56 protein-coding genes and 1 tRNA gene (2 of these 57 cut by a window edge) are annotated in these 55583 nt (G+C 58.8%); 36 read left to right on the forward strand and 21 right to left on the reverse strand.

The features are described from left to right. On the reverse strand, positions 1-807 hold the 5' portion of the coding sequence (locus D1820_RS03590) for a CaiB/BaiF CoA-transferase family protein (RefSeq protein ID WP_118070004.1). The gene continues 369 nt to the left of window position 1, outside the view; only the first 807 of its 1176 coding nucleotides appear in the window; the start codon lies at positions 805-807; the stop codon falls past the left edge of the window. 263 nt (positions 808-1070) lie between these two features. On the opposite strand from D1820_RS03590, the gene guaB reads away from it, so the two are divergent. The 3 genes from guaB to D1820_RS03605 all read left to right on the forward strand — a co-directional run bounded on the left by guaB (position 1071) and on the right by D1820_RS03605 (position 6191). Then, the gene (guaB, locus tag D1820_RS03595; RefSeq protein ID WP_102897005.1) at positions 1071-2519 is read left to right on the forward strand and encodes an IMP dehydrogenase; all 1449 of its coding nucleotides are present in this window, start codon (positions 1071-1073) and stop codon (positions 2517-2519) included. A gap of 50 nt (positions 2520-2569) precedes the next feature. Continuing rightward, positions 2570-3781, forward strand: a complete 1212-nt coding sequence (locus tag D1820_RS03600; protein WP_118067907.1) for an RsmB/NOP family class I SAM-dependent RNA methyltransferase — start codon at positions 2570-2572, stop codon at positions 3779-3781. Between the two features lie 94 nt (positions 3782-3875). Next, positions 3876-6191 carry an ATP-binding protein gene (locus tag D1820_RS03605; RefSeq protein ID WP_096871276.1) on the forward strand — a complete coding sequence of 772 codons (2316 nt, stop codon included), beginning with the start codon at positions 3876-3878 and terminating at the stop codon, positions 6189-6191. A gap of 62 nt (positions 6192-6253) precedes the next feature. Here the strand turns inward: D1820_RS03605 and D1820_RS03610 are convergent, their stop codons facing one another. Further along, a complete protein-coding gene (locus D1820_RS03610; RefSeq protein ID WP_118067908.1) occupies positions 6254-6847 on the reverse strand; it encodes a gamma-glutamyl kinase in 594 nt (197 codons plus the stop codon). Positions 6848-7051: 204 nt separating this feature from the next. Between D1820_RS03610 and recA the strand changes: the two genes are divergently transcribed. From recA to D1820_RS03625, 3 genes are all read left to right on the forward strand, one after another. Continuing rightward, positions 7052-8119 (forward strand): recombinase RecA, encoded by a 1068-nt coding sequence (gene recA / locus D1820_RS03615; protein ID WP_096789140.1) that lies wholly within the window; start codon positions 7052-7054, stop codon positions 8117-8119. Between the two features lie 214 nt (positions 8120-8333). Then, the gene (alaS, locus tag D1820_RS03620; protein ID WP_118067909.1) at positions 8334-10985 is read left to right on the forward strand and encodes an alanine--tRNA ligase; all 2652 of its coding nucleotides are present in this window, start codon (positions 8334-8336) and stop codon (positions 10983-10985) included. Positions 10986-11079: 94 nt separating this feature from the next. Further along, on the forward strand, positions 11080-11367 hold the full coding sequence (locus D1820_RS03625) for a DUF1330 domain-containing protein (protein ID WP_040169075.1): 288 nt from the start codon (positions 11080-11082) through the stop codon (positions 11365-11367). Positions 11368-11458: 91 nt separating this feature from the next. Here the strand turns inward: D1820_RS03625 and D1820_RS03630 are convergent, their stop codons facing one another. From D1820_RS03630 to D1820_RS03655, 6 genes are all read right to left on the reverse strand, one after another. Continuing rightward, on the reverse strand, positions 11459-12040 hold the full coding sequence (locus D1820_RS03630; protein WP_118067910.1) for a VOC family protein: 582 nt from the start codon (positions 12038-12040) through the stop codon (positions 11459-11461). A 117-nt stretch (positions 12041-12157) separates the two neighbouring features. Beyond that, positions 12158-13978 (reverse strand): translational GTPase TypA, encoded by a 1821-nt coding sequence (gene typA / locus D1820_RS03635; protein ID WP_040169077.1) that lies wholly within the window; start codon positions 13976-13978, stop codon positions 12158-12160. Positions 13979-14126: 148 nt separating this feature from the next. Beyond that, complete coding sequence (locus D1820_RS03640; RefSeq protein ID WP_118067911.1) at positions 14127-14462, reverse strand: multidrug efflux SMR transporter; 336 nt, start codon at positions 14460-14462, stop codon at positions 14127-14129. A 45-nt stretch (positions 14463-14507) separates the two neighbouring features. Then, the gene (locus D1820_RS03645) at positions 14508-15680 is read right to left on the reverse strand and encodes an HD domain-containing protein (protein ID WP_118067912.1); all 1173 of its coding nucleotides are present in this window, start codon (positions 15678-15680) and stop codon (positions 14508-14510) included. Further along, positions 15673-15921 carry a hypothetical protein gene (locus tag D1820_RS03650; RefSeq protein ID WP_076615216.1) on the reverse strand — a complete coding sequence of 83 codons (249 nt, stop codon included), beginning with the start codon at positions 15919-15921 and terminating at the stop codon, positions 15673-15675. The genes D1820_RS03645 and D1820_RS03650 overlap by 8 nt, the downstream gene beginning before the upstream one ends. Beyond that, positions 15921-16574 carry an alpha/beta hydrolase gene (locus D1820_RS03655; protein WP_024097294.1) on the reverse strand — a complete coding sequence of 218 codons (654 nt, stop codon included), beginning with the start codon at positions 16572-16574 and terminating at the stop codon, positions 15921-15923. The genes D1820_RS03650 and D1820_RS03655 overlap by 1 nt, the downstream gene beginning before the upstream one ends. A gap of 188 nt (positions 16575-16762) precedes the next feature. Between D1820_RS03655 and D1820_RS03660 the strand changes: the two genes are divergently transcribed. From D1820_RS03660 to D1820_RS03705, 10 genes are all read left to right on the forward strand, one after another. Further along, entirely contained in the window at positions 16763-17221 is a 459-nt protein-coding gene (locus D1820_RS03660; protein ID WP_040169082.1) for an Rrf2 family transcriptional regulator, read from the forward strand. 118 nt (positions 17222-17339) lie between these two features. Then, positions 17340-18383 carry a cysteine desulfurase family protein gene (locus D1820_RS03665; protein WP_118067913.1) on the forward strand — a complete coding sequence of 348 codons (1044 nt, stop codon included), beginning with the start codon at positions 17340-17342 and terminating at the stop codon, positions 18381-18383. A 15-nt stretch (positions 18384-18398) separates the two neighbouring features. Next, on the forward strand, positions 18399-19922 hold the full coding sequence (sufB, locus tag D1820_RS03670) for a Fe-S cluster assembly protein SufB (protein ID WP_040169591.1): 1524 nt from the start codon (positions 18399-18401) through the stop codon (positions 19920-19922). An 8-nt stretch (positions 19923-19930) separates the two neighbouring features. Beyond that, positions 19931-20305, forward strand: coding sequence for a hypothetical protein (locus tag D1820_RS03675; RefSeq protein ID WP_118067914.1), 375 nt, complete (start codon positions 19931-19933; stop codon positions 20303-20305). Next, entirely contained in the window at positions 20302-20616 is a 315-nt protein-coding gene (locus D1820_RS03680; RefSeq protein WP_014879981.1) for a heavy metal-binding domain-containing protein, read from the forward strand. Before D1820_RS03675 ends, D1820_RS03680 begins: the two co-directional genes overlap by 4 nt. A 66-nt stretch (positions 20617-20682) precedes the next feature. Further along, positions 20683-21438 carry a Fe-S cluster assembly ATPase SufC gene (gene sufC, locus D1820_RS03685; RefSeq protein WP_014879982.1) on the forward strand — a complete coding sequence of 252 codons (756 nt, stop codon included), beginning with the start codon at positions 20683-20685 and terminating at the stop codon, positions 21436-21438. After that, the gene (locus tag D1820_RS03690) at positions 21439-22719 is read left to right on the forward strand and encodes a SufD family Fe-S cluster assembly protein (protein WP_118067915.1); all 1281 of its coding nucleotides are present in this window, start codon (positions 21439-21441) and stop codon (positions 22717-22719) included. It begins immediately after the preceding gene. Next, on the forward strand, positions 22719-23204 hold the full coding sequence (locus D1820_RS03695; protein WP_118067916.1) for a YIP1 family protein: 486 nt from the start codon (positions 22719-22721) through the stop codon (positions 23202-23204). The genes D1820_RS03690 and D1820_RS03695 overlap by 1 nt, the downstream gene beginning before the upstream one ends. Further along, positions 23201-23782 (forward strand): YIP1 family protein, encoded by a 582-nt coding sequence (locus tag D1820_RS03700; RefSeq protein WP_118067917.1) that lies wholly within the window; start codon positions 23201-23203, stop codon positions 23780-23782. Before D1820_RS03695 ends, D1820_RS03700 begins: the two co-directional genes overlap by 4 nt. After that, positions 23775-24995 carry a cysteine desulfurase gene (locus D1820_RS03705; RefSeq protein WP_118067918.1) on the forward strand — a complete coding sequence of 407 codons (1221 nt, stop codon included), beginning with the start codon at positions 23775-23777 and terminating at the stop codon, positions 24993-24995. Before D1820_RS03700 ends, D1820_RS03705 begins: the two co-directional genes overlap by 8 nt. 164 nt (positions 24996-25159) lie before the next feature. On the opposite strand, the gene D1820_RS03710 is transcribed toward D1820_RS03705, so the two are convergent. Further along, positions 25160-26818 (reverse strand): UDP-N-acetylglucosamine-peptide N-acetylglucosaminyltransferase, encoded by a 1659-nt coding sequence (locus tag D1820_RS03710; RefSeq protein ID WP_118067919.1) that lies wholly within the window; start codon positions 26816-26818, stop codon positions 25160-25162. Positions 26819-26991: 173 nt separating this feature from the next. Beyond that, positions 26992-27081: transfer RNA gene (locus D1820_RS03715), tRNA-Ser, on the reverse strand. 120 nt (positions 27082-27201) lie between these two features. Here D1820_RS03715 and D1820_RS03720 point away from each other — a divergent pair. The 7 genes from D1820_RS03720 (at position 27202) to D1820_RS03750 (ending at position 33477) form a co-directional block, all read left to right on the forward strand. Continuing rightward, complete coding sequence (locus D1820_RS03720) at positions 27202-28053, forward strand: DUF2059 domain-containing protein (protein WP_118067920.1); 852 nt, start codon at positions 27202-27204, stop codon at positions 28051-28053. A gap of 239 nt (positions 28054-28292) precedes the next feature. Beyond that, positions 28293-28883, forward strand: coding sequence for a 50S ribosomal protein L21 (locus D1820_RS03725; protein ID WP_014879989.1), 591 nt, complete (start codon positions 28293-28295; stop codon positions 28881-28883). 11 nt (positions 28884-28894) lie between these two features. After that, the gene (gene rpmA / locus D1820_RS03730; RefSeq protein WP_014874659.1) at positions 28895-29164 is read left to right on the forward strand and encodes a 50S ribosomal protein L27; all 270 of its coding nucleotides are present in this window, start codon (positions 28895-28897) and stop codon (positions 29162-29164) included. 194 nt (positions 29165-29358) lie between these two features. Further along, positions 29359-29898: a GNAT family N-acetyltransferase gene (locus D1820_RS03735; protein ID WP_014879990.1), complete on the forward strand. Its 540-nt coding sequence runs from the start codon at positions 29359-29361 to the stop codon at positions 29896-29898. A gap of 110 nt (positions 29899-30008) precedes the next feature. After that, positions 30009-31043 (forward strand): GTPase ObgE, encoded by a 1035-nt coding sequence (gene obgE, locus D1820_RS03740; protein ID WP_118067921.1) that lies wholly within the window; start codon positions 30009-30011, stop codon positions 31041-31043. Continuing rightward, entirely contained in the window at positions 31031-32137 is a 1107-nt protein-coding gene (proB, locus tag D1820_RS03745; protein ID WP_118067922.1) for a glutamate 5-kinase, read from the forward strand. Before obgE ends, proB begins: the two co-directional genes overlap by 13 nt. A gap of 74 nt (positions 32138-32211) precedes the next feature. After that, positions 32212-33477, forward strand: a complete 1266-nt coding sequence (locus tag D1820_RS03750; RefSeq protein ID WP_118067923.1) for a glutamate-5-semialdehyde dehydrogenase — start codon at positions 32212-32214, stop codon at positions 33475-33477. 106 nt (positions 33478-33583) lie between these two features. Here the strand turns inward: D1820_RS03750 and D1820_RS03755 are convergent, their stop codons facing one another. Then, positions 33584-34180, reverse strand: a complete 597-nt coding sequence (locus tag D1820_RS03755) for a histidine phosphotransferase family protein (protein WP_014874664.1) — start codon at positions 34178-34180, stop codon at positions 33584-33586. A gap of 28 nt (positions 34181-34208) precedes the next feature. Between D1820_RS03755 and D1820_RS03760 the strand changes: the two genes are divergently transcribed. The 6 genes from D1820_RS03760 to D1820_RS19055 all read left to right on the forward strand — a co-directional run bounded on the left by D1820_RS03760 (position 34209) and on the right by D1820_RS19055 (position 38246). Next, positions 34209-34394, forward strand: a complete 186-nt coding sequence (locus D1820_RS03760) for a DUF3553 domain-containing protein (RefSeq protein WP_014879994.1) — start codon at positions 34209-34211, stop codon at positions 34392-34394. A 105-nt stretch (positions 34395-34499) separates the two neighbouring features. Next, positions 34500-35261: a GNAT family N-acetyltransferase gene (locus tag D1820_RS03765; RefSeq protein ID WP_118067924.1), complete on the forward strand. Its 762-nt coding sequence runs from the start codon at positions 34500-34502 to the stop codon at positions 35259-35261. Then, positions 35258-36121, forward strand: coding sequence for a 1-acyl-sn-glycerol-3-phosphate acyltransferase (locus D1820_RS03770; protein ID WP_118067925.1), 864 nt, complete (start codon positions 35258-35260; stop codon positions 36119-36121). The genes D1820_RS03765 and D1820_RS03770 overlap by 4 nt, the downstream gene beginning before the upstream one ends. A 185-nt stretch (positions 36122-36306) precedes the next feature. After that, entirely contained in the window at positions 36307-37080 is a 774-nt protein-coding gene (gene rpsB, locus D1820_RS03775) for a 30S ribosomal protein S2 (protein WP_024097272.1), read from the forward strand. A gap of 79 nt (positions 37081-37159) precedes the next feature. Further along, positions 37160-38035, forward strand: coding sequence for a translation elongation factor Ts (gene tsf, locus D1820_RS03780; protein WP_040169102.1), 876 nt, complete (start codon positions 37160-37162; stop codon positions 38033-38035). A 40-nt stretch (positions 38036-38075) separates the two neighbouring features. Further along, positions 38076-38246, forward strand: coding sequence for a hypothetical protein (locus D1820_RS19055; protein WP_162894066.1), 171 nt, complete (start codon positions 38076-38078; stop codon positions 38244-38246). Between the two features lie 242 nt (positions 38247-38488). Here D1820_RS19055 and D1820_RS03785 read toward each other — a convergent pair whose 3' ends face one another. The 3 genes from D1820_RS03785 to D1820_RS03795 form a co-directional block, all read right to left on the reverse strand. Continuing rightward, positions 38489-39244: a LuxR family transcriptional regulator gene (locus D1820_RS03785; RefSeq protein ID WP_118067926.1), complete on the reverse strand. Its 756-nt coding sequence runs from the start codon at positions 39242-39244 to the stop codon at positions 38489-38491. After that, a complete protein-coding gene (gene aroQ / locus D1820_RS03790) occupies positions 39241-39690 on the reverse strand; it encodes a type II 3-dehydroquinate dehydratase (protein ID WP_118070006.1) in 450 nt (149 codons plus the stop codon). The genes D1820_RS03785 and aroQ overlap by 4 nt, the downstream gene beginning before the upstream one ends. A 236-nt stretch (positions 39691-39926) precedes the next feature. Next, a complete protein-coding gene (locus D1820_RS03795) occupies positions 39927-40928 on the reverse strand; it encodes an NADPH:quinone oxidoreductase family protein (protein ID WP_118067927.1) in 1002 nt (333 codons plus the stop codon). 163 nt (positions 40929-41091) lie between these two features. Between D1820_RS03795 and D1820_RS03800 the strand changes: the two genes are divergently transcribed. From D1820_RS03800 to D1820_RS03825, 6 genes are all read left to right on the forward strand, one after another. Then, positions 41092-42114 carry a nitronate monooxygenase family protein gene (locus D1820_RS03800; protein ID WP_118070008.1) on the forward strand — a complete coding sequence of 341 codons (1023 nt, stop codon included), beginning with the start codon at positions 41092-41094 and terminating at the stop codon, positions 42112-42114. Beyond that, entirely contained in the window at positions 42114-43190 is a 1077-nt protein-coding gene (locus tag D1820_RS03805) for a phosphotransferase family protein (RefSeq protein ID WP_118070010.1), read from the forward strand. Before D1820_RS03800 ends, D1820_RS03805 begins: the two co-directional genes overlap by 1 nt. Positions 43191-43214: 24 nt before the next feature. Further along, complete coding sequence (locus tag D1820_RS03810; protein ID WP_118067928.1) at positions 43215-44009, forward strand: IclR family transcriptional regulator; 795 nt, start codon at positions 43215-43217, stop codon at positions 44007-44009. A gap of 141 nt (positions 44010-44150) precedes the next feature. Beyond that, positions 44151-44903: an enoyl-CoA hydratase/isomerase family protein gene (locus tag D1820_RS03815; protein WP_118067929.1), complete on the forward strand. Its 753-nt coding sequence runs from the start codon at positions 44151-44153 to the stop codon at positions 44901-44903. 30 nt (positions 44904-44933) lie between these two features. Beyond that, positions 44934-46145, forward strand: a complete 1212-nt coding sequence (locus tag D1820_RS03820; RefSeq protein WP_118067930.1) for a serine hydrolase — start codon at positions 44934-44936, stop codon at positions 46143-46145. Positions 46146-46226: 81 nt separating this feature from the next. Beyond that, positions 46227-47093, forward strand: coding sequence for an acyl-CoA thioesterase II (locus D1820_RS03825; RefSeq protein ID WP_118067931.1), 867 nt, complete (start codon positions 46227-46229; stop codon positions 47091-47093). 26 nt (positions 47094-47119) lie between these two features. Here D1820_RS03825 and D1820_RS03830 read toward each other — a convergent pair whose 3' ends face one another. Both D1820_RS03830 and D1820_RS03835 read right to left on the reverse strand, forming a co-directional pair. Further along, positions 47120-47896 carry an SDR family oxidoreductase gene (locus tag D1820_RS03830; RefSeq protein ID WP_118067932.1) on the reverse strand — a complete coding sequence of 259 codons (777 nt, stop codon included), beginning with the start codon at positions 47894-47896 and terminating at the stop codon, positions 47120-47122. 761 nt (positions 47897-48657) lie between these two features. Continuing rightward, positions 48658-49878, reverse strand: coding sequence for an acyl-CoA dehydrogenase (locus tag D1820_RS03835; protein ID WP_040178508.1), 1221 nt, complete (start codon positions 49876-49878; stop codon positions 48658-48660). Positions 49879-49980: 102 nt separating this feature from the next. On the opposite strand from D1820_RS03835, the gene D1820_RS03840 reads away from it, so the two are divergent. Beyond that, positions 49981-50892 (forward strand): LysR family transcriptional regulator, encoded by a 912-nt coding sequence (locus D1820_RS03840; protein WP_118067933.1) that lies wholly within the window; start codon positions 49981-49983, stop codon positions 50890-50892. 62 nt (positions 50893-50954) lie between these two features. On the opposite strand, the gene phoB is transcribed toward D1820_RS03840, so the two are convergent. The 5 genes in view from phoB to pstC are tightly spaced (at most 14 nt apart) and all read right to left on the reverse strand, a layout consistent with a single transcriptional unit that may run on beyond the window. Next, the gene (gene phoB / locus D1820_RS03845; RefSeq protein WP_118067934.1) at positions 50955-51644 is read right to left on the reverse strand and encodes a phosphate regulon transcriptional regulator PhoB; all 690 of its coding nucleotides are present in this window, start codon (positions 51642-51644) and stop codon (positions 50955-50957) included. 2 nt (positions 51645-51646) lie between these two features. Continuing rightward, the gene (gene phoU, locus D1820_RS03850) at positions 51647-52357 is read right to left on the reverse strand and encodes a phosphate signaling complex protein PhoU (RefSeq protein ID WP_014874683.1); all 711 of its coding nucleotides are present in this window, start codon (positions 52355-52357) and stop codon (positions 51647-51649) included. A 14-nt stretch (positions 52358-52371) separates the two neighbouring features. Beyond that, complete coding sequence (pstB, locus tag D1820_RS03855; RefSeq protein ID WP_024097257.1) at positions 52372-53169, reverse strand: phosphate ABC transporter ATP-binding protein PstB; 798 nt, start codon at positions 53167-53169, stop codon at positions 52372-52374. Between the two features lie 13 nt (positions 53170-53182). Next, entirely contained in the window at positions 53183-54538 is a 1356-nt protein-coding gene (gene pstA, locus D1820_RS03860; RefSeq protein WP_118067935.1) for a phosphate ABC transporter permease PstA, read from the reverse strand. Next, positions 54538-55583, reverse strand: partial view of a phosphate ABC transporter permease subunit PstC gene (gene pstC / locus D1820_RS03865; RefSeq protein WP_102896977.1) — the 3' portion only. It continues 433 nt past the right edge of the window; the window shows 1046 of its 1479 coding nt (coding positions 434-1479); its start codon lies beyond the right edge, outside the window; the stop codon is at positions 54538-54540. The genes pstA and pstC overlap by 1 nt, the downstream gene beginning before the upstream one ends.

The raw sequence follows: 55583 nt of genomic DNA on the forward strand, positions 1-55583 counted from the left end.
CGCATCCGTGGCCAACGGCAGGTCCAGCGCGGTACACAGCGTCGCAAACAGCGCGTCATTGCCGGCGGCGATCACAAACAATGCGTCGCTGGCGTGGAACGTCTCAAACGGGGTGATCGACGGGTGGCGCGCGCCCGACGGGCGCGGTGCTTCACCAGTCACCGAGGTGATCGCCACCGCGTGCTCCAACAGCGCCAACTGGCTGTCGAGCATGGCGATATCCACCTTTTGACCAGGCGCGCCCCCTTGCACAGCATAGAGCGCCGCCAAAACACCCTGACACAGGAACATGCCCGCAGCGAGATCGCCGATGGAGGCGCCGACGCGCACCGGCTCGCGGTCGCGTTCGCCGGTAATTGACATCACCCCACCACGGGCTTGCACCACCATGTCATAGGCCGGGCGCAGCCGGTCGGGCCCGGTGTGACCAAAGCCGGAGACCGCGCCATAGACGAGTTTCGGGAAACGGGCATGCAACGCCTCCCAACCGTACCCCAGCCGCTCCATCACGCCGGGGCGAAAATTCTCAAGGATGACATCAGCCTGCGTCAGCAGCTGTTCGAAGGTGCCGCGATCCTCTTCGGCGCGCAGATCCAGAGCGATGCTTTCTTTCCCGTGGTTGATGGTGGCGAAATAGGCGCTGTCGCCATCTTTGAAGGGGGGAAAGGCACGGGTGTCATCGCCAAGACCAGGTCGTTCCACCTTGATCACTCGCGCGCCCAGATCGCGCAGCGTCATAGAGGCATAGGGGCCGGCCAGCACATGGGTGAGGTCGAGGACAACAATATCGCTGAGGGGACGGATCATGGCGAGGCTCCTATCTGATCTGTGCGCGGTCTCTTGGTGGCGGAATGCTCCGCAGCCTGCCTTGATGCAGATCAGCCCGGTCTTGGTGAGCAGGCTGTCAGCCGTGGTGTCCATGGCCAGTGTCGCAGACGGGGCAGCGATCATCAGATCACCGGTTGAGAAACCGTCGCAATTCTCCCGTTTTTCCGGCGCCACCTCTTTTCCCCCTTCGGCTTCTGTGCCATAGGGTCATCGCCAAACGGGGTTATGCATGGGGATGACAAATGCAGATTCGTGAGGCTCTCACATTCGATGATGTTCTTCTGGTTCCGGCAGCGTCTAGCGTTCTGCCGAACACGGCTGACACGCGCACGCGCGTCACGGGTGGCATCTCTCTGAACATTCCTTTGCTCAGCTCGGCGATGGACACGGTGACGGAATCGCGGATGGCCATCGCTATGGCGCAGGCCGGCGGGATGGGTGTCATTCACAAAAACCTTGATCTGGAAGAACAGGCCCGTCAGGTGCGCCGGGTCAAACGCTTTGAGAGCGGCATTGTCTACAACCCGATCACCCTGACCGCAGATCAGACGCTGGCCGACGCCAAGGCCCTGCAGGAGCGCTACCGCGTCACCGGCTTTCCCGTTGTCGATAACGACGGGCGCGTGGTTGGCATCGTGACCAACCGCGATATGCGCTTTGCCACCGATGACAACACGCCGGTCTCGGTGATGATGACCTCTGACAATCTCGCACTGCTGCATGAACCGGCTGAGCTGGAAGAGGCCAAGTCGATGATGAAGGCGCGCCGCATCGAAAAGCTGCTGGTGACCGATGGTGACGGGAAACTGACAGGCCTGCTGACGCTGAAAGACACCGAACAGGCGGTTTTGAACCCCACCGCCTGCAAGGATGATCTGGGGCGCCTGCGCGTGGCGGCTGCCAGTTCTGTTGGCGACAGCGGCTTTGCCCGCTCCGAGGCGCTGATTGATGCCGGTGTTGATATTGTCGTCGTGGACACTGCTCATGGTCATTCGGAAGGCGTGATCGAGGCCGTGAAACGCATCAAAGCGCTGTCGTCCGGTGTGCAGGTTGTGGCGGGCAATGTTGCAACCGCTGCAGCGACCAAGGCGCTGATTGATGCCGGTGCCGATGCAGTGAAGGTTGGCATTGGTCCGGGCTCCATCTGCACCACCCGTATGGTGGCGGGTGTGGGTGTGCCGCAGCTGACGGCGATCATGGATTGTGCCGGCGCTGCTGGCGATATTCCGATCATCGCGGACGGTGGCATCAAATTTTCCGGCGATTTCGCCAAGGCCATCGCGGCAGGCGCGTCCTGTGCCATGGTTGGCTCGATGATTGCAGGTACCGACGAAAGCCCGGGCGAGGTGATCCTCTATCAGGGGCGTTCGTTCAAATCCTATCGCGGCATGGGATCGCTGGGCGCAATGGCGCGCGGTTCCGCAGACCGCTATTTCCAGAAAGATGCGGCCAGCGACAAACTGGTGCCCGAGGGGATCGAAGGTCAGGTCGCCTACAAAGGCTCGGCTGGCGCGGTGATCCACCAGCTGGTGGGCGGTCTGCGCGCGGCTATGGGCTATACCGGCTGTGCAACCGTGGATGAGATGCGCAAGAACTGCGAATTTGTTCGCATCACCGGCGCTGGCCTGAAAGAAAGCCATGTCCACGACGTGCAGATCACCCGCGAAAGCCCGAATTACCGTATCGGCTAAAGACAGGAGCGCTGCCGGATGACTGTGACGCATCACCATGAGGCCGGGGTATGACCCCGGCTGCCCGCCGTCAGGCCGCTATCGAAATCCTCGATCAGATCCTGACCGGAGAGCCTGCGGAAAAAGCACTGACAGCTTGGGCGCGGCGCAGCCGTTTTGCCGGATCCAAAGACCGCGCAGCGGTGCGCGATCACGTCTTTGACGCTCTGCGATGCCTGCGCTCCTTTGCGGCCCTTGGCGGCGGCGGCGGCGCGGGGGAGATCTCGGATACCAATACAACGGGTCGGCAGTTTATCTTGGGTGCGTTGCGGGCAGAAGGCGCTGATATAGGCGAGATCTTCAACGGAGTGGGCCACGCGCCTGCGCCGCTTGAGGAGGCTGAGGAGATTGCAATCAGCGCCGCGCCTCAGATGCAGCAGGCGGAGGCGCTTGATATTCCGGACTGGCTCTGGCCTGCTTTTGCGGCCAGCCTTGGCGATGCGGCTGAGGCGGCCGCGCGCGCGTTGCAGCAACGCGCGCCAGTACATTTGCGTGTCAATCGGCGGAAAACTGATCGTGACGCAGCGATGGGCGCGCTGGCGGAGGAGGGGATCCTTACCGAGACACACCCCGCAGCAGACACGGCTTTGTCGGTAACGGAAGGGGCGCGCAAGCTGCGCAACAGTTCCGCCTATCTGACCGGATTGGTCGAATTGCAGGACGCTGCCAGTCAGGCGGTGATCGAGGCGCTGCCCCTGGCTGATGGCCAGCGGGTGCTTGATTACTGTGCCGGTGGCGGTGGCAAGAGCCTCGCTATCGCGGCGCGCGCCAAGCTTGCAGTTTTTGCCCATGATATCGCGCCGCAACGGATGAAAGACCTGCCTGCACGCGCAGATCGGGCAGGGGCTGCCGTCACAGTGCTGGCCCCCGATGATGTCGCTGCCAAGGCACCCTTTGATCTGGTTCTGTGTGACGCGCCCTGTTCCGGCTCTGGCTCCTGGCGGCGCGCACCCGAAGGCAAATGGCGCCTGACGCAGGCGCGGCTGGATGAGCTGTGCCAGACGCAGGCGCAGATCCTGCACGACGCCAGTCAGCTGGTGGCCCCCGGTGGGACGCTGAGCTATGCGACCTGCTCCATGCTGGACGCAGAAAACGGCGACCAGGTCGCAGCGTTCCTGGCCCGAAACCCCGATTGGCAGTTGCATCAGGATCACGGCTGGCAAGTCCAGGATGGAACCGATGGTTTCTATGTTGCCGTTCTGTCCCGTTTCGGCGACGATTGATTGACTTTAAGGCAATTCGGATCCTGCAGTCTTAACGCAGTTTTAACCTAATTCGTCTCGATATAAGCACATTAATTTCATCGAGGGAGCCGCAATGAACGGTCGCCATGCTTCACCCGTTCCCCAGTTGCGCGTCTACACGCCGGAACATGCTCGCCTGGCGGCGGTTTTGCTTTTGTCGGCCATGGTCATCACTGCGCCTTGGCTGCTCCAGACGCCAGAATGGATCACACGCGGGCTTGTGACGGTTGGCCTGACGCTGATTGCCGTCGCGCTGATGATGCTGGTGCAGGCGCGCACACGGTTGCGGGCGCGCTCAATGGCGGCAGCACTTCTCACCGGGTTCATCGAGAAGGACGCGACCGCGACCTTCGTCTGTGATGATGATGGGATGATCCATGCCTCCAACGGGGCCGCGCTGAAACGGTTTGCCGATGCCGATACCGAGACGCTGGCCGGCACGTTGCGTTCGATCCTTGCCAACCCCTCGGCGGTTCTGTTCCGCCTGCAAAGTCGCGCCCGTGTTGATGGGGCTGCGCGCGAAGATATCGTGACCCGTCGTGGCCATGTACGGCTGGCGGTCCATCAGATGCAGGGCGGTAGCTTTTTGTGGCGGGTGGAGGAGATCACGGATCGACCCACCACCAGCCGTGGCGCCGATGCGGTGCCAATTCCGATGCTGACGGTTGGGCGCACCGGGGCAGTCCTGTTCATGAACGAGGCGGCCCGCGGGGTGATTGGTGAACGGGTGAAGTCCACCGACCGCCTATTTACATCGTTGCCGGTGCTGTCCGGACAGATCAACACCATGAGCACCAAGACTGGGCTGATTGAGGTTCTGGTCTGCGAGAAGAACCGCAGTCAGGGGCGCAGCGAGCTGTATTTCCTGCAGTTGGATGATAGCGAAACCTCGGTTGGACAGGCCTCTCTCGAGAGCCTGCCGGTGCCATTTGTGAAGGTTGATCCGAAGGGGGCGCTGATCTCGGCCAATAAGATGGGGATGCACCTGCTGGGCATCAGCTCCTGCGGCAATCTGAATATCGGCCAGCTGATGGATGGTCTTGGCCGTCCGATGTCGGACTGGCTGCGCGACACCGCTGACGGCCAAGCCTCGCACAAGTCCGAGTTCCTGCGTCTGACGCGCCGTGACAAGGAAGTGTTTGTGCAGGTGACCCTGACACGGGTCATTGAGGAGGGCGAAACCGTCCTCATCGCGGTGCTGAACGATGCGACCGAACTGAAGACGCTTGAGGCGCAATTTGTGCAGAGCCAGAAGATGCAGGCGATTGGTCAACTGGCGGGCGGCGTGGCGCATGATTTCAACAACCTTCTGACAGCCATTTCTGGGCATTGCGATCTGCTGCTGTTGCGTCATGATCAGGGCGATCAGGACTTTGGTGATCTGATCCAGATCCATGAGAACGCCAACCGCGCGGCGGCTCTTGTCAGTCAGCTGCTGGCATTCTCGCGCAAGCAGACATTGCAGCCTGAAGTTCTGGATGTGCGCGACACCCTGTCTGACCTCACCCATCTGTTGAACCGACTTGTCGGTGAGAAAGTGACGCTGACGCTGAGCCATGATCCGGTGATGCGGTCAATCCGGGCGGACAAACGTCAGCTGGAACAGGTGCTGATGAATCTGGTGGTGAATGCGCGCGATGCGATGCCACAGGGCGGCGAGATCCGGATCGAGACTGAGGCCGTGGTGCTGGATGAGCCTTTGGAACGCAACCGCGCGGTTGTGCCTGCTGGCGACTGGGTTACGGTCAAGGTTTCTGATGAAGGCGTCGGCATATCCCCGGATAAACTGCAGAAGGTGTTTGAACCGTTCTACACCACCAAACGGACGGGTGAGGGCACTGGCCTTGGTCTTTCGACAGCCTATGGCATCATCAAGCAGACCGGCGGCTATATCTTCGTCGACTCGATCAAAGATCAGGGCACTCAGTTCACCCTGTTCTTCCCGGTGAACACGCAGGTGGAGGCGGAAGCCGCTGCTGCGATCACTGTAGATACCACCGCAAAACCGGTCGCCGCCCAGCACGGCGAAGGGGTTGTTCTTCTGGTGGAGGACGAAGCACCCGTACGGGCCTTTGCGTCCCGCGCGCTGCGGATGCGCGGCTATACGGTGCTTGAGGCGGAATCTGCCGAGGATGCATTGCGCACCTTGGAAGATCCGGGTCTTACCGTCGATGTCTTCGTCACGGATGTGGTGATGCCCGGCATGGACGGGCCCAGCTGGGTGCGTGAGGCATTGAAGACGCGTCCGGATACCCGCGTGGTCTTTGTCTCCGGCTATGCCGAAGGCGCCTTTGGCGAGGCTGAACCATCGGTCCCGAATTCGGTCTTCCTGCCAAAACCCTTCTCGCTCAACCAGTTGACAGAAACCGTTCACGAACAGCTGCACTAAGCGGCTTCACTGGACTTGGAGCGGTTGTTCCTGTGGCCCGTGTGATGGCAATTCTGAACGTGTCAGCTCAGACTGGCATAAAGTGAGAACTCATCCGCCCGCTTGCGTCTGACAACCTCTAGCGCAGCACTGCTGGGGGCCAGATCGCCCGGCGGGCTGACATTCAGCCGGGGCAGGTTGATGTCGCTCTGGAGCCGCTCCTGAAGAAACCCATGGAGCGCGTCTGGGTCCTCATAGCGGAACAAATGACTGACGGCGCAGCCATTGGGCTGGGCTTCCAGAAATTTGGCCTGACTGCCGACATCGGCGTGACGCGGCGGCTTTCCTTTGCAGGCATCCCGCAGAAAATCGTCAAAACTGATCCCCAGCGTACTGTTGGCATGGCCGCGCAGATCGTCGCGCTGCCGGAACCGATACCAGCTACCCAGCCAACTGACCGGTTCACGCATGACCGCAACCAACTCCATTTCGGCATCGCAAACCTTGGCCAGCATCGGGCGAATCCAGCGATTGTAGCGGTAGACAGGGGCGTGTTTCAGCTGTGGCGGGTTCGCAAAGACCATATCGGCGCGGGCGCTCAGCGCCGCCTGATAGGCTGTGGTGCCGGTTTTGGGCACGCTCAGCAGTGCCAGTCGTTCCTTGAAAAAGATCAGCATAGCGTGAAAAATCCGCGGCTAAGACGAAGGGTCTTCCTTGGATAACACTCTCTTAACCCTCTTGGCCACCAGATCAGGGCAGGAGTGGCCACGTCAGATTTTCATTGCAATGTTCTCCTTTTGATCTCATATAGAACAAGAAGCGAACAAAGCAGTGATTGCCGCCCGCTCGCGGGTGTGACACATAGAAAGGGACAAGGGACTATGGCGGATCTTTTGACCATGAAAGACAATAAGAAGAGCGGCGACAAACAAAAGGCGCTTGATAGCGCTCTGGCGCAGATTGAGCGGCAGTTCGGCAAGGGCTCCATTATGAAGCTCGGTGACGGCAACCCCCTGAACGAGATCGAGGCGTCGTCGACCGGATCGTTGGGGCTGGATATCGCCCTTGGCATCGGCGGTTTGCCGATGGGGCGTATCGTCGAAATCTACGGCCCTGAAAGCTCGGGCAAGACCACGCTGACCCTGCATTGTATTGCAGAGCAGCAGAAGAAAGGTGGCGTTTGCGCCTTTGTGGATGCGGAACATGCGCTTGATCCGCAGTATGCGGCCAAGCTGGGTGTCGATCTGGACGAGCTGCTGATTTCACAGCCCGATACCGGTGAGCAGGCCCTGGAGATCACCGATACGCTGGTGCGCTCCGGCGCAGTGAATATGGTGATTGTGGACTCCGTTGCAGCCCTCACACCAAAGTCGGAGCTGGAAGGCGACATGGGCGACAGCAATGTCGGCGTGCAGGCCCGTTTGATGAGCCAGGCCATGCGCAAACTGACTGGCTCCATCAGCCGTTCCAACTGCATGGTGATTTTCATCAACCAGATCCGGATGAAGATTGGCGTCATGTTCGGCTCACCCGAAACCACAACAGGCGGCAACGCGTTGAAATTCTACTCCTCCGTCCGTCTGGATATCCGCCGCATTGGCGCGATCAAGGACCGGGACGAGGTTGTCGGCAACGCAACCCGCGTGAAGGTCGTCAAGAACAAGGTGGCCCCACCGTTCAAACAGGTTGAATTCGACATCATGTATGGTGAAGGCATCTCCAAGATGGGCGAACTGCTGGATCTGGGTGTGGCCGCAGGTGTTGTCGCGAAATCCGGGGCTTGGTTCTCCTACGGGGATGAGCGTATCGGGCAGGGACGTGAAAATGCCAAAACCTATCTGCGCGAAAACGCCCATATCGCCTTTGATATCGAAGATAAGATCCGCGCGGCTCATGGGCTTGAGTTTGACCGGCCGGAAGGTGCGGATGATGACATCCTGGAAGCCTGACGACAGGGGCGCAGGTCGCCCGGTCACGTGCCATGGATGCGGCAGCGCCCGTTCATAAGCACAGATGACGCCGTAAGAATCTGATCAAATCAGGGCGCGGACCTCTCCGCGCCCTTTTTCATGTCGGCTTTCCGCACCGCAGCGCTGGACAGGCTCTCTGGGGGCGGATACATCTTCCCGAACCGCTGAGACAGCCAGCCGAGAGATCCCGATTATGCCGACGCTCAATGATATCCGCTCTACCTTTCTGAACTACTTTGCCAAGCAGGGGCATGAGGTGGTGTCCTCCAGCCCGCTGGTGCCGCGCAATGACCCGACCCTGATGTTTGCCAACTCTGGCATGGTTCAGTTCAAAAACTGTTTTACCGGGGTTGAAACCCGTGATTACAAACGCGCGACGACCTCGCAGAAATGTGTGCGGGCAGGCGGCAAGCACAACGACCTCGACAATGTCGGCTATACCGCGCGTCACCATACGTTCTTTGAAATGCTGGGGAATTTCTCCTTTGGCGACTACTTCAAGGAAGAGGCGATCACCTTTGCCTGGGAGCTGATCACCAAGGAATTTGGCATCGACAAGAACCGTCTGCTGACCACGGTGTATCACACCGATGACGAGGCGTTCGAGATCTGGAAGAAGGTCGGCGTGCCGGAAGACCGGATCATTCGCATCGATACCTCCGACAATTTCTGGCAGATGGGGCCGACTGGTCCCTGTGGGCCCTGCACCGAGATTTTTTATGATCACGGCGATCACATCTGGGGTGGCCCTCCGGGCAGCGCTGATGAAGATGGCGACCGGTTCATCGAGATCTGGAATGTCGTCTTCATGCAGAACGAGCAATTCGAAGACGGCACGATGAAGGCGCTCGACATGCAGTCGATCGACACTGGCATGGGGCTGGAACGGATCGGCGCACTGTTGCAGGGCAGCCATGACAACTACGACACCGACCTGTTCAAGGCGCTGATCGAGGCCTCGGCCGATGTGACCAATGTGGATCCCTATGGGGACCAGAACGTGCACCACCGGGTGATTGCGGACCATCTGCGGTCGACATCCTTCCTGATGGCTGATGGTGTGATGCCATCGAATGACGGGCGCGGCTATGTGCTGCGCCGCATTATGCGCCGCGCGATGCGTCATGCGCATTTGCTGGGTGCCAAGGATCCGGTGATGCACCGTCTGGTCCCGGCGCTGGTGCAGCAGATGGGGGCAGCCTATCCCGAACTGGGGCGCGCGCAGCCGATGATCGAAGAGACGCTGCATCAGGAAGAAACCCGTTTCAAGCAGACGCTGGATCGTGGCCTGAAACTGCTGGATGACGAGCTGGCCGGTCTGGATGAGGGCGCACCGCTGCCCGGTGCTGCGGCGTTCAAACTGTATGACACTTTCGGCTTCCCGCTGGATCTGACCCAGGATGCCTTGCGCGAAAAAGGGCGGACCGTGGACACCGACGGGTTCGACAGCGCTATGGCGGAGCAGAAGGCCAAGGCGCGGGCGGCCTGGTCCGGGTCAGGTGAATCTGCGGATAGCACCATCTGGTTTGATGTTGCCGATCAGGCGGGCACCACTGATTTCCTTGGCTATGAGACCGAGGCAGCTGAAGGTCAGATCATGGCGCTTGTGGTTGATGGCGCTCAGGTTGCCGAAGCCGGGGCCGGCACTGACGTGCAGGTGGTGCTGAACCAGACGCCGTTTTATGCGGAGTCCGGTGGCCAGGTCGGCGACAGTGGTGAGATCCGTGTCGAGGGTGGCGTGGTTCGGGTGACGGACACCAAGAAAGCGGCTGGCGTGTTCATCCACTTTGGCAAGGTCGAAAGCGGCCTGATCACCAAAGGTGCCGCAGCCCAGTTGGAGGTCGATCACATCCGCCGTAACGCCATCCGCGCCAACCATTCGGCGACGCACCTGCTACATGAGGCTCTGCGCGAGGCGCTGGGGGATCATGTGGCGCAGCGCGGTTCGCTCAATGCGGATGACCGGCTGCGGTTCGACTTCAGCCACAACAAGGCGCTGAGCGCGGAAGAACTGCGCCGGGTGGCCGTTGATGTGAACCGGTTTATTCGCCAGAACACTGCCGTCGAAACCCGCATTATGACGCCGGATGATGCCCGCGCCTTGGGCGCGCAGGCGCTGTTTGGCGAGAAATACGGCGATGAGGTGCGCGTCGTCTCCATGGGTGAGGCCGACACCGGCAAGGGACAGGATGGTACCACCTATTCGATCGAGCTGTGCGGCGGCACCCATGTGCGCCAAACCGGGGACATCGGCACCTTTGTGATCCTGAGTGACAGTGCTTCCTCTGCTGGGGTGCGTCGGATCGAGGCACTGACCGGCGCAGAAGCCTTTGCTCATCTGGACCGGGAGGCCCTGCGAATGGCGGAGGTCGCCAATAGTCTCAAGGCACAGCCGGAGGAGGTCATGGACCGTCTCAAGGCGCTGATGGATGAACGCAAGGCGCTGCAGAACGAGGTGTCGCAGCTGAAACAACAGGTTGCCATGGGCGGCGGCGCTGGTGGCGGATCCGAGACCAAAGAAATTGGTGGCAAGACCTTCCTCGGTCAGGCGCTGGAAGGTGTTTCGGGCAAGGATCTGCGCGGATTGATTGATGCCCATAAGCAGAAAATCGGCTCCGGTGTGATCCTGTTGATCGCCAATGACGGCGGCAAGGTGGCGGTGGCCGCGGGTGTCACGGATGATCTGACGGCAGAAGTGTCTGCGGTTGATGTCTTGAAAGCAGCCGTTCCGGCGGTCGGCGGCAAAGGCGGCGGTGGTCGCCCTGATATGGCGCAGGGCGGCGGCAAAGACTTCGCTGGCGCCGAGGAGGCGATCAAGGCAGCTGAGACCCTGTTGGCTGGGTAACACATCTGTTTGATCATCTGATCAAAAATGACTTGGTCTTTCCGGCAATTCCCGTAACCTGCCGGAAAGATCGTCAGACAAAGGAACGTCCCCGATGCCAGCACTCTGGATTGCACATGTCACCGTCACCGACGCAGACGCTTACGGCAAATACGCTGAATTGGCCGGCCCGGCGGTTGCCAAACATGGCGGTCAGTTCATCGCCCGTGGTGGCCGGTTTGTGCAGCTGGAAGGCAAGGAACGTCCGCGCAATGTCGTGGCAAAATTCCCCAGCGTCGATGCCGCGGTGGAGTGCTATAACAGCCCCGAATACCAAGAGGCGCTGAGCCATGCCCGTGACGCCTCCGAGCGGGAGCTGATGGTGGTTGAGATCAGCGAATAAGCACTGATCAGCCTCTTGCAGATGTGATGAGAGCGGCCTTTGGCCGCTCTTTTTCATTTTTCAAAGCGCTGTTGGCAGTGTGGCAGATCTCTCAATAGGGATTGCGGGGTGAGCGATCCTCAGACAGGGTCTGTTGCCGCCGCTCAACCAGCTGCTCTATCGCGTCGGCCAGGTGTTTTTCCTGAATATTATAGTCTCCGGCAGCTACCCGGATCTTATGTGCGGTGATCATCACATCCGCATGGGAGCACCCCATCGGCGGGTCAAATTTGTAGCAGGCGAGCTCGATCAGCAACCCCATCGGATCCTTGAAGTAGATCGAATCCATGAAGCCGCGATCCTTCGGACCGGAATGTCCGATGCCGCGCTCGTTGAGCCGTTCAACGGCCTGGGCAAAAGTGGCCTTAGAGACGTTGAAGGCCAGATGATGGACGCAGCCAGGGTCCGTCGGCGTACGACGACGGTCAGCCGTGCGGGTCTCATTGGTGAAGACGGTGATCAAGCGGCCATCGCCGGGATCGAAGTAGAGATGCCCTTCGTCCGGGTCGTCAAGATTGGGCTGGTCGAAGATGAACGGCATGCCCAGCACGCCCTCCCAGAAATCGATTGACGTCTGCCGGTCGGCACCGGTCAGGGTGATATGGTGAACGCCCTGAACCTGTAGTTTGCGCATGCTGTCTTTCCCTTGGATGAACCCCTGTTTCTCGCAGGGTAGCACGCGGCAAACGAATAGCAAAAAGGCCGCCCTGAATTCTGGGCGGCCTCTGATATTTTCTGTATCGACTGTATCTTAAGCGTTGGCGCGGGCCATCCGCTTGCGCTCATGCGGGTCGAGGTAGCGCTTGCGCAGACGCACGGAGTTCGGGGTCACCTCCACCAGCTCATCATCGTCGATATAAGCAATCGCCTCTTCCAGCGAGAGCTTCATCGGCGTTGTCAGGCGCACCGCATCGTCGGTGCCGGAGGCACGAACGTTGGTCAGTTTCTTGCCTTTCAGCGGGTTCACCTCAAGATCATTGTCACGGCTGTGCTCGCCAATGATCATGCCGGTGTAGACGTCTTCCTGAGCGCCGATCATCATCTTGCCGCGCTCTTCCAGGTTCCACAGGGCATAGGCGACCGAGGTGCCGTTTTCCATGGAAATCAGAACACCCGCGCGACGTCCAGGAATGGAGCCTTTGTGCGGGGTCCAGCCGTGGAACACGCGGTTCAGAACGCCGGTGCCGCGGGTGTCGGTCAGGAACTCCCCGTGATAGCCGATAAGGCCACGGGAGGGGACATGCGCGATGATACGGGTCTTGCCAACGCCTGCCGGTTTCATCTCGACCAACTCACCCTTGCGGTGACCGGTCAACTTCTCGATGACGACGCCGGAATATTCATCATCGACGTCGATGGTGGCTTCCTCAACCGGCTCCATGCGGACGCCGTCTTCTTCTTTGAACAGAACCTGCGGACGGGAGATCGACAGTTCAAAGCCTTCGCGGCGCATGTTCTCGATCAGAACACCCATCTGGAGTTCGCCGCGACCGGCAACCTCAAAGGCCTCGCCGCCTGGGGTATCGGAGATCTGAATCGCGACGTTGGATTCGGCTTCCTTCATCAGACGATCGCGAATGACGCGGGACTGAACTTTCTTGCCGTCGCGACCCGCCAGCGGGCTGTCATTGATGCCAAAGGTGACGGTGATGGTGGGCGGGTCAATCGGCTGCGCGGGCAGGGCGTCATTGACGGAGGTATCCACCAGCGAGTCCGCCACGGTTGCCTTGGTCATCCCCGCGATGGAGACGATATCGCCGGCCTCGGCGACGTCGATGGCCTGCTGGCCAAGACCACGGAAGGCCAGAACCTTGGTGCAGCGGAAGTTCTCGATCAGGTCGCCTTCACGGCTCAGCGCTTTGAGGTTGTCGCCCGCCTTCAGCGTACCGGATTCAACACGGCCGGTCAGGATGCGACCCATGAAAGGATCGGCGCCCAGTGTGGTGGCGAGCATGCGGAACGGCTCGTCTTTGTGCTCAATCTGCTTTGGCGCAGGGACGTGATCCACGATGAGGTCGAACAGGGCGGAGAGATCCTTGCGCGGGCCGTCCAGTTCCATATCAGCCCAACCGGAGCGACCGGACGCATACATGGATGGGAAGTCCAGCTGATCATCATCGGCGCCGAGGTTGGCGAAGAGGTCAAAACACTGGTCCAGCGCGCGATCAGGCTCACCATCGGGTTTATCGACCTTGTTCACGACCACAATCGGGCGCAGACCCAGTGCCAGCGCCTTAGAGGTCACGAATTTGGTCTGTGGCATCGGACCTTCAGCGGCGTCCACCAGCAGGACAACACCGTCCACCATCGACAGGATCCGCTCAACCTCGCCGCCGAAATCGGCGTGGCCGGGGGTGTCGACGATGTTGATCCGGGTGCCGTTCCACTCCACCGAAGTGGCCTTGGCCAGAATTGTGATGCCCCGCTCGCGTTCCAGATCGTTGCTGTCCATGGCGCGTTCCGCCACAGCCTGGTTTTCGCGGAAGGCGCCGGATTGTTTCAGAAGCTCGTCAACCAGGGTGGTTTTCCCGTGGTCCACGTGAGCAATGATCGCAATGTTGCGCAGGTCCATGACGTCAGCCTTTGTAAGGAAGTTGACGCGCGCATAGCGTGATAGGCCACCAAAGGCCAGAGGAAATGCATCTTTTTGCCCGCGTGGCCCCAATCGAGCCCGTGTTGTGGCGTTTGGCTGGCCATACGTGAGGACGCGCTGATGGCTGTCAATGTCCGGTGGTGTTGGAAAACAAATGGATCACCAGGATGCCGACCAGGATCAGCAACAATCCCAGAACAGCAGGCAGATCAAGCCGTTGTCCGAATACAACCCAGCCAATGATCGCAATGAGGAAAATGCCAAGGCCGGACCAGATCGCATAGACGATCCCGACAGGCATGTGCCGCAGGGTGAGCGCCATGAGGTAAAACGCCAACCCATAGCCAACCACCACGAGAATTGACGGGCCAAGCCGGGTAAATTGCTGGCTGGCCTGCAAGGCGGTGGTGCCAATGGTCTCTGCGACAACTGCCAGGACCAGATAGAGATAGTGAAGCGGCATGTTCAGACTTCCAGTGGGGATCTGCCTGCCCACGCAGCGCCCGGTTCAGGCGCTGGTGTTTTCGGCAAACCAAGGGGCAACAGTGGCCCGGACATACTCCCAGACCGCAGGTGCGCCGCGGGCGACTTTCTGGCCGACGCGGGCCTCCAGCTGCGCCAGAGTGACGTTATATTCCCGCCAGCTGCCGCCCCCGGACATCAGGTTCAGCAAGACCGGCTGCACGCGATCAATGGCCTTGGCATAGACCGCTTCGGCGCTTTCGGCGGCTTCGAACTCCTCCCAGATGCTGCGGAAGGGCTGACCCTGATTTTCTGGCAGAAGGGCGAAGATCCGTTCTGCAGCGGCCTGTTCACTTGCGGCGATGGCAGCGTGATCAGCCTCCGACAGGGTCGAATGGATCGGCACATCGCCTGCATCAATTTCGACAATGTCATGCAGCATCAGCATCTGCAGCACTTTGGCCATATCAACCGGCGCGTGGCTGTGCTGGGCCAGCACCCAGGCGTAAAGCATGATGTGCCAGCTGTGTTCGGCGGAATTTTCATTGCGGCTGCCGTCGCCGAGGGTGGTTGCGCGCAGAACGGTCTTCAACGCGTCGACCTCATTGAGGAAGGCGAGGGGCGCGGTCAGCACATCCTGTGGATTGCCGCCCTCAAGCTTCGTGACCGCATGGGTGTAGACCTCAGGAAAGGCCTCTTTCAGTGCTGCGGCACGCCCGCCATAGAGATTGCCGCGGACCACCTCGATATGCGCTGCTGGCACATCCGCATTATAAAGGGTCTGAAAGATTGGCTGACAGTGATCAATGCGCTTGGCCCATTGCGCGTCGGGCGTTGTGCTTGCTTCGAACTCGCGCCACAGACCATGCAGAAAGGCAGATTGATCCGCCGGAAGCAGCGAGAACAGCCGGGTCGCGGCAACCGCTTCGGCGCTGGCAACCGCCTCCCAGTCCACATCACCGTCAATCGGATGGTCGCCCGCATCAATCTCAACCAGATCATGCAACAGCAACATCTGCACCACCCGTTCAATCGAGACGTCAGCCGGTGCAAACGGGGCCAGAACCAGCGCATAAAGCGCCAGATGCCAGCTGTGTTCGGCGGAGTTTTCGCAGCGCGAGCCGTCCAGGATCAGGTTCTGACGATCCACGCGGCGCAGCTTGTCCGCCTCCAGCAAGAAACGGAACTGGCTTTCAAGCCGCGTTGAGGTGTCAGTCATGGTCTGGGGCCTTGGATGCAATCTTGGCCTTGGCGGCGCTGATTTTGCTGTTGAGGAAGGCGCGCGCCTTACGCTCGGCAAGGCGCACCCGCATTTCAGTGAGGAAGGCTTCCTCAAGGGATTGAGACGCCGCCCCCAGAACTTGGCTCACCTCCATATAAAGGCGCTCTTCGCCGGTGGCGTCCTGTACCTTTAGCGTGTCGGCGGCCAGTTTTTGGGCCAGCGTCTCAATTGTGCCCATCAGCGGGAGCTTTCGGTGAGCCGCCGTTTGACGTAGTCGGAGACATTGTCGATCATCGGGTCCATATGAGGATCCTGGAAGAAGTGATCTGCGCCTTCGACTTCGGTATGGGTGATGGTGATGCCCTTCTGCTCATGCAGTTTGTTCACCAGGTTCACCGTATCCGCAGGCGGCGCGACGCGGTCGGCGGTCCCGTTGATGATCAGACCCGAGGACGGGCAGGGCGCCAGGAACGAGAAATCATACATATTGGCAGGCGGCGCGACCGAGATGAAACCGGTGATCTCAGGACGGCGCATCAACAGCTGCATGCCGATCCAGGCCCCAAACGAGAAACCGGCAACCCAGCAATGCTTGGAATTGTTGTTCATCGACTGCAGGTAATCCAGCGCCGATGCGGCATCGGACAATTCGCCAACGCCCTGATCATATTCGCCCTGCGATCGGCCAACGCCGCGGAAATTGAACCGCAGAACCGTAAAGCCCATGTTATAGAACGCATAATGCAGATTGTAGACGACCTTGTTGTTCATCGTTCCGCCGAACTGCGGATGCGGATGCAGCACGATGGCGATGGGCGCGTCTTTTTCTTTTTGCGGGTGATAGCGGCCTTCCAGGCGGCCTTCGGGTCCGGGAAAAATGACCTCAGGCATGTGTGGGTGAATCCTACTCTTATTTTCGGGGATGCCGCCGGGAATACTTGACGAATTCCGTAGGGCACCTTAGAACGGTTCTAATTGGTGGCAGAGGCCAAGTTTCGCTGCCGTCCCGCTGAGATACGCATTGCAGCGTTCGAGGTCAATCTTTTCGCTGTGTTGTCAGGGTCTGAGGATTTGAAAATATGAAACTTTCGACCAAAGGGCGGTATGCGATGGTGGCCTTGGCGGATATCGCCTTGCAGCCGGAGGGCAGTCTGGTGGTGTTGGGGGATATCTCCAAACGTCAGGATATCTCGCTCCCGTACCTCGAACAGCTGTTTGTCAAACTGCGCCGCAGCGGTCTTGTGGTGTCGGTGCGTGGCCCCGGTGGGGGCTACAGGCTGGCACAACCGCCCTCGGACATCCGGGTGGTTGATGTGCTGAGTGCGGTGGATGAAACCGTTGATGCCATGCACAAGGGGGCCGGAGCCTCTGGCGGGCTATCAGGGAGCCGCGCGCAATCGCTGACCAACCGTCTATGGGAGGGGCTGAGCGCGCATGTGTATGTTTTCCTGCATCAGACCCGCCTGTCGGATGTGATCGAAAATGATCTGGTGCCCTGCCCGGCGGTTCCGACCTTGTTTTCCGTGGTCGATGACTGATCCGACCCGCAAATTTGGAAATCCACACCGGCGCTGGTGCGCTGTTTTGACAAAATCAACTATCGCGTGCCTGCTCTGAGCGGCGGCGAGGGGTAAGAGCTAAGGACCAACACTGAAGATGTCGCGCGTCTATCTTGATCACAACGCTACCACGCCGCTTTGCGATGCTGCGAAGGCTGCGATGATCTTTGCCATGGAGATTTGTGGAAACCCGTCGTCAGTGCATGCTGAGGGTCGGGCCGCCAAGGCGTTGGTTGAGAAGGCGCGGGCGCAGATTGCCTCGGCTTTTGGGGCGGATGGTGCCGATATCGTCTTTACCTCCGGGTCGACTGAGGGGGCTGCCCTGGCCATGAGTGGCCGAGATCTTCATACCGCATCGGTTGAACATGACGCGGTAAGGTCCTGGGCTGTCGAAGATTTACAGGTTTCGCCTGAAGGCCATGTCCTTGTGAATGACCCGGCGACCTCTGCCCTGCAACTGGCCAACTCCGAAACGGGCATTATTCAGACGTTGCCGCAGGGGCTGGCGGTGACTGATGCGACACAGGCCTTTGGCAAGCTGCCCGTGGCCTTCAATTGGATGGGCGCAACCATGGCGCTGATTTCGGCACATAAGCTGGGCGGCCCCAAGGGGATCGGCGCGGTTGTTCTGAAACGCGGCACCGATCTGGCGGCGCAGATCAAAGGGGGCGGTCAGGAAATGGGCCGTCGGTCCGGCACCGAGAATGTTGTCGGCATCGCCGGTTTCGGCGCCGCCGCCGAAGCCGCAGCACAGGCGCTGGCCAATGGTGTGTGGGAGCGGGTTGCGATGCTGCGCGACACAATGGAAGCGGCCCTTGCAGCTGGCAGTCCCGATACTATTTTTGTTGGGACATCGGCATCACGCCTTCCCAACACCAGCTGTTTTGCGACCCCGGGCTGGAAGGGCGAAACCCAGGTCATGCAAATGGACCTCTCGGGTTTTGCGATCAGCGCAGGCAGTGCTTGCTCCAGCGGCAAGGTGCGCGCCAGCGCTGTGCTGACCGCCATGGGATATGACGAGTTAACCGCCCAGAGCGCCGTGCGCGTCTCGCTTGGGCCGGACACAACAGAAACGGATGTGCTGCGCTTTGCCGAAAGCTGGTGCGCCAAACAGAAGAAACATCGCGCCCGGGTGGCGTGAGTGCAGGAGATGACCATGACAGCATTGGATGATGTTCAGGTAAAAGAAGGCGTTGACCAGGAAACGGTCGATGCCGTCCGCGAGGTTGGCGGCGCCTATAAATACGGCTGGGAAACCGATATTGAGATGGAATACGCCCCCAAGGGCCTGACCACCGATATTGTCCGGCTGATTTCGGAAAAGAACGAAGAACCGGAATGGATGCTGAACTGGCGTCTGGAAGCCTATGACCGCTGGCTGCAGAAGGAAGAACCGACCTGGGCGATGGTCGACTATCCGGAAATCGATTTTCAGGACCAGTATTACTATGCGCGCCCCAAATCGATGGAGGTGAAGCCAAAGTCGCTGGATGAGGTCGATCCGAAGCTTCTAGCGACCTACGAAAAGCTGGGTATCCCCCTGAAAGAGCAGATGATTCTGGCCGGTGTCGAGGGCGCGGAGAATATGCCAGCCGAGGGCCGCAAGGTCGCGGTCGATGCGGTGTTCGACTCCGTGTCCGTTGGCACAACCTTCCAGGAAGAGTTGAAAAAAGCGGGCGTGATCTTCTGTTCGATCTCTGAGGCGATCCGAGAGCACCCCGAACTGGTGAAGAAATACCTCGGTTCTGTCGTGCCGGTGTCCGACAACTTCTACGCAACGCTGAACTCTGCTGTGTTCTCGGACGGCTCGTTCGTTTATGTGCCGCCGGGTGTGCGCTGCCCAATGGAGCTGTCGACCTATTTCCGCATCAATGCGGAAAACACCGGCCAGTTTGAACGCACGCTGATCATCGCCGATAAAGGCAGCTATGTCAGCTACTTGGAAGGCTGTACTGCACCAGCGCGCGATATCGCCCAGCTGCACGCAGCCGTGGTGGAAATCATCATCGAAGAAGATGCCGAGGTGAAATATTCCACCGTTCAGAACTGGTACCCCGGTGATGAGAACGGCAAGGGCGGCATCTATAACTTCGTGACCAAACGCGCCGATTGCCGTGGAGATCGCTCCAAGGTGATGTGGACCCAAGTGGAAACTGGCTCTGCCGTGACCTGGAAATACCCCTCCTGCATCCTGCGCGGTGAGGAAAGCCAGGGCGAGTTCTACTCGATTGCGATTGCCAACAACATGCAGCAGGCCGACACCGGCACCAAGATGGTACATCTGGGCAAAAACACCAAGTCGCGCATCGTCTCCAAAGGCATCAGCGCGGGCAAGGCGCAGAACACCTATCGCGGCCTGGTGTCGATGCACCCGAAGGCCAAGGACAGCCGCAACTACACCCAGTGCGACAGCCTGCTGATCGGTGACAAATGCGGGGCGCATACGGTTCCCTATATCGAGGTCAAGAACAACTCCTCCCGCGTGGAGCATGAGGCGACCACCTCCAAGGTGGATGATGACCAGCTGTTCTACTGCCGCCAGCGCGGCATGGACGAGGAGGAGGCGGTGGCCCTGGTGGTCAACGGCTTCTGCAAGGACGTGCTGCAGGCGCTGCCGATGGAGTTCGCCATGGAAGCGCAGCAGCTGGTTGCGATCTCGCTGGAAGGGTCTGTGGGCTGAACCAACCAATGATGATTGACGGACGGACATATTCCTTAAGGGAGCGCCAGGAAATTGCTCGCACGGCGAAGCGCCGTGTGGGCAGTGAAGTTGCTCTTGTTGCCACCTTCGGGGGGGCGGTTTTGTTCGTCACGCTTTTCTGGTTTGGGCCCTACGTGGTTTTTCCTGTCGCCAGCGCTCTCGGAATGACCATTTCCGCGACTGGTCTCGTTCTCGCGTTCGGAACGAGTATTAGTTGTGCTCTTTTGCACGGCCTGAGGCTGAAGAAAAAAGTGAAAAGCGCCAAAGAGCTAGATGCCGCTTTTCTTTATTCGTACGCAGGAAAAAAAGCGGAAGACCTTGAAAGTAAAGGGTCCTCTGAACAAAAAGAGGCACGTTCATGATCATCACAACCACACCAAACGTCGAAGGCTACCAGATATCCGACTACAAGGGCATCGTGGTGGGCGAGGCCATCATGGGCGCCAATGTTGTGCGCGATGTTTTTGCCTCAATCACCGATATCGTTGGCGGCCGCTCCGGCGCTTATGAAAGCAAGCTGCAGGACGCGCGAGAAACCGCGCTGGCAGAGCTGGAAGACCGCGCCCGCGCCAAAGGCGCTAACGCAGTCGTCGGCGTCGATCTGGATTATGAGGTGGTCGGGCAATCCATGCTGATGGTGTCGGCCAGCGGAACAGCCGTGGTGCTCGGCTAAATAATTCGCCCCTCGGGGCACAGGAACAACCGGGGTTCGCCCCGAAGAGATATAAACGAGGAAAAAATGCTCGAAATCAAAAACCTGCACGTCAAACTTGAAGAAGAGGACAAGCAGATCCTCAAAGGCGTCAACCTCACCGTTGAAGCTGGCAAAGTGCATGCGATCATGGGGCCGAACGGCTCTGGCAAATCCACGCTGTCTTATGTGCTGTCTGGCCGCGACGGCTATGAGGTGACCGACGGTGAGGCCTCGCTGGCGGGCGAAGATCTGCTGGAGATGGAGCCGGAAGAGCGCGCCGCCGCAGGCGTCTTCCTGGCGTTCCAATATCCGGTTGAGATCCCCGGTGTCGGCAACATGACCTTCCTGCGCACCGCAGTGAACGCGCAGCGCAAGGCCCGCGGCGAAGAAGAGCTGAGCGCCTCCGATTTCCTGAAGGAGGTCCGCGCCAAGGCGAAGACGCTGAAGATCGACGCCGATATGCTGAAGCGTCCGGTCAATGTCGGCTTCTCCGGTGGTGAGAAAAAGCGTAACGAAATTCTGCAGATGGCGATGCTGGAGCCGAAAATGTGCATCCTTGATGAGACCGATTCCGGTCTGGACGTGGATGCAATGAAACTGGTTTCCGAAGGCGTGAATGCCCTGCGCGACGAAGGCCGCGGTTTCCTCGTCATCACCCACTATCAGCGCCTGTTGGACCACATCAAACCCGACGTGGTTCACATCATGGCAGATGGTCGCATCGTGAAAACTGGTGGTCCTGAGCTGGCGCTGGAAGTCGAGAACAACGGCTATGCTGACATTCTGGCAGAGGGTGTATAAATGGCGCTTGCTGACAGAAAACAAAGCGAAACAGAGGCGCGTCTGGCCACGCTGACCATGCCGGAGGGCGGCTGTCTGGCGGAGGCGCGCAAAGCCGCGCTGTCCCGCGTACAGACGCTGGGGCTGCCCGGCCGTCGCGATGAATATTGGAAATACACCCGGCCCGATACGCTGACCGCAGCGGAGGCACCAACCGCCGCCGTTTTTGATGCAGGCGAGCCTCCGATGTTCAGCGAATTTGATCGCATCAAGATCGTATTTGTCGATGGTGTTTTTGACGCTGCTGCCTCGGATGAACTGGCGTTGGAAGGGATCAGCATTGATCGCATCGCTGATATCTGCGCCAAAGATATCCATTGGGCCAAGGACTTGTACGGTGTTCTTGAAGCGCGCGGTCAGACCCCTGTCGCACGCCCGCTGGCGGCTTTGAATACTGCATTTGCGCAGGATGGTGTCGCGATCCGCGTCACCGGGACGCCTTCGAAACCGGTCAGCTTGATCTATCGCCACGCGTCAGAGGACTCGGATGCGATCCTGCACCACGTGATCCGTGTCGAGAGCGGGGCCAACGCGACCATTCTGGAAAACGGGCCTGCAGCCTCGCGGTTCAACAAGTGCATGGAAATTGACGTCGCCGACGGCGGTTCTCTGCACTTGGTGCGCGCGCAGGGTCGCGACCACGAGCGTCGCGCGGCAACACATCTGTTTGCGCGTCTTGGCACTGAATCTGTGTTCAAATCCTTCACCCTGACCGTGAATGGCGTGCTGACCCGGAATGAGGCGGTGATCGAGCTGACCGGCGATGATGCCGTGGCCCATATCGCTGGTGCGTGTGTTGGCGATGGCGATTTCCATCACGACGACACTGTGTTCATCACCCATGATGCCGTGAACTGTGAGAGCCGTCAGGTCTTCAAGAAGGTGCTGCGCAATGGGGCGACTGGTGTATTCCAAGGCAAGATCCTGGTGAAGGAAGGCGCGCAAAAGACTGACGGGTATCAGATTTCCCAGTCTTTGCTGCTGGACGATGACAGCCAGTTCCTCGCCAAGCCTGAGCTGGAAATCTATGCCGATGACGTGGCTTGTTCGCATGGCTCCACGTCCGGTGCGATTGACGAAGAAGGGCTGTTCTATCTGCGCTCCCGTGGTGTACCGCATGCCGAAGCGACCGATCTCATGACGCTTGCGTTTCTCGCCGAGGCGGTGGACGAGATTGAGGACGCTGATATTGCGGCGAACGTTGTGGACCGGCTGGAAGGCTGGTTGGCCCGGCGCCGCTGATGTCCGTCAGTCAGGACATTGTTGCCACCTACAAGGGGCCGCGCAGAGTTTTTGCGCGGCGTCTTGCCATGGGGCTGCATGAAGGCCGGCTGCTTGCCATTCTGATGGCTGGCTGCGCCATTGCGTTCATTGCGCAGATGCCGGTGCGGGCGCGGGAGGCACATCTGACCGGGCAGGAGTTGAATATGCTGCTGGGCGGATCGCTGCTTGCATTGCTGTTCATGGCGCCGCTGCTGTTATATGCGCTGGCGTTTCTGGCCCATGGGCTGGCCCGGATGGTTGGCGGCTCAGGCGGTAGCGCACAGGCCCGTCTGGCGCTGTTCTGGGCCTTTCTGGCGGCCAGCCCGTTGATGCTGCTAAATGGACTCGTGGCTGGGTTCATCGGGTCGGGGCTTGAACTGACACTGGTTGGCGGGATCTGGTTTCTGCTGTTTCTCTGGTTCTGGGTTAGCGGTATGGCGCAGTCTTACTGGGGTGAAAAATGATACCCTACCAGACACTTGCAAGCCTGACCTTCAGCGCGCCAACTGCGGCGGCACGGGTGCTTCTGTCGGTGGATTGGCCCCGTCAGGCGCTTGTTCTGGCCTTGTTGCTGACGGCGGTGCTGAACACTCTGGTGCTTGAAGTCGCGGATGCGATCCTCGCCAGTGACAGCAGTCTTCTGCCCAGCATGCCCCCGTTACCCTATGCCGGTGCGGTGTTTGCCCTGCATCTCTGCATTACTGGGCTGCTGACCTGGACCGGTCGCTGGATCGGCGGGCGGGCGCGTTTTGTCGATATACTTGCGGTCAACGTCTGGCTGAATGCGGTGCAGATTGTGCTTTTGGCAGCGGTGATACTGCTGCATCTGGTGCTGCCGCTGGCCGCTTCTCTGATTGCGCTGGTGGCGAACTTCGTCATGCTGGCGATTTTTCTGCTGTTCATCAAAGAAGCACATCAGTTTACATCTGTCTGGCGGGCCATCGGCTCGGTTCTGATGTCGGCGATATTGATCGTCATCCTTCTCTCTCTGCTTTTGGGGGCGCATGCCCCGGCACTATTGGGACTTCCCGACCATGTATGACGTCCAAAAAATTCGCGCTGATTTTCCGATCCTGTCCCGTCAGGTAAACGGCAAGCCACTGACCTACCTGGACAATGGCGCGTCGGCGCAGAAACCTCAGGTGGTGATTGACGCCATTACCCGTGCATACTCAGAGGAATACTCAAACGTTCACAGGGGGTTGCACTATCTGTCTAACCTCGCGACCGAGAGGTATGAGAGCGTGCGCGGTACGATCTCTCGCTTCTTGAATGCAGGGGACGAGAATACGATTGTGATGAACTCCGGCACTACGGAGGGCATCAACACCGTGGCCTATGGTTGGGCGATGCCCCAGCTGGAGGCCGGGGATGAGATCATTCTGAGCGTGATGGAGCACCACGCCAACATTGTGCCCTGGCATTTCCTGCGCGAGCGTCAGGGCGTGGTGCTGAAATGGGTAGAGACCGCCGCTGACGGCAGTCTTGATCCGCAGGCGGTATTGGACGCCATCGGTCCCAAGACCAAGCTGATCGCAATTACCCAATGTTCCAATGTGTTGGGAACCATTGTGGATGTGAAAACCATCTGCCGTGAAGCGCGTGAACAAGGCGTTGCGGTGTTGGTCGACGGCTCGCAGGGCGCGGTCCATATGCCAGTGGATGTGCAGGATATCGGCTGTGATTTCTACGCTATCACGGGTCACAAACTCTACGGGCCGTCCTCATCAGGTGCGATCTACATTCGACCCGAACGGATGGCAGAGATGCGCCCCTTCATGGGCGGCGGCGATATGATCAAGGAGGTCGCCCGTGATCAGGTGATCTACAATGATGCGCCGATGAAGTTCGAGGCCGGGACGCCGGGGATCGTACAGATGATCGGTCTGGGCGTGGCGCTCGAATATATGATGGACATCGGCATGGAGAATATCGCCGCCCATGAGACTTCCATAACGACCTATGCCAACGAGCGGCTAAGCGGGCTGAACTGGGTGAATATCCAGGGGCAAGCTGCTGACAAAGCTGCGATTTTCAGCTTCACACTTGAGGGCGCTGCCCATGCGCATGATATTTCCACCATCCTTGACAAAAAGGGCGTTGCTGTGCGTGCCGGTCAGCATTGTGCGGGGCCTCTGATGGATCACCTCGGCGTAGCCGCCACCTGCCGGGCCTCTTTCGGATTGTACAACACCAAGGAAGAGGTCGACGTACTGATCGATGCGCTGGAGCTGGCGCACGACCTGTTTGACTAAGCTGTACGTGTAGACGCGCCAATATCAGCCGCGACCTTGCTCATCCTAGATGCTCACCCGTCAGTGCAGCGCCAGCGCCAGCGCTGCGGTGCTCTGACGGATTTCGCGATGGTGTCACGCGCGGCGGGATGCTTGGCGAAGACGATTCAGTTGGCGCGGCGGTCTTAATGCCGAGTTGCGGACTGACTCTCTTGATAGATCTGGCGCAGCACACCCTCGTAATCTTTCGTCCAGGCTGCGGTATCAAATAACGGCAGCGCCAATCGCTGCTCTCTCAGGTGATGTTTGATACGCATCATTTCATCGGGGTTTTTTGCTAGGCTGACGGCTTTGTCGATGAAGAGTTTTTCTGATTTCACAGACAGGTCAGACAGGTGAGCCGCGCTCAGGATGCTGCTGGCCACGCGGGACGCAAACTGTTTTCCGGCTCGTGTCAGTATCGGAACGCCGGCCCACAGGGCGTCGGACGCCGTGGTGTGGGCATTGTAGCTAAAGCAATCGAGGCACAGGTCGACCTGCGCTATGCGATCAAGGTGGGCAGCCTGCGGTAACGCCCCGCAGGGGATGATCCGATCTGGATCCACGCCATGCGCCTCGGCCTTTTGAGTGATGTCATCGGAGATATCATCACTACCCATATAAAACAGCAGCACCGAGCCCGGAGCTCTTTTGAGGATTTTCATCCAGGCGGAAAACTCTCGCGGACCGACCTTGTAGGTATTGTTCAGGTTGGCGAAAACGAATGTGTCCTGCGGCAGGTTGTAGTCAGATCTTGTGTTGCGGACTTCCGGGATATGGCGGCAATTGCTGTTCGGCTGATAGCAATTGGGCAGTCTGAGGATCGTTTCGCTATAATACTGCTCAGCGCCTTCCGGGATGGTGACATGATCGGCGATCATATAGTCCATCATGTCCATGCCAGTAGTTCCGGGAAACCCGAGGAAAGACACTTGGACAGGTGCAGCTCCGCAGGCGAAGATTTCCTGCTTTGACTTGAACGTATCGCCTTTGAGATCGACGGCGATATCGACCTTGTCGCGGATGGACAGATCGGCAATTTCCTCAGCAGTCAGGTCTGAGACATCCCTGTAGTGATCCGCAAATGCACGGACGAAGGTGCTTTCCTCCGACTGCTCTCTGGGAAAGAGATCGTAGACGAAGAATTCAAACTGTTCTCTATCATGGGCCTTCAGGGCGCCTCTAAACAGATGCATTGTCGCATGTTCACAGAAGTCGCTCGAGAAATAACCAATTCTGATTTTTTCGCCGGGATCATGGGGAGCAGGTTTGCTTCGTTTGGGTTTGGGTGCTCGCAGCTGTGCATTTTCAAGCTGCGCTTGCGGGTCATCCAGATAGGCTAGCAGCGCCAGGGGTTCAAAATTAAGGCCTTTCTGGCGCATTCGCTGGATCGTGGCCACCTCTTGTGCCCCGCTTTCCCAAGCAAGGAATTTTCGCCGAAGCCTCAGTATAAGTGGCAGCGCGATAGGGTTGTTCTCATCGATCTGCAGGGCGGCCTCAAGGGTCGTGAGCGCCTCTCTCTCGTCGCCACCATCTTTCAATCTTGATCCGAGGGCGGCGATGAAAACAGGGTTTGACGACGCCAGCGACAGAGCTTTTTTCTGCAAGGCAATGGCTTCGGCAATGCGCCCGGGTTGGGAGGCGACGATCTCAGCCAGATAGTGATAGCTGAGCGCAGTCTCACCCTCATGTATGAGGGAGCTGCGCATCAAAGGTTCGGCATCTGCGAAGTCACGGCTGCGCATAAGGAGAACTGCGCGTGTATAGAGCGGGCAGTTAAATCCGTTTGGAAACGCAATGGTCAAAATGAAACTCCGGATCAGCGCCGGCCTATTCTGACTTGAAATGCTTAATGGCCGGTGAGGATCCGCAGATGAAATGGCGGGTATTTCGGCATATTTACGACAGCAATCTTGGAGACCCCAAGCGCAATCTATCGCGCGGGAACATCAGGAGTGGTCAGATTTTAATGTAGTAATGGCGGAGAGACAGGGATTCGAACCCTGGGAACCCGTGAAGGCTCAACGGTTTTCGAGACCGCCCCGTTCGACCACTCCGGCACCTCTCCGCAGGGGGTGAGAGGGCGTTTAAAGTGGAATTCGCAGGCGCGCAAGGGGGGATTTGGCGCATTGAGCAGGAAAATGGATTTTTCATTGTCTCCCGCAGGAAAACGCTTAGGTTTTGGACTATGATACAAATTATGTCGTTCCGAACCCGCGTGATGCAAACGCTCTTGAGCCTTGTTCTTGCATCATTATTCGCAATCACTGCTGCACAGGGCGCGGAGCGGGACAGGGTGATCGCCTTTCTTGAAACCACCGGGTTTGATGTGGCTCTCGACAGTATAGCCCTGTCGGCCGAGATGGCGCCGGATATGCTGGGGGTGGATGCCGGAGATTTTGGCGCTGCCTGGGTGCGGTTGTCGCAGGATGTGTTTGACCTTCAGGAAATGCGCGAGACTGCGCTGGGTATACTGGAAGAAACGCTGGAGGAGGACGCGCTGGCCCATGCTGCTGAGTTCTACGCCAGCCCGCTGGGGGCGCGTCTGGTACAGGCGGAGAATGCCTCTCATATGGTTGAGGATGATGAGACCAAGCAGCAGGCAGGACTGCGCATCATCTCTGACTTGGTGGCCGAGGGCAGTGAGCGCCCGCAGCTGTTCCAGCGCATGGGGCAGGCAATCGATGCCGATGGCACAGGTGTGAAGGCGGTGCAGGAAATCCAGTTTCGGTTCCTGATGGCGGCCAGCGCCGCCGGTGTGATCGATCTGCAGCTGGACGCGGACGGGTTGCGCGCCTTTATGAAGGATCAGCAGGCCTCAACCCAGATGGCGCTGCAGGCCGCGAATATGGCCGCAAACGCCTATACCTATCAGGCCTTCAACAATGAGGAACTGGAAGCGTATATTGTGGCGTTGGAGCATCCGCTGATGCAGCGGGTTTATGAGCTGCTCAACGCGGTGACATTCGAAATTACGGCCAACCGTTTCGAAGTGCTGGCCTACCGGCTGAAAGACCTGGAACCGGCGCAGGATCTCTGAAACGAAAACTGCACTACGACCGGTCGCGTTTCGGCTGCGCTAGGCGACACCCGCCTAGGGTTGACAGCTCCTCCGTTTCGCCGCATAAGCCCGCATCCCGGCCCGGATTCTCTGTGCCGGGGTTTATTTGTCATACGCCCCCACGGGGCGCGCTGTTCGAGGTGGCCTTCGGGTCGAAACGCTGGACGCATCTGATGCGAAAGGGACCGTAGGACGCGGGTAGAAAAGGAAAGACGCATATGTTTGCGGTCCTCAAAACCGGCGGCAAGCAGTACAAAGTTCAGGCCGGCGATATGCTGCGCGTGGAAAAATTGGCTGCTGATGCTGGCGAAACAATCCAGTTCAACGACGTCCTGATGCTCGGTGGTGATGCACCGGTTGTGGGTGCGCCCTTTGTTGACGGTGCTGCGGTTCAGGCCGAAGTCGTCGATCAGATCAAAGGCGAGAAGGTCATTCACTTTGTGAAGCGCCGTCGTAAGCACTCCTCCAAGCGCACCAAGGGTCACCGTCAGAAGCTGACTCTGGTCAAGATCACCGAGATCCTGGCCTCCGGCGCTGACAAGTCCGGCGTGAAAGCTGCCAGCGGTCAGGGCGATGCACCTGCTGCCAAAGCCGCTCCGGCTGCAAAAAAGGCTGCGCCTGCTGCCTCCGGTGACAATCTCACCGAGCTGACAGGTGTTGGTCCCGCCGCTGCCAAGAAGCTGGAAGAAGCCGGTCTGACCAGCTTTGCCCAGATCGCGGCCTTGTCGGATGCTGACATTGCTGCTATCGACGCGGTCAAAGTGAAGCCCGAATGGGTTGAGCAGGCCAAAGAATTGGCTAAAGGCTAAGGAGATAGACAATGGCACATAAGAAAGCTGGTGGTTCCTCACGTAACGGCCGCGACTCAGCCGGTCGCCGCCTTGGCGTGAAACTCTATGGTGGCCAAGCGGCCATCTCTGGCAACATCATCGTACGTCAGCGCGGCACCAAGTTTTGGCCGGGCGAAGGCGTTGGCCTGGGCAAAGATCACACGATCTTTGCAACCACGGACGGTGCTGTGACCTTCCACAAAGGCCTCAAGGGCCGCACCTTTATTTCGGTTCTGCCAGTGGCGGAGGCCGCTGAATAAGCCGAACCTGAAAGGTGAGACACAATCAGGGGATCGGCGACATCGCCGGTCCCTTTTTTATTTTTGCCCCGGTGGCAAAACCTAACCAGTTCTCAACGGCTTTGCGTTAGGGCAGGGCGCAACAGTTTGTTAAGGCCCCGCGGTTTCATCCGGCAGCAAGATGAGTGTTGGTATTCTTCGAGAGGAGCAAGGGCATGAGTTTGGATCATAAAAGAGCAGAACAGCCCGTGATCGATGCAGGACGTTTTGTTCTGCGCCCATTGCGCAAATCTGATGAGGGGCTGATTGCCCATTATGTCAGCGATGAACGCGTTGCCCGCATGACAACCGCTATTCCACACCCGCTGCCGCCGGGCGCGATTGAGGCTTTTGTTGCCCGCGCCCTGGATGAGGACCGCGATGAAGATGTCTGGGCCATCGATGGCACCGCAGACGGTGGCGAGGAGCTGAAGGGCATTATCAGCCTCAAGCGGCTTGACCGCGACCAGAGCGAAGTCGGCTATTGGATTGCCCCGGTGTTTTGGAACAATGGCCTTGCCTCAGACGCGTTGCGCGCTTTGGTCGAGACCAATCCGCAAGGGTGTAACGCGCTCTTTGCCAGTGCGTTTCAGGACAATCCGGCCTCCGCACGTGTGCTGACCCATTGCGGGTTTGAGTATCTTGGCGATGCCGAGACCTTTTCCGTGGCGCGCGATGCAACTGTGCCAACCTGGACCTACAGCCGAAAACTGTGATTGGCGCGCCGCGCGGTTTGCGTTAAGTCGGGGCAGCAAGCCCCGGCACCGTCGGTACGCCCCATCTTATCCCTGCGCCCCTGGCGGCAGGTCATCAGCAAGGAGCTGACATGAAATTCCTCGATCTGGCCAAAGTCTACATTCGCTCCGGCGCGGGCGGGAACGGCTGCGTCAGCTTTCGCCGTGAAAAATTTATGGAATATGGCGGTCCCGACGGCGGTGACGGTGGTCGCGGTGGTTCCGTCTGGGTTGAGGTGACCGAAGGGCTGAACACGCTGATTGACTTCCGCTATCAGCAGCATTTCTTCGCCAAGAATGGCCAGTCTGGCATGGGCCGTCAGCGCACCGGCAAAGATGGCGATGATATCGTCCTGCGGGTTCCTGTCGGAACCGAGATCATGGATGAGGATCAGGAGACTGTTCTGGCTGACCTCACCGAGGTGGGGGAGCGTTTCCTGCTGGCAAAAGGCGGCAATGGCGGCTTTGGCAACCTGCATTTCAAAAGCGCGACCAACCAGGCTCCGCGTCGGGCCAATTCCGGTCAGGATGGGATTGAACGCACCATCTGGCTGCGCCTGAAGCTGATCGCCGACGTCGGTCTGCTGGGCCTGCCCAATGCGGGAAAATCCACCTTCCTGTCCGCGACCTCAAACGCGCGGCCCAAGATCGCTGATTACCCGTTTACCACGTTGCATCCCAACCTCGGCGTTGTGGGCATTGATGGGGTTGAATTTGTGGTGGCTGATATTCCCGGTCTGATTGCCGGCGCTCACGAGGGGCGTGGCATTGGCGACCGGTTCCTGGGGCATGTGGAGCGCTGTGCGGTGCTCTTGCATCTGGTAGATGGCACCTCGGACACCATCGCTGAGGATTACCAGACCATCATCAATGAGCTGGAAGCCTATGGTGGCGAGCTGGCGGAGAAGCCCCGTATCACGGCGCTGAACAAGATCGACTCCCTTGATGATGAAGAGCGCGCCGAGGCTAAGGCCGAGCTGGAGGCTGCGGTGGGTGGACCTGTGTTCATGATGTCAGGTGTCAGCCGCGAAGGTCTGAACGAGGTGCTGCGGTCCATGCGGACCCAGATCGACGAAGATCGTCTGCGCCAGAAACCCCAAGAGGAGCAGGACACGTGGCAACCCTGACCGACGCCCAGCGTATCGTTGTCAAAATCGGGTCCGCCCTGTTGGTGGACCGGACAAGCGGTGCATTGCGGGCGGATTGGTTGCGGGCCTTGGCGGCGGATGTTGCCTGGCTGAAATCCATGGGCAAGGATGTGATCCTTGTCTCATCCGGCTCTATCGCCTTGGGGCGTCGGGTGCTGGGGTTGGCGGCACAGGAGTTGCCGCTGGAGCAGTCGCAGGCCGCGGCAGCCGTTGGTCAAATCCGGCTCGCAGGCGCCTATGAGGAGGCATTGGCCCCGCATGATATCACCACCGCGCAGGTGCTGGTCACATTGGAAGACAGCGCCGACCGACGCCGCTATCTGAATTCCCGCGCCACGTTGGAGACGCTTATTGGCTTGGGCGTTGTGCCCATCGTTAATGAAAATGACACCATCGCCACCGATGAGATCCGCTATGGCGACAACGACCGGCTGGCGGCGCAGGTGGCGGTCACGGTTGGCGCCGATGCTCTCATCCTGCTGTCGGATGTCGATGGGTTCTACACAGCCAACCCGGCGTTGGATCCGACCGCCCGGCGCTATGACATCATCGACCAGATCACCACGGAGATTGAGGCGATGGCCGGCGATGGTGTTTCGGGTCTCTCCAAGGGCGGGATGATCACCAAGCTCCTGGCGGCCAAAATGGCAACGGCGGCGGGTTGTGCTATGGCGATTACCGAAGGTTCGCCTGATAATCCACTGAAGTTGCTTGAAAATGGTGCGGCCTCGACGTGGTTCGCCGCGCAGGATGATCCGCAGGTTGCACGCAAGCGCTGGATCGCGGCGATGAAGACACGCGGTGTGGTCTCTGTGGATGAAGGCGCGGCACGGGCACTCGGCTCCGGCAAGAGCCTATTGCCCGCTGGCATCCGACATATCGAAGGAGACTTTGGCCGCGGTGACCCGTTGGCCATCCTGGGCCCAGACGGGCGAAAACTGGGGCAGGGGCTTAGCCGGTATACAGCCGAGGAGGCGTCTGCCATCAAAGGGTGCCAGTCGATCGAGATCGAGGCCATCCTTGGTTATGCGGGCCGCGCTGCTGTCATTCACCGTGATGATATGGCGCTGTAACCGTGATCCATGTTAGGGCTGACCCCGCCTGACCGCGAGATGTGTCAAAGAGGGTCTACAAAGGGTTTCAACCAATGAATGAGACGCAAGATATTGCTGCGCTGATGGCCGATATTGGCAAACGCGCAAAGCAGGCCGCCGCAAAACTGGCGACAGCCACCGCTGAACGCAAAACGGCGGCGCTGAATGCGGCGGCGGATGCTGTTTGGGACACTCGTGCGGAGATCCTGTCGGCCAATGCCAAGGATCTTGATTTCGGTCGCAGTAAAGGGTTATCGCCCGCCATGATGGACCGGCTGTCGCTGGATGAGGACCGGATTTCGGGGGTCGTCGCTGGGCTGCGCGCGGTTGCCGCACAACCCGACCCCGTCGGAGAGGTCTTGGCCGAATGGTCTCAGCCTTCTGGGTTGGACATTCAGCGGGTGCGTACCCCACTTGGGGTGATCGGCGTGATCTACGAAAGCCGCCCGAATGTGACAGCGGATGCCGGCGCGCTGTGTCTCAAATCCGGCAATGCGGTGATCCTGCGGGGCGGGTCGGAGAGTTTTCATTCCAGTCAGGCCATACATGGCTGTTTGGCTGCGGGTCTGCGTGTCGCCAACCTGCCTGAGGACGCTGTTCAGCTGGTGCCGACGCGCGATCGCGCCGCTGTGCAGGAGCTTCTCACCATGACCGATACTGTCGATGTGATTGTTCCGCGTGGCGGTAAGGGGTTGGTGGGGCTGGTCCAGCGCGAGGCGCGGGTGCCGGTCTTTGCACATTTGGAGGGCATCGTGCACATCTACCTCGATAAAGATGCAGATCCGCAAAAGGCGCTGGAGATCGTTCTGAACGCAAAAACCCGCAGGACCGGTATCTGTGGGGCTGCGGAATGCCTGTTGATCCACCGTGATATTGCCGAGACAATCGGTCGGGACGTACTGACTGCGCTGGCGACAGCGGGGGTGGAAATCCGGGCTGAGGCTGGTCTGCCGGGGCCGGATGGCATGACAGCCGCCACAAGCGCGGATTGGGGCTGCGAATATCTGGATGCGATTATCGCGGCCAAGCAGGTCGAGGATATCGACGCCGCGATTGCCCATATCCGGGCGCATCATTCGCAGCACACCGATTGCATCATCACCGAAAACGATGGTGCTGTGGCGCAGTTCTTCGCTGAGCTGGATAGCGCGATCCTGATGCACAATGCTTCAACCCAGTTTGCCGATGGTGGTGAATTTGGCATGGGAGCGGAGATCGGCATTGCGACGGGCAAGATGCACGCACGTGGGCCTGTCGGGGCGGCGCAGTTGACCAGCTTCAAATATCTGGTGCGTGGCCATGGAGCCGTACGCAGCTAATTGCGGACCAGGCTGACATTAAAAAAGCGCTGCAAGTGATTGCAGCGCTTTCATTATATCCTTGATTCGATCCAGCCTGCATAGGGCCAGACTAGAAATGGCCAGCTTAGAAATGGACAGTGACGCGTTCCAGCGTCTGTTCCACACGGACGGTGCGGCCCAGATCTTTTGCCGCCTCGGGCAGCATCGCGAACTGAACCAGCGCGGGTGTGACGGTTGCCGAGGAGGTGCCGCCGCTAACGCGCGCCCAGAGATCATCATCAATATTCAGCTTGCTGCCCTCACCGATGACGGTCCATTTCCCGTCGGCACAGAGGATCTTGACCGTGCCGCCATAGGGCAGGCCGGTTTCCAGGCACAGCGCCGCGAGGAAGGCAAGCCGTACCTCAGTCCGGCTGGAGGCCTCCTGCGGGGCCCATTGATATTTCAACCGGCCCCCTTTGCCGATATCTTCGAGAACGGAGACCACTTCGGCCCGGCTAATCTGCTGATCGCTGGCCGCGCCAAAAGCAATCCGAAAGAACCGGATACGGGCATTGGCATTGGCCACACTGTCGGAGATCAACTCCAGCTCGGGACCGGACATATCTCCAGACATTCCAAGCAGTTCCAGCCCGTTGTTGATCGCGCCGATCGGGCTGATCAGGTCGTGGCAAATGCGCGACCCTATCAAAGCCGCGAGATTAGCGTTATCTACTGACATATCTTTCCTCCGAAGTGGGCCCTCACACATGAACGACCTGAACGCTATACTTGCCCCTGGCATGTTCGTGACCCATCCCGACCACCCCGAGTGGGGCACCGGGCAGGTTCAGTCCAACGCTGCCGGCAAGATCACCGTGAATTTCCCCGATCAGGGTAAGGTGGTGTTCAACGGCGCTCAGGTGGCCCTTATTCCAGTCTTTGATCCGTCATAAGCGTTGATGAACGGTTAACGCCTGTTCACCAATTTGAACGAAACTTGCACATGCCGTGCCTTATAGGCTAGCTGCACGCAAGGCAAACCATTGTTGAGCAAGGTCATGGGCGGCAGTTCTCCTGCGTTTCAGGTCAAACTGGCACAGACATCAGCGGATTTACGCGCGGCGCAGGCGCTTCGGTACGACGTCTTTGTCAGCGAACTGGGCGGTGGTGGTGCTTTGGTGGACCATGATGCCGGCTTGGAGCGGGATTATTTCGATGCGTTTTGTGACCACCTCCTGCTCTGGGATCTGGAGCGCGATGCGGTGGTGGGTGTCTATCGTCTGCTGCGGAGCGATCAGGCCCTGCGCGCGGGGCAATTCTATTCCGAGGGCGAATATGATCTCTCCAAACTGACAGCATCGGGTCGTAAGCTGTTGGAACTGGGGCGTTCCTGCCTGCATCCGGATTACCGCGGTGGCACCGCCATGTTCCATCTGTGGTCCGCTTTGGCGGACTATGTGGCGGAACATGAGGTTGAAATCCTGTTTGGTGTTGCCAGCTTTCACGGGACCGATACCGCGCCCCTGGCCAATGCACTGTCGATGCTCTACCACAATCATCTGGCACCTGGGACGCTGCGCCCCGTCGCGCGGGAGTATCAGTCGATGGAGTTGATCGCGGTAGATGATTTGGACCGCCGACAGGCGATGCTGGACACCCCAGCCCTGATCAAGGCCTATCTGCGCCTGGGGGGCTGCGTCGGAGATGGTGCGTTTGTTGATCATGCGTTCAACACAACGGATGTCTGCCTCGTGCTTGACACCGCGCGAATGAATGCGCGGCAAAAACGGATCTACGGCGCAGGGCGGAGCACCACATGAGCACCTGGGAGGGCGGTGACGCCGCAGCTCCGATAGCGATCAGCGCGACGGGCTGGATGCGGGTTGCCCTTCGCGGATCACTGCTGGGAGTGTTGGTTTTTGGCGGGTTGCTGATCCTGCTCCTGGTTCGCATGGTTGAACGTCCGCTCTGCGGCTTGAACCGGCCGGTCACGCCCTTCATCACGCAATGGGTTTGCCGCAATGCATTCCGCGTCCTTGGTATGAGGTTTCGCACCAAGGGCGCCTTGATGACAAACCGCGGTGCGGTGGTGGCGAACCACACATCGTGGCTGGATATTTTTGCCCTGAATGCGCGTAAACGGATCTATTTTGTCTCCAAGGCAGAGGTCGCCGGCTGGCCTGGTATCGGCTGGCTGGCGCGCGCAACCGGCACCGTTTTTATCAAGCGGGACGCAAGGGAGGCGCAAAAACAGACGGCCTTGTTTCAAAAACGTCTGCTTCTGGGGCATAAGCTGTTGTTCTTTCCGGAGGGGACATCGACGGACGGTTTGCGGGTCTTGCCGTTTAAAACCACGCTTTTTGCGGCGTTTTTCCACCCAGAACTGCGCGATCATATTTCGATCCAACCGGTGTCCGTTGTGTTTCTTCCGCCCGAAGGTGAAGAGCCACGTTTTTACGGTTGGTGGGGAGATATGGACTTTGGCCCGCATCTGTTGAAAACCCTTGCGGCGCGGCGTCAGGGCGAGGTTGTACTGCACTATCATGAACCGCTTCGGGTGTCCGACTATCCCGATCGCAAAGCATTAGCCGCCGCCTGCGAGGCGCGGGTCAGGGCGGGACATACTATGCTGCGGTCGGGTGGCGTGCTCGCAAACGGACAGGATGACTCTGCGACCTAAGCGGCGCACGGGAGAGCGGTCAGACTTTTGCTCTTGCGCATTCCACAGGGCTGGCATATACGCGCGCCATTCAATCCGCAGGTGGGGATTGGCCTGACCGGGGGAGACATCCCCGGCAGACCGCCGGTTGGAGCATCCGCTCTGAGACCCCCGCCGAGGCACGAAACCGGAAAAGGAAAATATACATGGCTCTTCCCGAGTTCTCCATGCGCCAGCTGCTTGAGGCAGGCGTACACTTTGGTCACCAAACCCAGCGCTGGAACCCGCGCATGTCGCCGTTCATCTACGGCTCGCGCAATGGCATCCACATTTTGGACCTGACCCAGACCGTTCCCATGCTCGACGCAGCTCTGAATGCTGTGCGTGACACCGTCGCAAAAGGCGGCCGCGTTCTGTTCGTCGGCACCAAGCGTCAGGCGGCTCAGCCGATCGCAGATGCTGCTGAGAAATCCGCTCAGTACTTCATGAACCACCGCTGGCTCGGCGGCACGCTGACCAACTGGAAAACCGTTTCCCAGTCGATCAACCGTCTGAAGGAAATCGACGAGAAAATGGCGTCCGGCGCCGAAGGCCTGACCAAGAAAGAGCGTCTGGGCATGGAGCGTGACCAGCTGAAACTGGAAGCGTCCCTCGGCGGTATCCGCGAGATGGGCGGCGTTCCTGATCTGCTGTTCGTCATCGACGTGAAAAAAGAAGCTCTGGCCATCGCCGAAGCCAACAAACTGGGCATCCCGGTTGTGGCCATCGTCGACACCAACTGCTCGCCCGATGGTGTCGATTACATCATCCCCGGCAACGACGACGCAGCCCGCGCAATTGCGCTCTACTGCGATCTGGTTGCGCGCGCAGCTCTGGACGGCATGTCCGCTCAGCTGGGTGCGGCAGGCGTTGATCTTGGCGCACTGGAAGACGCACCGGTTGAAGAAGCCGTTGCTGAAGAAGCTGCTGCCGAAGCCTGATCCGTCCCGTCACGGAACTGACATGAGGGGCAGGGTATCACCTGCCCCAAATCCGTTTTTGAATTGAGGAGAGCCTAAGATGGCAATTACTGCATCCATGGTTAAGGAACTGCGCGACAGCACCGGCGCAGGCATGATGGACGCCAAGAAAGCGTTGACCGAAACCAATGGCGACATGGAAGCCGCCGTTGACTGGCTGCGCACCAAGGGTCTGGCCAAAGCGGCCAAGAAATCCGGCCGTACCGCTGCCGAAGGCCTGGTCGCCGTGGTCGTCGAAGGCAACAAAGGTGTTGCTGTCGAAGTGAACTCGGAAACCGACTTTGTTGGCAAAAACGCTGAATTCCAGGAAATGGTCTCCGGCATCGCCAAGACAGCTCTGAACGTTGCTGATGTTGACGCGCTGCTGGCGGCTGACATGGGCGGCAAGACCGTTGCTGACACGCTGACCGACAAAATCGCCACCATTGGCGAGAACATGAACGTCCGCCGTATGGCGTCGCTCGAAGGTGACACCGTTGTGTCCTACGTGCACAACGCCGCCACCGCTGGCATGGGCAAGATCGGTGTTCTGGTTGCCATGAACGGTGGTGACGAGGCGATTGGCAAACAGGTTGCGATGCACATCGCCGCTGTGAACCCCGCCGCGCTGAGCGAAGCTGAGCTGGACGCCTCGGTTGTCGAGAAAGAAAAGCAGGTCCAGATGGACATCGCCCGCGAATCCGGCAAGCCGGAGCAGGTGATCGAGAAGATGATCGTCGGCCGGATGAAGAAATTCGTCGCCGAAGCAACCCTGCTGAACCAGCAGTTTGTTGTGAACCCTGACCTGACCGTTGAAGAAGCGGCCAAGGAAGCAGGCGCGACCATCACTGGTTTTGTTCGTCTGGAAGTGGGCGAAGGCATCGAAGTCGAAAAAGAAGACTTCGCCGCTGAGGTTGCCAAGGCCGCACAGGGCTAATCCTGTCCGAGCTTTGCTCTTGTGAATAATGAAAAGGCCAATGAAGCTGTTGCTTCATTGGCCTTTTCTTTTGGCGAAGCGCAGCTGCTTCGTTGGTTTGGGGCAACCTGAAAAGACTGCGCAGGCCAATAAATCAACCTGTACCGTTCTGATAGATATCTTGGATATAAAAGAGTTGAGGGGCGCTGCTGGTGTTGCAGAGCTCCTCTGAATATCCCGGCGCTGGCGCGGAACAATACGCGCAGCGACCGGACAGGTTAGAGAGCCTTGAAATCCCAAGGGTCATGCCCTGCGCCGTCCCAGGCCAAAGCCCCACTCACGGAACATTGTAAGTGTGCCTGTAATTCGCGCCTTCTGGAAGTAATGAATTCCATACCCAATTCTGAAGAAGGGGTTAATAGATTTTCGGAATATACGTTAAACAACCTTTTGAATGTATATTTTATGATTTTATCAATTTTCCATAACGTACATCTGGTTGTGCAGGGCGGCCTTTAGAACCGCATGGGCTGTTGTCTCAACGGCGAGGGCCTCACGCGCAAGACGTAGGTGTTTTTCGACGGTTGCAGGCGTCAACCCCATCAGCAACGCAATGTCTTGGGTGGTTTTGCCGTCGCCAACCCACTGTAATGCCTCGCGCTGACGTTTTGTCAGGCTGCGGTTTGGGGGATCATAGGGCATGGTCAGGATTTTTAAATGCGCGACATTGTTCATCAATATGATGTCATGCCCGTCCTTTGCCCAGATCTCGTCGATGTCGTCCTGACTCAGGCCTTCCTCAGCCGCCAGTGAAATCGCCCCTTTGAAGCGTTGGGAGGTTGAATAGAAACTGACCGTGTAACCAGCCCGGACGCCCATGGCCGTGTTGAAATCGATCACTTTCTGGGCTTGCGGTGTCAGTGTTTGCTGCTCCAGCTGTTGCTGCACCATCCGCCAGCTGCCGGCCCCCTCGTTATTCAATGCCCATTGCAGCATGGGGGCGTCGAAATAGAGGCCGGAATTGACAAACCCCTGCACATACTCCGCGCAATGGTTGGAGAGGATGACGAAATCCTCCGGATCGCCAAGGGATGTCTTGGTCTTGTGGCGCGTATAGCCGTAGATCAACCGATCAAACCCAAAGGCTTGCATCTGTTTGACGTGTTCCAGCCACAGCTCCTCAAGCGTCCGTGCGCCGCACAGAAAGTTGAGATAGGCCCGAAGTTTCATCCCGCGGCGTCTTTGTCCAGATGGGCGCGTAGCGCGTCCAGTGCCATGATATACCCCTGAGTGCCAAAGCCGCAGATCTGCCCCAGCGCTGCTCGCGCGAGATAAGAGCGGTGGCGAAAATCCTCACGCGCATGGATGTTTGAGAGGTGAACCTCAACCACGGGCAGCTCAATCGAGAAGATCGCATCCATCAACGCGATGGAGGTATGTGTATAGGCGCCTGCATTGAGGATAACGCCGCCATAAACGCCCCGCGCACCGTGCAACGCATCAAGCAGAGTCCCCTCATGGTTCGACTGCTCGCAGCTCACGGAGAGGCCGATGGACTGCCCGTGTTCGACACAACGCTGTTCGACCATGGCGAGCGTCTCGCGGCCATAGACCTCCGGTTGACGGGTGCCAAGCAGGTTGAGATTGGGTCCGTTCAAAACCAGGATGGTGTGCATGTTGGTATCCACTTGTTCTTATGATGCCCTGGCTGCGCGGGCTGTCAGTTTAACTGCTGTGACAGGAACTGACAGGCTGGTCATCAGCGTTTTGGGAATGCTCCGGAGCGATGTGCTGGCCGGAGACATTCAACTCCACGATTGGCGGTCAGAGTCCTGTAGTTGGCTCATATTGATATATCTTTCAGGATGATATGCAAGCCAGCTAACGCTAACGTTGTGCGGGTACGGCTGTTTCACTCAGGCGTATTTGTCAGGATGATCTTTCCCAGCACGCCCCGGTTTTGCATCTCCGTCAGCGCGGTTGCCGCGTCGCTCATCGGGTAGGCCGCATGCACACGGGGCCGGATCTTGCCGCTGCGATAGAGCTCAAACAGCTCCTCCACATTGCGCAGGTGCTGCGCTGGGTCGCGTTGCACGGCAGCGCCCCAAAAGACTCCCACGATCTGGCAGCCTTTCAGCAGGGGCAGGTTCATCGGGATCTTTGGGATGCCTGCGGCAAAGCCGACAACGAGATAACGGCCCTGCCAGCCCATGGCGCGCAGCGCAGGCTCCGCATAGGAACCACCCACCGCATCATAGACCACATCCACACCCGATTTCCCTGCCAGGGCTTTGATATTTTTACCAAAGCTGATCTGATCTTCCTTGTCCGGCGCATGGCCGTAGATCACCGTGGCATCCGCACCGATCTCCTGACAGAACGCGGCTTTTTCGGCGGAGGACACGGCAGCAATAACGCGCGCGCCCGCTGCTTTGGCCAGCTCTACCGCAGCAGATCCAACACCACCGGCGGCGCCGAGGACCAGCACAGTTTCGCCCGATTGTAGAGTGGCGCGCTCCTTCAGGGCGTGATGCGATGTGCCATAGGTGAAGACAAACCCGGCGGCATCCAGATCGGACATTTGATCCGGGATCCGGATCGCACTGGCGGCTGGGATCGCGATATGGGTGGCAAAGCCGCCATAGCCTGTCAGTGCCAGAACCCGATCTCCGATCTTGTGGCCCTGAACCTCAGGACCAAGGGCGATGATTTCTCCTGCGATCTCTCCGCCGGGCGCAAAGGGTCGGGGCGGTTTGATCTGATACAGATCCTGGATCATCAGCGTATCTGGGTAATTCACGCTGGCGGCATGGATTTTGACCAACACCTCCTGGGCCCCGGGTTGGGGGCAGTCTTGCGCGCTCCACTGCAGGGTTTCGGGGCCGCCCGGAGCGGTTGAGAGCATGGCGTGCATGGCTGAGTGTCCTGTCATGATGCCCAAGCGGGCCCGTTGTGACGTCAAGTCTTCTGTGTGGATCTTACGTTGTCAATGAAATTGCGAAATGCAATTCTGCTCTGCGATAGATCTGTTTTCTGGCCGGAAAGCGGCGTGAAATATGCTGGATAAAGGATTGGAAATGAAGAAAACTCGCCTCACATTGGGTGGGCAGCCTATGCCTGATGCCCTGCAGAGACTGCGCCTGCCGATGATCGGTGCGCCGCTGTTTATCATATCGGTGCCAGAGCTGGTCATTGCGCAATGCAAGGCCGGTATCGTTGGATCCTTTCCCGCACTGAACGCGCGTGAGGCCGAGGGTGAGCCACCGCTGCTGGAGGTCTGGCTGCAGCAGATCACCGAGGAATTGGACAGACACAACCAAGACAATCCGGATCGTCCTGCGGCACCGTTTGCGGTAAACCAGATCGTGCATCGCTCCAATACGCGGTTGGAGCGCGATCTTGAGATTTGTCACCGCTGGAAGGTGCCGCTTTGGATCACGTCCCTTGGGGCGCGGCCCGAGGTGAATGAGGCCGCCCATGGTTGCGGCGGCGTTGTGCTGCATGATGTGATCAACAACCGTTTTGCCCGGAAGGCGATTGAGAAAGGCGCCGATGGTTTGATCGCGGTCGCCGCCGGGGCAGGTGGCCATGCGGGTCAGCAATCTCCGCTTGCACTGATCAGCGAAATTCGCAGCTGGTTTAAGGGGCCACTTGCGCTGTCAGGCGCGATTGCCAATGGTCCGTCGCTGCTTGCCGCGCGGGCGTTGGGGGCCGATTTCGGATATGTGGGCTCCCCGTTTATCGCCACGGAAGAGGCAAATGCACAGCAGGGCTACAAGCAGATGATTGTCGATAGCGCTGCGGATGACATTGTCTATTCATCATTGTTTACAGGGGTTTCTGGGAACTACCTGCGTGGATCAATCCAGAACGCAGGACTTGATCCCGACAATCTGGAGAGCGCGGATGCAAGCGCGATGAATTTCGCTGGCGGGTCTTCCAAGCCCAAGGCCTGGAAGGAGATCTGGGGTTCCGGTCAGGGCATTGGCGCCATCAGGGATGTACGCCCAGCGGGTGCGCTGGTGGATGAGATTGCCGCCGATTATGACGCTGCCGGGCGACGGTTGGCGGCCGAGTTCACATCGGCTGGGGCGCAATGATGGCATCGCAGACATCACCCGGAACCCCTGATGACAGCGGTATGGAGGATCCCCTAGCGCTCAATCTCGGAGCTGTTCAGCGGTACATGCAAGGGCGTTTGCCCGGGTTCGACACGGAGATCACCGCCCGAAAGTTTCAGAACGGCCAGTCAAACCCGACTTATCTGCTAGAGACTGAGGCGGGCGCCTATGTTCTGCGACGCAAACCGCCCGGCGTTCTGCTGAAATCTGCCCATGCGGTGGAGCGCGAGTTTCGCGTGCAGTTGGCGCTGCGGGACACTGGGGTTCCGGTCGCAAAGATGCATCATCTCTGTGAGGATGATGCCGTGATTGGATCACCTTTTTATGTTATGGAACATGTGGTTGGGAGAAACTTCTCAGATCCGACTTTGCCCGGTCTTCCCGCGAGTGATCGCGCTGCGGTGATGGATGAGATGAGCCGAGTTCTGGCGGCGCTGCACGATGTGGATGTCGCCACTGTCGGGCTGGCCGATTACGGGCCTGAGGGCAACTATTTTGAGCGTCAGCACGGTCGCTGGAGTAAGCAATACCGCGCCAGTGAGGTTGAAACCATCGCAGAGATGGACGAGTTGATCGCGGTATTGGGCGCACAGATGCCCGCGGATGACGCTCAGCGCGGGTTGGTACACGGCGACTACCGCATCGACAATATGATCTATGCAGCCGACGGGACAAACTGCAGGGCGGTTCTGGATTGGGAGCTGTCCACCATTGGCCACCCCTATGCAGACCTTGCCGGGGTCATCATGCAGTGGCAGATGCCACCCGGGCGTGAAGGGCGTGGGTTGGCCGGTGTCAACCGGCGCGATCTTGGTCTTCCATCGGATCAAGAATTTATCGCAAGCTATTGCCAACGCAGAAATTTGCCGGGAGTCGAAAATTTCGGCTATTACCTCTCTTTCAGCTTCTTCCGGATGGCGGCAATCCTTCAGGGGGTGCGCAAAAGAGGGCTTGATGGCAACGCCTCAAACCCCGAACATGCGGCGCGCCTTGGTGCGTTTGTGCCGGACTTCGCGCGCGCCGGGCTGGCGGCCTTGTCCCGGAAATTTGACTGAAGCGCATCTGAGACGGGACCGGAGATGGACAGCGACAAGACGGCCACAGCGGATGGCGAAAAAGATCGAAATTTTGTCACCGCCCTGGCGCGGGGCCTCGATGTGCTGCGCGCGTTTCGCCGCAATGAGCTGGAGCTGACCAACACCGATCTGGCTGAACGCACGGGGCTGCCGAAACCGACCGTTTCGCGGCTGACCTATACGCTGTGCCAGCTTGGGTATCTGGTTCAGGACGGCCAGTCCGGCAGTTACCGTTTGGGGGCAGGGGTGTTGCGTCTGGGCTATGGGGTCTTGGCCGGGATGGATATCAGCGACCGTGCATCGCAGATCCTCAGGGATCTGCGAAATGGCGAAAACTCATATATCACCAGCGCCTTGGGGGAGGCACATCATGCGGATGTCATCTATATTGCGGTGCATCGCTCCCGCGAGGATGTTTCGCTGGCGGCGCATGTCGGGATGCGGTTGCCGCTGTTTTTCTCCGCCGTGGGGCGCGCGATCCTTGCTGGTATGTCCCCGGATCAACGGGCTGAAAGCCTGAAGATCGCGGATGCGCTCGATCCGGATGGCAGGCTATCACGTCAGGACAGTCTGGGCCGGGCGCAGGACGAATATGCTGCCCGTGGCTTTTGTACCGGCTATGGAGATTGGCGACCGGATGTGAACGGGATTGCGGTTCCGGTGGTGTCGCTGAACGGGATGCGCGTCTATGGGCTGAACGTTGGTGGCCCGTCCTTTCATGTGAGTCCGGATGTGCTGGAGACGGTCTATGCGGATCAGCTGATGTCTGCTGCAGAAACCCTGAGCATGCGACCGTAGCGGTAACGCTTTGCCAAAGCAGCGATGTTAGGTGTCATGCGTGGTTCTACGTAGGTCAAAATACTCGACCTTGCCGAACAAACTGCGCATGATAATCGAAACGGCTGGCAGCAGTGTCAGCGTCTAAGGGAAGACCCAGAAATGACTGAGAGCGATTGGCTGATCCGGCACGCACATGGCGACGGGGTTGTCGAAATCAAACTGGCGCGCGCACCGGTCAATGCGCTATCGCCAGAGTTCCTCATGGATTTCGCGGATGTTATCAATGAGATCGGCGAGGATCCCACTGTCCGGGCGCTGCTGCTGACCAGCGCCTTCAAGGTGTTTTCTGCAGGCCTCGACCTGAAGGTGGCGCGGGACTTGGATCTGGCCGGTCAGCGCGCCGCGGTGCGGGGGCTGAATGAGGCCTTTCTTGCGCTCTATGCCTGTCCAAAACCGGTTGTGGCCGCTGTGAATGGCGCGGCAATTGCCGGTGGCTTGTTCTTTGTCCTTTGCAGTGATGTGCGGGTGGCCCAGGTGAAATCCAAGTTCGGTCTTGCAGAAGTGCAGGCCGGAGTTGATTTCCCGATTGCGCCGCTGGAGATCGCCCGCGCGACGCTGAACCCGAATATCCAGCGACGGCTGATGATGACCGGGCAAACCATCGGTCCCATCGCTGCGCGGAACTTTAACATCGTGGATATCATTGCGGATGATGCGGAGGATCTGCTTGGCTATGCGCTGAAAGAAGCGCGCGCACTGGCAGAGCTGCCATCCGGAACCTATGCCGCGATCAAACAGCAGCTGCGCGGCGAAACAATTGCAAAGATCAGGTCCGTAATGGACGCAGAGGCTGAGGACCAGCCCTGGTTCACCGAAGAGACCGTTCCGGCGATGACCAAGATCATCGGCTAAACCGCCAGATCACCGACAACAGGAGCCTCCATGGACGCTGCGCGCCTTGAGCACATCAGGACATGGCAACACCGCTATGTGGATCAACGCAAATATGCCGGCAGTTCGCTGCTGATCAATCGCAATGGTGAAGAGCACTATTTCCACGCTGCGGGCCAGCGAAATATCGCGGAGGAGCTGCCGTTCACCCGTGATACCGTGACGCGCATCTACTCAATGACCAAGCCGGTGACCTCGCTCGCGCTGATGCTGCTGCTGGAACGCGGCCTGATCCACTTGGATATGCCTGTTTCTGAATTTCTTCCTGAATTCAAAGATATGCGCTGTCTTATTGATGGTGCGACCGAGATTGCGCAGACCAAACCCTGTCGGCCGCCAACCCTGCATGAGCTGCTAACTCATACCAGTGGGTTGAGCTACCCGTTCAATCCCGGCGTCCTGCCTGAAGAAATGTCAAAAACCGATTTGATGTTCAAACCCAGCCAGGGTGCACTTGCGGCGCGGGTGGAGGAGCTGGCGGCACTGCCGTTGGCCTTTGAACCCGGCCAGCGGTGGGAATACTCCGTTGGGATCGACGTGATCGGCCGGGTGATTGAGGTCGTGACTGGAGAGAGCCTCGGCGCCATGCTGAAGCGGGAAATCTTTGATCCACTCGGCATGGACCGAACCGGTTTTCGCAGCTTAGAGATAACCGGTAACCTCTTGGCATCGCTCTATTCTCCGCTGAGCGGCGACGCGATGGCTCTGAATGGCGCGCAACAGGGGGCTGATAGCCTGCGTCTGATTGATTCATACGACGACACCCCCTTCGACACCGCCGAGATGCACTCAGGCGGCGGCGGTCTTCTGAGTACGATCGACGATTATATGCGCTTTGCCGAGCTGATCCGGCTGCGCGGAGCGGTGGGTAAGCACCATCTGATCAGCCCGCAGATCGTTGATTTCATGTGTCAAAACCATTTGCCCGGTGACATCGCATCCATGGGACCGCAAAGTTTTGCGGAGCAACCGATGGACGGGATGGGGTTTGGCCTTGGCGGTGCGGTTGTATTGGATCCGGCCAGGGCGAGATGCCCCGGATCCGTTGGCGATTTCAGTTGGGGGGGGATGGCCTCGACTTTCTTCTGGGTTGATCCGATCCTGGATTTGAGTGTTGTCTTTTTTACGCAGCTCGCACCGTCCAGTTCTTATTCGTCACGGGCGGAGCTGAAGGCGCTGGTCCATGGCGCCGTAACGCGTTAAGGCTGCTGTCCAGCCAGACCATCGGGGCAGGGCGGTTGACCGCAGCGGCCCGCCTGATGTCACATTAACAGGAACAGATAGATGCCTGATGCAGCTGAGATTTTGCTCAATTTACTTGATTTGGAAGAGCTTGATCGCAATCTCTATCGCGGTATTGGGTCCGGCGGCGAAACCCCGACGCGGATCTACGGCGGCCAAGTGATTGCGCAGGCTTTGATGGCGGCTTATTCCACTGTTGAGGACAGGCTGTGCCATTCGCTGCATGCCTATTTCATCCGCCCCGGTGATCCGTCAAAACCAGTGATCTACGCGGTTGATCCTGCGCGCGATGGTGGCAGCTTCACAACCCGTCGGGTGACAGCTTTGCAAAACGGCAAACAAATCCTCAATTTGGCGGCGTCCTTTCATATTGATGAACCGGGGTGGCAGCATCAACATGAGATCCCCGAGGTGAAGACGCCAGACGCATTGATGTCCCGCGATGTTCTCCTGCGCCAGCTTGCCCCGAAACTTGACAGCCGTTTACGAGTCGAATTCACACGAGAGCGTCCGTTCGAGATTCGCGATGTTGAGCCACGCGATCCGGTCAATCCGGATAAATGTAGTGATATCAATCACATGTGGATCAGAATGAAGGCGGCAAAAGGGGCCACGCCACAGCTGCAGCATGTGCTGATGGCCTATGTCTCCGACTACGGGTTATTGGGGTCAGCGCTGCGGCCGCACGGTCTGAGTTTTGTAAAAGGTCAGGCCATGACGGCCAGCCTTGATCATGCGATGTGGTTCCACGCCCCGGTGCAATTTGACAACTGGCATCTTTACACGATGGACTCACCATTTGCCGGTGGTGGTCGCGGATTCAACCGTGGCTCAATCTTCACACAGGACGGCCAACTGGTTGCCAGTGTTGCACAGGAAGGGCTGATGCGCCCGATCTCCAAGTCCTGAAATGGTACCGAAAGCCCTGAAATTATTCAGTCAGCTGTTGGAAGGTCGAATTTGTCGCGCAGCCTCTGCATGCCAGTGATCCAGCGGTCATAGTCTGCGGCCTTGGCCTGAATATACCCTTCGACCTTCGCATGGGGCAGGACAAGAAATCTATTTTTTTCAATAGCCTCGATACAACTTCTCGCAACATCCTCGGCTGAGATCATCCCGTCCACCGCCGCGGCGCTGTGCTCCATTCCCTTGGTCATAGCGGTTTTCACCGCTTGCGGACAGGCCACGGAGACGCCGATCCCTTGATCGCCATGGGTGATCGCAAGCCATTCGGAGAACCCGACGGCGGCGTGTTTGCTCACCCCATAGCTCACAGCGCCAATCTGGTTCAACAGTCCAGCCGCCGAGGCGATGTTGAGAAAATACCCGCCACCGCGATTGATCATCCGCGGCACTAGATGCCGCGCGGCTGACACATGGGCCATCACGTTGATATCCCAGCTTTGCTGCCAGTCAGTGAGCGAGGTCTCAAGTCCACCGATGCGAAGGATCCCGGCATTGGAACAGAACACATCAATCGGCGCGATTTCATGCTCGATCACATCAATCATCTCAGCGATGGCGCGGTCCGATCCAACGTCCAGGGTATAGCCACGACCACCGATTTCATCCGCAGTGCGCTGCGCACCCAGTCCGTCCAAATCCGCGCAGATAATATGCTTGGGATTACACCCAGCCATTGCGATCGCCAAGGCACGCCCGATACCCGTTGCCGCACCGGTGATGACAATTGTTTTGCCGTGCAGATCCATGTTGGCCTCAACTGATGAAGTCGTTCGGAGATACTGTCTCGTGTACAGGCTAGACCTGCAACAGTGACGCTACATCATATTAATTAAACATAATACTGATTACAGGTAAATTTGCGTAGTGTAGATCGGCCAAACGAAATACGCTCTTTTACGCATTTACCTTTCCTTTATTGAGGTTGATGCGTCTGGCAAAAACACCTCGGCGATCCTGCGGGATTTCACCTGCGCTTTGGGGCATTCGCATGGCTTGGCTGGCTTCAGTTGCCGTAGCGTGCGTCTGTGCAGCAGGATTAACCTGTCATTCTGGCCATTTGATCGGACATGGCTCGCGCTCTTTTGCAAAATCGCAGTTCGGCGGACGGTTCAGTGGTGATCTTGCGCCTTTTGCGGAACTCTCTGTACGGAACGGTCATTCCACGACCGGTGTTGCGTCGGTTCATGAGGGCATTAACCCCGCCGCTTCGTTTCGCCTTCTGCGCGCCAATGAATACACGAAGATTCAGATTTACCCCCTTAACTATTCTCCGCCAAAGGGAGCAGCAAATCTTGTCTGATCCACCTGCTTCTCCTTGCGTCGCTGTGGGTACGGCCACGTTTTGCAAAAATGCAATTCAGATTTGCACAAATGCTGGGCGCGTCAGGAGTGTTAATCCTACATCGGTTTACACCTCGGTTACGATCTTAACATAAAATCGCACCCTTGTCTGGCAACGGTGCGATTTTTAATGGTTTTATTGATCAGTTGTAGCTGTCGGTTGCGCTTAGAAAAAGGCTTGCAGACCTGTCTGCGCGCGCCCGAGGATCAGCGCGTGAACATCATGAGTCCCCTCATAAGTGTTCACAGTTTCCAGGTTGACCATGTGCCGGATGACGCCGAACTCCAGGCTGATGCCATTTCCGCCGTGCATGTCGCGGGCATTCCGTGCGATCTCCAGCGCCTTGCCGCAGTTGTTGCGCTTGACGATGGAAATCATCTCCGGCGCGGCATTGGCGTCATCCATCAGGCGCCCCACGCGCAAGGAGGCCTGCAGGCCAAGCGTGATTTCGGTCTGCATATTGGCCAGTTTCAGCTGGAACAACTGGGTGTTGGCCAAGGGACGACCGAACTGTTTGCGATCCAACCCATATTGACGGGCGGCGTGCCAGCAAGCCTCTGCGGCGCCCATCGCGCCCCAGCTGATGCCATAGCGGGCACGGTTCAGGCAGCCAAACGGGCCCTTCAATCCTTCCACATGGGGCAGCAGCGCGTCGTCGCCAACCTCAACGCCATCCATGACGATTTCACCGGTGATGGAGGCGCGTAGCGACGCCTTATTGGCGATTTTTGGTGCGGACAGGCCCTTCATCCCTTTTTCCAGGACAAAGCCGCGGATCTTGCCGCCATGGGCTTCGGATTTGGCCCAGACGACAAACACATCTGCGATTGGCGCGTTGGAGATCCACATTTTGGAGCCAGTCAACCGGTAGCCGCCTTCGGTCTTTTCCGCGCGGGTTTTCATGCCGGCCGGGTCGGATCCCGCATCGGGTTCGGTGAGGCCAAAACAGCCGATCCATTCGCCGGAGGAGAGTTTCGGCAGGTATTTCTGGCGCTGCTCCTCGCTGCCATATGCGTAAATGGGATACATCACGAGCGAGCTTTGCACCGACATCATTGAGCGGTAGCCGCTGTCGACGCGCTCGACTTCCCGTGCAACCAGCCCATAGGAGACATAGCCTGCGCCGAGGCCGCCGTATTGTTCCGGGATGGTCGTTCCAAGGAGGCCCATCTCGCCCATTTCGCGAAAGATCTCAGGGTCAGTTTCTTCGTTTTCGTAAGCGTTTAGAACGCGTGGTTGAAGTTTTTCCTGAGCATAGGACCGAGCGGATGCCGCAATCATCCGCTCGTCCTCAGTCAACTGGTCGTCCAGCCGCAGAGGATCGTCCCAGTTGAACTGACCCAGATCCGGGGCATCTTTGGCGCGCAAAGCAGGTTTATCGGTCATTTTTCGTCACCTTTTTGATCCTCAACTTGCCGCCGACCTTAACCTTGCGGTAAGACAAAGGACAGCGAGAGAACCACAAGCAAACATTACAAAAGCTCATACATGGCCATCCCAAGACGCTTCCTCCCTTCAATTGCGGCGCTGCGCGCGCTGGAAGCGCTGGACCGTTTGGGCAGCGCCTCGGCGGCGGCGGATGAGTTGGCGCTGACACAGGGTGCAGTGAGCCGTCAGTTGCAGGCGCTGGAGCGTCAATTGGGCGTGGATCTGGTGCGCAGAGACCAGAAGCGGCTGACGCTGTCACCGGAGGCGCAGACCTACGCTGCTGATATCCGTCAGGCGCTGAACCAGATCGCCCAGTCGACGCTGCGCGTACAGGCAGCGCCCTTGGCTGGCAGTCTTAATCTGGCGATCCTGCCCGCTTTTGGGATGCGCTGGTTGATGCCGCGGCTACCGGAATTTGCACGGCGGCATCCGGATGTGACGATCAATATGTCCACGCGGCTGGAACCGTTCAACTTCGTCAGTGAAGGCTTTGATGCTGCAATACATTTTGGGACCGCAGACTGGCCCGGAACCCAGGCGCTGCTGCTGAAACATGAACAGATGCTGCCAGTCTGTGCGCCTGACCTGCTGGCCGGGGGGGAGGTCCGTACCCCGAGTGATATCGCCGCCCTGCCCCTGTTGCATATCCAGACTCGCCCTCAGGCCTGGCAACACTGGTTCGAGAGCCATGATATCGCGCTGCAGGACGGTTTGTCCGGCACCATGTATGACCAATTCGCAACCATTACACAGGCTGCGCTGCATGGGCTTGGCGTGGCCTTGATGCCGGATTATCTGGTGGAGCAGGATCTTGCGACAGGGCGGCTTGTGGCGCTTCACGCCACCGCTACCGAAAGCCCGGGCGCTTATTACCTGGTCTGGCCCGAGGCCCGGTCTAAGGACCCTGCCCTGATCAAGTTCCGCAGCTGGCTGGCGGGTCAGGCGCAGCCCGAAGATCCGCTGCCAAGGTAGTTTTCGGGTGGTAAAACCCCATCTGACGACAAGGTTTCATAATTTATCAATGTTTTGGCGGTCTATCCTAAGGCATATCCTGCGCCGCGAACTGTCCGGACAGGATCCGATCCGCCGTGTTGGGTCAGCGCCTTACGCAGACGGCCGATGTGGACGTCCACAGTTCGGGTGTCGACATAGATGTCCCGCCCCCAGACACGGTCCAGTAGCTGCTCCCGGCTCCAGACCCGACCGGGTTTCTCCATAAAGGTCGACAGCAGGCGAAATTCGGTTGGCCCCAGTTTCAACGACGCCTCGCCCCGGCTCACCTTATGGGTTTCGGCATCCAGCACGATATCGTCAAATTCCAGCCGCACCCCAACGGTTGAGGGACGCACGCGCCGCAACTGGGTCCGCACACGGGCCATCAGCTCAATCACGGAATAGGGTTTGACCACATAGTCATCCGCTCCGGTTTCCAGCCCGCGCACCTTGTCCACCTCCTCGGAGCGGGCCGAGAGCATGATGATCGGGATATTACGGGTTTCGGTGCGCGTCTTCAGGCGGCGGCAAACCTCTATCCCGCTCAGATTGGGCATCATCCAGTCCAGCACGATGATATCCGGCATGTCCTCTTCTACGATCAGCAGCGCCTCTTCGCCGTGTTCGGCGCGCAGGACGCGAAAGCCGTCCGCCTCCAGATTATAGGACAGCACCTCGCGTTGGGCCAATTCGTCCTCGACCACCAGAACGGTGGGTTGGTCGGCAGCCATGCTCAGACCTCCTGCGGCACAGACGATGTGGTGTCGGCCTTCTGCCGGTCATCTTCCGGTTTGTCGCCGGTCACCAGATAGACCACCTGCTCCGCGATGGAGGTGACATGATCCCCCATGCGTTCGACGTTCTTGGCAATGAAATGCAGGTGCATGCAGGGGGTGATATTGCGCGGATCTTCCATCATGAAGGTGAGGAATTCGCGAAACAGCGCATTGTACATCTGATCGACATCACGATCGCGGGCGATCACATCCTGCGCCAGTTCCACATCGCGCTGGATGTAGGAATCCAGCGCATCCTTCAGCATCAGTTCGACCTCCCGTGCCATCCGGCGCATGGCGGCAGCACTTTCGGAGACATTCGGCCCCTGCGCCAGAACAGCCGTCCGTTTGGCGATATTCTTGGCGTAGTCGCCGATGCGCTCCAGATTGCCGGAGATTTTCATCACCGACAGAACCAGCCGCAGGTCAACGGCTGCGGGCGCACGGATGGCGATGACGCGGGCGGCCTCTTCGTTGATCAGCTCTTCCAGACCGTCGATGGCCTTGTCGCCCTGACGCACTTGCTGGGCCAGTTCCTCATCACGGGTTTCCAGCGCGCGGGCTGCGTCCATGATGGCAGCCTCGACGAGGCCGCCCATTTTCATGATCTGCGCCTGAATGGCTTCGAGGTCGCGGTCAAATGCGGATGCAATATGTTGTTCTACCATGGGTCTGTCCTCGATCAGCCGATACGGCCGGTGATGTAGCTCTCGGTGCGCGGATCCTCAGGGTTGGTGAAGATCTGGCCGGTCGCACCAAATTCAACCAGATTGCCAAGGTGGAAGAAGGCGGTTTTCTGGCTCACCCGTGCGGCCTGCTGCATTGAGTGGGTGACGATCACCACGGAATAGCTGTTGCGCAGTTCGTCAATCAGCTCTTCGATCTGGGCGGTGGCGATCGGGTCAAGTGCGGAACAGGGCTCATCCATCAACAGCACTTCTGGTTCGGTCGCAACGGCGCGGGCGATGCACAGGCGCTGTTGCTGGCCACCGGAAAGGCCTGTGCCGGGTGCGTCCAGCCGATCCTTCACCTCATCCCAGATGGCGCCACGGCGCAGGGATTTCTCGACGATCTCATCCAGCTCCGCCTTATTGGCGGCCAGTCCGTGAATACGCGGGCCATAGGCGACATTGTCATAGATCGACTTGGGGAACGGGTTCGGTTTCTGAAACACCATGCCCACCTTGGCGCGCAGCTGCACAGGATCGACACGGCTGTCATAGATGTCTTCACCGTCGATAGAGATATCCCCGGTCACCCGGCAGATATCAATGGTGTCATTCATCCGGTTAAGACAACGCAGGAAGGTTGATTTCCCGCAGCCAGATGGGCCGATGAAGGCGGTGACGGTGTTGTCCTCGATCTCGACGTTGACGTCTTTGATCGCGTGGGACTCGCCGTAGTAGACATTCACGTTCTTAGCGGCAATTTTGGTTTTCTGTGTTTGCACGTCTTTGTCCAATGCAGTCATCAGGTTCATATCGGCGGCCCCCTTACCAGCGGCGTTCAAAGCGGCGGCGCAGGATCACGGCCACTGTGTTCATGGTGACGAGGAAGATCAACAGGATGATGATACCGCCCCAGGCGCGTTCGTAAAATGCCGGATCAGCACGTTTCGCCCATTCGTAGATTTGCGCGGGCATGGCTGAGTTCGGGGCCAGCAGGCCATCAGCGAGGGTTTCCGGCGCGTTGGAGGCGATGAAGCCGACCATGCCGATCAGCAACAGCGGTGCGGTCTCACCCAGGGCCTGCGCCAGACCGATAATGGTGCCGGTCAGGATGCCGGGTGCGGCCAGCGGCAGCACATGGTGAAACACCGCCTGCATGCGCGAGGCCCCGACCCCCAGTGCTGCATCGCGGATCGACGGCGGCACGGATTTGAGCGAGGCGCGGGTGGAGATGATCACCGTTGGCAGGGTCATCAGCGTCAGCACCAGACCACCCACCAGCGGCGCCGACATCGGCAGGTGCATGTAGTTGATGAACACCGCAAGGCCGAGGATACCAAACACAATTGAGGGCACCGCAGCGAGGTTGGAGATATTCACCTCAATCACATCAGTGAGCCAGTTTTTCGGAGCAAATTCTTCAAGATAGATAGAGGCGGCAACACCGATGGGCAGCGCCAGCGCCAGTACCACCAGCATCATGAAGAGCGATCCCATCATGGAGACGCCCATGCCGGCAGCTTCTGGACGCGCATCCGATGCATCGGCGCCGGTGATGAAGTCCAGGTTGAAAGTCTTGGCCGCGACACCTGCCGTCACCAGTGCATCCACCAGATCGAGTTGTGCGGGCGAGATGCTCTTGTCGTTGACAATGCTGTCGCGACTGACGCGACCTTTCAGGTAGCCGTCCACCCGGCTGGAGGCGAGGAAGCGGAAGGTGACCGTCTCCCCAATCTGATCGGGGTTTTCCAGCACATAGGCCCGCAGCTGCGCGGCGGCGTTCTTTGACAGGATGCCCGCCATCGCCTTGGCCTTCAGATCCGTCTCAATCCCCAGCTCCGCAACCTTCGCCTGCACCGCGTTTTTGATCAGCGGCGCATAGCCGAATGTGGTCACCTTCTTAATGGCGTCCAGATCGCGGGTACCGGATTTGTCCAGTTTGCTTTCCAGCAGCTCCACGTCCAGCGTGATGAAGGTCTGTTGAAACGCACCTGTGCCCCGGCTCACAATGGTGAATACCAGCACCGCAAGCATCAGCAGGCCAACCGTGATGGCGGCAATACCATAACCACGAAACCGGCGCTCGGCGGCGTTGCGTTTGCGGGTGCGGTCCGATTGCTGCAGCAGCGAGCCTGCGTGGCTGCTTTCGGGTCCCGGGGTGTTTTGGCTGATATCGGTCATTAGTCGTACTGCTCCCGGTATTTGCGCACGATATAAAGCGCCAGAACATTAAGCCCGAGGGTCAGCACAAACAGCGTCAGACCAAGGGCAAAGGCGACCAGCGTCTCGGGGCTGGCAAAGTCGGTGTCGCCCGTCAGCTGGCTGACGATCCGTGTGGTGATTGTGGTCATCGATTCCAGCGGGTTGAGCGAGAATTTGGCAATGGCCCCGGCGCCCATAACAACAATCATCGTCTCACCAATGGCGCGCGACGCCGCCAGCAGCACAGCGCCCACGATGCCGGGAAGCGCTGCGGGCATCACCACCTGACGGATGGTTTCGGATTTGGTCGCCCCCAGCCCAAGCGAGCCATCGCGCATGGCCTGCGGTACGGCGTTGATGATGTCATCGGACAGCGACGACACAAAGGGGATCAGCATAATGCCCATCACCAGACCAGCGGTCAGAACCGAGGTGGCCCCGCTCATCCATTCGACCCCCAGAATGCCGTCTTCACCCTGACCGAAGAATTTCACCAGCAGCGGACCAACCGTCAGCAGCGCAAAGAGGCCGTAGACGATGGTCGGAATGCCGGCAAGGATCTCCAGCAGCGGTTTGGCAAAGGCGCGGGTTGTGCCGCTGGCGTATTCAGAGAGATAGATTGCGGCAAAAAGCCCGACAGGCACCGCGACCAGCAGAGCAATCGCCGAGATATACAGTGTTCCCCACAGCAGCGGCAGGATCGACAGGTCACTGTCGCCGCGGAAGTTCGGCGCCCATGTGGTGCCAAAGAAGAAATCGCTCCAGGCATGCAGCCCAAAGAAGTTGATGCTTTCAAACAGCATCGAGAACACGATGCCAACGGTGGTCAGAATGGCGAGGCTGGCTGCAAGAATGAGCAGCGCCATGATCCCCTGTTCCACCACATTGCGGGCGCGAAAATCCTTATGCGTGCGGCCATAGGCCCAAGCAAAGCCAACCATCGCCAGGAGGCCGACAATCACCGACATGATGATCTGGCCCTTGTTGGCAAGGCTGCGGTAACTCTGCGCCGCAGTCAGCACCT

Source organism: Phaeobacter sp. LSS9, from assembly GCF_003443595.1.
GTDB classification, from domain to species: domain Bacteria; phylum Pseudomonadota; class Alphaproteobacteria; order Rhodobacterales; family Rhodobacteraceae; genus Phaeobacter; species Phaeobacter piscinae.

What these genes read in the sequence shown, in the direction of transcription:
- guaB (WP_102897005.1), top strand. Translation starts at nt 1,071, where the DNA reads ATGCAGATTCGTGAGGCTCTCACATTCGATGATGTTCTTCTGGTTCCG.
- D1820_RS03600 (WP_118067907.1), top strand. Translation starts at nt 2,570, where the DNA reads ATGACCCCGGCTGCCCGCCGTCAGGCCGCTATCGAAATCCTCGATCAG.
- D1820_RS03605 (WP_096871276.1), top strand. Translation starts at nt 3,876, where the DNA reads ATGAACGGTCGCCATGCTTCACCCGTTCCCCAGTTGCGCGTCTACACG.
- D1820_RS03610 (WP_118067908.1), bottom strand. Translation starts at nt 6,847, where the DNA reads ATGCTGATCTTTTTCAAGGAACGACTGGCACTGCTGAGCGTGCCCAAA.
- recA (WP_096789140.1), top strand. Translation starts at nt 7,052, where the DNA reads ATGGCGGATCTTTTGACCATGAAAGACAATAAGAAGAGCGGCGACAAA.
- alaS (WP_118067909.1), top strand. Translation starts at nt 8,334, where the DNA reads ATGCCGACGCTCAATGATATCCGCTCTACCTTTCTGAACTACTTTGCC.
- D1820_RS03625 (WP_040169075.1), top strand. Translation starts at nt 11,080, where the DNA reads ATGCCAGCACTCTGGATTGCACATGTCACCGTCACCGACGCAGACGCT.
- D1820_RS03630 (WP_118067910.1), bottom strand. Translation starts at nt 12,040, where the DNA reads ATGCGCAAACTACAGGTTCAGGGCGTTCACCATATCACCCTGACCGGT.
- typA (WP_040169077.1), bottom strand. Translation starts at nt 13,978, where the DNA reads ATGGACCTGCGCAACATTGCGATCATTGCTCACGTGGACCACGGGAAA.
- D1820_RS03640 (WP_118067911.1), bottom strand. Translation starts at nt 14,462, where the DNA reads ATGCCGCTTCACTATCTCTATCTGGTCCTGGCAGTTGTCGCAGAGACC.
- D1820_RS03645 (WP_118067912.1), bottom strand. Translation starts at nt 15,680, where the DNA reads ATGACTGACACCTCAACGCGGCTTGAAAGCCAGTTCCGTTTCTTGCTG.
- D1820_RS03650 (WP_076615216.1), bottom strand. Translation starts at nt 15,921, where the DNA reads ATGGGCACAATTGAGACGCTGGCCCAAAAACTGGCCGCCGACACGCTA.
- D1820_RS03655 (WP_024097294.1), bottom strand. Translation starts at nt 16,574, where the DNA reads ATGCCTGAGGTCATTTTTCCCGGACCCGAAGGCCGCCTGGAAGGCCGC.
- D1820_RS03660 (WP_040169082.1), top strand. Translation starts at nt 16,763, where the DNA reads ATGAAACTTTCGACCAAAGGGCGGTATGCGATGGTGGCCTTGGCGGAT.
- D1820_RS03665 (WP_118067913.1), top strand. Translation starts at nt 17,340, where the DNA reads ATGTCGCGCGTCTATCTTGATCACAACGCTACCACGCCGCTTTGCGAT.
- sufB (WP_040169591.1), top strand. Translation starts at nt 18,399, where the DNA reads ATGACAGCATTGGATGATGTTCAGGTAAAAGAAGGCGTTGACCAGGAA.
- D1820_RS03675 (WP_118067914.1), top strand. Translation starts at nt 19,931, where the DNA reads ATGATGATTGACGGACGGACATATTCCTTAAGGGAGCGCCAGGAAATT.
- D1820_RS03680 (WP_014879981.1), top strand. Translation starts at nt 20,302, where the DNA reads ATGATCATCACAACCACACCAAACGTCGAAGGCTACCAGATATCCGAC.
- sufC (WP_014879982.1), top strand. Translation starts at nt 20,683, where the DNA reads ATGCTCGAAATCAAAAACCTGCACGTCAAACTTGAAGAAGAGGACAAG.
- D1820_RS03690 (WP_118067915.1), top strand. Translation starts at nt 21,439, where the DNA reads ATGGCGCTTGCTGACAGAAAACAAAGCGAAACAGAGGCGCGTCTGGCC.
- D1820_RS03695 (WP_118067916.1), top strand. Translation starts at nt 22,719, where the DNA reads ATGTCCGTCAGTCAGGACATTGTTGCCACCTACAAGGGGCCGCGCAGA.
- D1820_RS03700 (WP_118067917.1), top strand. Translation starts at nt 23,201, where the DNA reads ATGATACCCTACCAGACACTTGCAAGCCTGACCTTCAGCGCGCCAACT.
- D1820_RS03705 (WP_118067918.1), top strand. Translation starts at nt 23,775, where the DNA reads ATGTATGACGTCCAAAAAATTCGCGCTGATTTTCCGATCCTGTCCCGT.
- D1820_RS03720 (WP_118067920.1), top strand. Translation starts at nt 27,202, where the DNA reads ATGATACAAATTATGTCGTTCCGAACCCGCGTGATGCAAACGCTCTTG.
- D1820_RS03725 (WP_014879989.1), top strand. Translation starts at nt 28,293, where the DNA reads ATGTTTGCGGTCCTCAAAACCGGCGGCAAGCAGTACAAAGTTCAGGCC.
- rpmA (WP_014874659.1), top strand. Translation starts at nt 28,895, where the DNA reads ATGGCACATAAGAAAGCTGGTGGTTCCTCACGTAACGGCCGCGACTCA.
- D1820_RS03735 (WP_014879990.1), top strand. Translation starts at nt 29,359, where the DNA reads ATGAGTTTGGATCATAAAAGAGCAGAACAGCCCGTGATCGATGCAGGA.
- obgE (WP_118067921.1), top strand. Translation starts at nt 30,009, where the DNA reads ATGAAATTCCTCGATCTGGCCAAAGTCTACATTCGCTCCGGCGCGGGC.
- D1820_RS03750 (WP_118067923.1), top strand. Translation starts at nt 32,212, where the DNA reads ATGAATGAGACGCAAGATATTGCTGCGCTGATGGCCGATATTGGCAAA.
- D1820_RS03755 (WP_014874664.1), bottom strand. Translation starts at nt 34,180, where the DNA reads ATGTCAGTAGATAACGCTAATCTCGCGGCTTTGATAGGGTCGCGCATT.
- D1820_RS03760 (WP_014879994.1), top strand. Translation starts at nt 34,209, where the DNA reads ATGAACGACCTGAACGCTATACTTGCCCCTGGCATGTTCGTGACCCAT.
- D1820_RS03765 (WP_118067924.1), top strand. Translation starts at nt 34,500, where the DNA reads ATGGGCGGCAGTTCTCCTGCGTTTCAGGTCAAACTGGCACAGACATCA.
- D1820_RS03770 (WP_118067925.1), top strand. Translation starts at nt 35,258, where the DNA reads ATGAGCACCTGGGAGGGCGGTGACGCCGCAGCTCCGATAGCGATCAGC.
- rpsB (WP_024097272.1), top strand. Translation starts at nt 36,307, where the DNA reads ATGGCTCTTCCCGAGTTCTCCATGCGCCAGCTGCTTGAGGCAGGCGTA.
- tsf (WP_040169102.1), top strand. Translation starts at nt 37,160, where the DNA reads ATGGCAATTACTGCATCCATGGTTAAGGAACTGCGCGACAGCACCGGC.
- D1820_RS19055 (WP_162894066.1), top strand. Translation starts at nt 38,076, where the DNA reads ATGAAGCTGTTGCTTCATTGGCCTTTTCTTTTGGCGAAGCGCAGCTGC.
- D1820_RS03785 (WP_118067926.1), bottom strand. Translation starts at nt 39,244, where the DNA reads ATGAAACTTCGGGCCTATCTCAACTTTCTGTGCGGCGCACGGACGCTT.
- aroQ (WP_118070006.1), bottom strand. Translation starts at nt 39,690, where the DNA reads ATGCACACCATCCTGGTTTTGAACGGACCCAATCTCAACCTGCTTGGC.
- D1820_RS03795 (WP_118067927.1), bottom strand. Translation starts at nt 40,928, where the DNA reads ATGCACGCCATGCTCTCAACCGCTCCGGGCGGCCCCGAAACCCTGCAG.
- D1820_RS03800 (WP_118070008.1), top strand. Translation starts at nt 41,092, where the DNA reads ATGAAGAAAACTCGCCTCACATTGGGTGGGCAGCCTATGCCTGATGCC.
- D1820_RS03805 (WP_118070010.1), top strand. Translation starts at nt 42,114, where the DNA reads ATGGCATCGCAGACATCACCCGGAACCCCTGATGACAGCGGTATGGAG.
- D1820_RS03810 (WP_118067928.1), top strand. Translation starts at nt 43,215, where the DNA reads ATGGACAGCGACAAGACGGCCACAGCGGATGGCGAAAAAGATCGAAAT.
- D1820_RS03815 (WP_118067929.1), top strand. Translation starts at nt 44,151, where the DNA reads ATGACTGAGAGCGATTGGCTGATCCGGCACGCACATGGCGACGGGGTT.
- D1820_RS03820 (WP_118067930.1), top strand. Translation starts at nt 44,934, where the DNA reads ATGGACGCTGCGCGCCTTGAGCACATCAGGACATGGCAACACCGCTAT.
- D1820_RS03825 (WP_118067931.1), top strand. Translation starts at nt 46,227, where the DNA reads ATGCCTGATGCAGCTGAGATTTTGCTCAATTTACTTGATTTGGAAGAG.
- D1820_RS03830 (WP_118067932.1), bottom strand. Translation starts at nt 47,896, where the DNA reads ATGGATCTGCACGGCAAAACAATTGTCATCACCGGTGCGGCAACGGGT.
- D1820_RS03835 (WP_040178508.1), bottom strand. Translation starts at nt 49,878, where the DNA reads ATGACCGATAAACCTGCTTTGCGCGCCAAAGATGCCCCGGATCTGGGT.
- D1820_RS03840 (WP_118067933.1), top strand. Translation starts at nt 49,981, where the DNA reads ATGGCCATCCCAAGACGCTTCCTCCCTTCAATTGCGGCGCTGCGCGCG.
- phoB (WP_118067934.1), bottom strand. Translation starts at nt 51,644, where the DNA reads ATGGCTGCCGACCAACCCACCGTTCTGGTGGTCGAGGACGAATTGGCC.
- phoU (WP_014874683.1), bottom strand. Translation starts at nt 52,357, where the DNA reads ATGGTAGAACAACATATTGCATCCGCATTTGACCGCGACCTCGAAGCC.
- pstB (WP_024097257.1), bottom strand. Translation starts at nt 53,169, where the DNA reads ATGAACCTGATGACTGCATTGGACAAAGACGTGCAAACACAGAAAACC.
- pstA (WP_118067935.1), bottom strand. Translation starts at nt 54,538, where the DNA reads ATGACCGATATCAGCCAAAACACCCCGGGACCCGAAAGCAGCCACGCA.